The organism is Nonomuraea corallina (genome assembly GCF_027620315.1).
In the GTDB taxonomy this organism is placed as follows: domain Bacteria; phylum Actinomycetota; class Actinomycetes; order Streptosporangiales; family Streptosporangiaceae; genus Nonomuraea; species Nonomuraea corallina.
On sequence record NZ_JAPNNL010000030.1, the window covers coordinates 1 to 50,858 of the forward strand.

A 50,858-nucleotide genomic window follows, 5' to 3' on the forward strand; every position below is an offset into this window, starting at 1 on the left:
GATGACGCGGGGCGGGCCGTCGAGCAGGGTCATGGCAGGTCCCCGGGATGGATCGACGCTGAGTGGATCGACGCTGAGTGGATCGCCGCGGCACGTCGGGCGGCGTGGCGGGCGGCTTGCGCGTTGGAGGCGAACACGGTGGCTCCGGCGTCGCGGAAGGCCGCGGCCTGCCGGCGCAGGTCCTGCGGGTCGGCCTCGGTGCCGATCAGCGCGACGACCACGGCGGCGGCGGGCAGGGCGGCGAGCGCGGGCGCGAGCGTGGCGGCGGGGTCGGGGTCGGCGGCGTGGCCGAGCACCACGTCCATGAGCACCACGGCGTCCTTCGGGACCCGGCGCAGGGCCTCCAGGCGGAGGGTGGGGTCGATCATCGGGTGGGCGCGCCCGCGGGTGTAGGCGTCGTCGCCGTAGTCGGTGAACTCGCCGGTCCCGGCGATCAGCGCGGCCTCGGCGCACAGGGTCCCGCCCGAGTACACGCCGACCAGCGGCCCGCCCCCGGCCGTCCGGACGGTGGGCCGGGCAGGGTCGCCGCCCGCGGTGTCGCCGGGGGTCCTGGGGTGCCGGGTGTCCGACGGCGTCCCGCCGGAGCCGTCCCAGCAGGGCCAGGCGGGCACCGGGCGGCCGAGCGCGCGCAGCGCCGCCTCCGCGGCGGTCGTGAGGTCGGCGCCGGAGCCGAGCAGCGCCTCCACCACCGGCGTGCGCAGCGACGCCACGACCTGCCGCACCCGCTCGGCGACTCCCGGGTCCGGGGGTTTGGAGACCAGCACGATCAGCTCGGTCGCCGGGTCCTCGTCCAGCATGCGCAGCGCCCGCACCGTCGACCGGCCGCCCACCTCCGCCGACAGGTCCCTGCCGCCGACGCCGAGCACGTGGCTGACGCCGGCCCCGGCCAGGTCCAGCAGGCAGCCGACCTGCTGGGCGCCGGTCCCCGACGCGGCCACCAGCCCGACGGGCCCCGGCCGCAGCACGTTGGCGAACCCCAGCCCCACGCCGCCGACCACGGCCGTGCCGCAGTCGGGGCCCATGACGAGCACGCCGCGTTCGTCCGCGCGCTCCTTCAGCAGCCGCTCCCGCTCGACCGGCACGCCGTCGCTGAACACCATGACGGGCAGCCCCGCCTCGATCGCGTCCATCACCTCGGCGAAGGCGTGCTCGCCGGGCACCGACACCAGCGCCAGGTCTGCGCCGCGCCGGGCGGCGGAGCGGGTGGTGAGCGGCGGCTGTTCGCCGTCCGGCCCGGGGCCGGCCGAGGACAGGGCCGCCAGGTGGCGGTCCAGCTCCTGTTCGGCCGTCGTGGTGTCCGGCCCGCGCAGCGCGACGAGCAGGTCGCCGGGGTCCGCGGCGGGCAGCGCGAAGCCCAGGTCACGGGCCAGCTCCAGGTTCAGCTCGGTGGCCATGGCGACGACGGCCACCTCCGTCCCCGGCAGCCCGGACAGCGCCCTGCTCACCCGCATCAGCGCGACGGAGTCGTGGTAGACGCCCTTGCGCAGGAAGACCGCGTCGCTCATCCCCGTCCTCCCCGGGCGGCCGGCCCGCTCAGCGCCCGTACGGTCTCCAGCCCGATGGCGACGCCCTGCGCCAGGTCGGCGCCGGAGGTGTGGCCGAGCCCGCACAGGCGGCGCAGCGCCGGCTCCAGCGGCTGCCGGCCGGCCAGCCCGCGCAGCGCCGCGATCACCTCAGGGCAGGACTCGCCGCGCGCCGCGCAGTGCAGCAGCGTCGCGGAGATCGGCGTGGTACGGGTGCGCGCGTCGAACGTGACGGTCGCCGCCAGCCACCCGGCCAGGTCGAGCGCCCGCGCGGTGCCGGTCGCCCGGCCCAGGTGGCGCAGCGTCACCAGCAGCCCGGCCAGCACGTCGTCGCCGCTCGGCGTGAGCCCGGGGCCGAGGCCGACCAGCCGCTCGGCCGCGGTCACCGCGCCGAGCAGCCATCCGGAGGCGCAGCTCGCCGCCAGCAGCTCGACCGCGTCGTTGCCGGCCAGGCCGGGCGTGCCGCGCCCGGCCAGCGCAGACGGGGGAGGCAGGGCCGCCGGGTCCACCTCGCCCAGCGGCGGCGCCGGATCCCACCAGCGCCGGGCGCGCAGGCTCAGCCCGCCCAGGTCGACCGAGCCGTCCCCCACGAACGCCTCGTCGCCCATCGTGACCCGCGGCAGGGCTCCGGTGAGCAGCACCGCGTTCGGCAGCCGGGTGGCGGCCCCGGTCACCACGGCGATCACCGACGGCTCCAGCTCGGTCCTGATCTCCAGGTAGACGCCCACGGGGAACACGGCGAGCACCCGGGCGGGCCGCCTCGGGGACTCCAGGACCGGGCGCACCGCGGCGCTCGCGGCGCCCGTGACGTGTGTGCGTACCCGCCTCGCGTGAGTGCCGACCGTCACCGGACCTCCCCATCGACCTTGGACCTGACCGTAGAACGGTCCCGGCAACCCCCCGTACGGAGAAATTTGCCAACAGTCAGCGGGAAGACTGGCTCTTCCTGACAGACGGTATGTCGGTAGAGAATCTGTCCATGGAGCCCCCGGTTCGTCTTGCCAGCACCGGAACGATCATCCACGGCGTCTCCGTCGGAGAGCTGCTGGGCGTGTCGACTCTCGCGGACGCCCGGCTGCTCGCGGGGGAGAGCGGGCTGGGCCGCGTCGTGCAGCGCCTCAACGTCATGGAGGTGCCCGACATCCTGGCCTGGGTGAAGCCGCACGAGCTGCTGCTGACCACCGGCTATCCGCTGCGCAACACGCCGCAGTCGCTCGGCCGCCTGGTGACCGACCTGGACGACCGGGGGCTGGCGGCGCTGGCCATCAAGCTCGGGCGGTACGTGGACGAGCTGCCGCCGGAGATGGTCGAACAGGCGGACCGGCTCGGCTTCCCGCTCATCCTGCTGCCGAACGACGTCGGCTTCGACGACATCCTCAACCAGGTGCTCACCGACATCCTCAACCGCCAGGCGGCCGTGCTCGTCCGCGCCGAGGAGGCGCACCGGGCGCTCGTGCAGGTCGTGCTGGCCGGCGGCGGGCTGGACGAGGTCACCGCCGAGGTGGCGGCGCTGCTGGACGTCTCGGTGGCCGCCGTCGACGGCCGCGGCCGGGTGCTGGCCTCGGCCGGGCCGCACGAGGCGGCGCTGCGCGAGATCGTCGGCCGTGAGGGCTCCTCCGCCCCGTCCGGGGCGCCGGCGTCCGGCCCGCGCGTCTCGGCGTCGGTGCCGGTGATCGCGGGCGGGCACCACCACGGCCGCATCGTCGCCTACAGCCCGGCCGGGTCCATCTGTGACAGCGACGTCGGCATCCTGGAACGGGCCGCCACCGTGGCCGCGCTCGCCGTCACCCGGCAGGAGGCGGTGCACGCGGTCGAGAGCAAGTACCGCGCCGACTTCCTGCGCGACGTGCTCACCGGCAGGGCCGGCTCCATCGAGCGGGTGGCGGCCAGGGGGCGGGCGTTCGGCTGGGACCTGGAGCGGCCCGTGACGGTGCTGGTGGCCGAGCTGGACCCGGACGGCGACGAGCGCACCGCCCAGGACCGGCTGGTGACGTCCTGGACGGCGGCGATGCGGCGGCACGACCCGCGCGGCGCCGTGGCCGGCTTCTCCCACGAGGTGGTGGCCGTGGTGGACGCGTCGGTGGACGCCGCCCGCGTCGCCAGGGACGCCGCCTCCGCCTTCGCCGACTCGCCGCCGGTGACGTTCTCCACCGGGACCTCCCGGCCCAGCCGGGGCCCCGACACGCTACCCGAGGCCTACTCCCAGGCGCTCAAGGCGGCCCGCGTCGGCCGGCAGCTGCACGGCCCCGGCGCGGTGGCGCACTTCGACCAGCTCGGCGTCTACCGGCTGCTGTCGCTGGTCAACGACACCGACGAGCTGCACGCGTTCGTCCGCGAGACGCTCGGCCCGCTCGCCTCCGACGACGACGCCGAGAACGCCGACCTGCGCCGCACCCTCCAGGTCCTGCTGGAGACGAACCTCAACGTCGCCGAGACCGCGCGCCGGCTGCACTTCCACTACAACACCCTGCGCTACCGCATCGGGAAGCTGGAACGGCTGCTGGGCAACTTCACCGACGACCCGCACCTGCGCCTCAACCTGACCCTGGCCCTGCACGTCCTGCGCATGCGCGGCATCTAGGCTTGGCAGGCGTGGACTTCGAACTGCGCTCCGACTACATCCCGCTGTGCGACCTGCTCAAATACTGCGGCGTCACCGAGACGGGCGGCATGGCCAAGATGCTCATCGCCGAAGGCATGGTGGAGGTGGACGGCGAGGTGGAGCTCCGCAAGACGGCCAAGATCCGCGCCGGCCAGGTCGTCACCGGCGACGGCTTCGCGATCCGCGTCCACTGACCCCGGCCTGGGCACCGAGACGATCACTTGGGCCCGTCGGCGGATGTGCGCGACCGGACCACTGGTCAACCGGCCAGATTTGGCAGATCATGCCCGTGTACCAGCACGCCTGCTGGCCTAATGTGCCCGCCAAGCAGGCGGCCCGGTGGAAAAGGGGTTCACATGGCATTCGGGTGGACCAAGCACGGCGACGGCAAGCATCTGGCTCCCGGCGAGGTGGTGAGGCCGGACGAACGGCTGAGCTGGCCGCGCATGGTGGGGTTCGGCGCCCAGCACGTCGTGGCGATGTTCGGCGCGACCTTCGTCTTCCCCATCGTGATGGGGCTCAGCCCGAACATGGCGATCATGATGTCCGGGGTCGCGACGATCCTGTTCCTGCTGATCGTCAAGGGGAAGGTGCCCAGCTACCTGGGCACGAGCGCCTCCTTCGTGGGCGGCGTGCTGGCGATCCGCGCGCTGTTCGGCGGCGACTCGCCCGAGGCCAGCTCCGTCGTGGTGGGCGCGATCCTGGTGGCCGGGTTCGTGCTGGCGCTGATCGGCCTCGCGGTCCACTTCCTCGGCGTCCAGATCATCAACAAGATCTTCCCGCCGCCGGTCACCGGCGCGGTCGTCATGCTCATCGGGTTCGGGCTGGCGTACGTGGTCGCGGACGTCTACTGGCCGCAGGACCAGTGGATGGCGCTGATCACCATGCTGATCACGTTCGTCGTCGTGGTGGCCTTCAAGGGCTTCGTCGGCCGCATCGCCATCCTCGTCGGGCTCGTCGCCGGCTACGTGCTCTCCTGGGCCGCCGACCGGCTCTTCGGCATGGTGCCCGCCTACGACGACGGCGCCGTGCAGGTCGCCGCGCACTTCAGAGTGGACCTCAGCGGGGTGGCCGAGGCCGACTGGTTCGGGCTGCCGCCCGCCACCTGGCCCAGCTTCGAGACCTCGGCCGTACTGCTGGTCCTGCCCGCCGTGATCGCGCTCGTCGCGGAGAACATCGGCCACGTCAAGGCCGTCGGCGAGATGACCAAGACGGACCTCGACCCGTACATGGGCCGGGCGATCGCCGCCGACGGCGTCGCCACCGTGGTCGCCACCTCGGTCGGCGGCTCGCCGACCACCACCTACGCCGAGAACATCGGCGTCATGGCCGCCACCAAGGTCTACTCGACCGCCGCCTACTACATCGCCGGCGTCATCGCGATCGGGTTCGGCCTGATGCCGAAGTTCGGCGCGCTGGTCTCGGCCACGCCGTCCGGCGTGCTGGGCGGCATCACGGTCATCCTGTACGGGATGATCGGCCTGCTCGGCGCCAAGATCTGGATCGAGAACAGGGTGGACTTCGCCGATCCGGTCAACATGGTTCCGATCGGCGCGGGCATCATCCTGGCCATCGGACCGGTGAAGCAGTTGATCAGCGGCGACTTCAGGCTTGAGGGCATCGCGCTCGGCACCATCGTGGTGGTGGGCGGCTGGCACCTGCTACGGGTCATCGCCCGCCGCACCCCCGAACCCGTCAGGATCGAGGCCGGGTGAAGCCGCCGCCGTTCGAGTACCACGCCCCCCGCGACCTCGGCGAGGCGCTGGACATCCTGGCCGGTGCGGGGGCGGGCGGCAAGGTGCTCGCCGGCGGCCAGAGTCTCATCCCGATGCTCAACATGCGGATCGCCGCCCCTGACCACCTGGTCGACATCAACCGGCTCGGCGAGCTGAGCTCGATCGACGCGGGTCCCGGCGGGGTCACCGTGGGCGCGCTGGCCCGCCACGCCGAGGTGGAACGGGCCGCTCCGCACCCGCTCATGGTCCAGGCGCTCCGGCTGGTGGCCCACCCGGTGATCCGCAACCGGGGCACCGTCGTGGGCAGCCTCGTGCACGCCGACCCGTCCGCCGAGCTGCCCGCCGTGCTCGCCGTGCTCGACGGCTCGGTGCGGCTGGCCCGCCGCGCGGACGGCCCGGCTGACGGGGTGGTGACCAGGGACGTGCCCGCGGGCGCGTTCTTCACCGGCCCGATGGATTCCGCGGCCGAGCCCGGCGAACTGGCCGTCTCCGCGTTCTTCCCCGCGCTGCCGCCGCGCACCGGCACCGCGTTCCGCGAGGTGGCCAGGCGGCACGGCGACTACGCGCTGGCCGGGGTGTGCGCGGTGGTGACGCTGGACGAGGACCTGCACATCAGCGCCGCCAGGGTCGGCTGCGTCGGCGTCGGCCCGGTGCCGGCGGTGGTCGACGTGACCGAGGCGTGCGAGCGCCGGCCCGCCGCGACCGTCGCCTGGCCGCGGGTCGCCGCGGCCGTGCGCGAGCGCGCCGAGCCTGACGGCGACGTGCACGCCTCGGCCGCCTACCGGCTCCACCTGGTCGGGGTGCTGGCCGAGCAGGCACTCAAGGACGCGGCCAGGGAGGCGGCGGGATGAGCCGGGAACACGAGATCACCCTCACCGTGAACGGCGCCGCGCACCGCGTGCGGGTGCCGGGCAGGCGGCTGCTGTCCGACTGCCTGCGCCACGACCTCGGCCTGACCGGCACCCACGTCGGCTGCGAGCACGGCGTGTGCGGCTGCTGCACGGTGCTGCTCGACGGCCGGCCGGTGCGCTCCTGCCTGATGCTGGCCGCCACCGCCGACGGCCACGAGATCACCACCGTGGAGGGGCTGGCCGGGCCGGACGGGATGTCCCCCGTACAGCGGGCCTTCGCCGACTGCCACGCCCTGCAGTGCGGGTTCTGCACGCCGGGCTTCCTCTGCACGGTCACCGCGCTGCTGGAGGAGAACCCCGAGCCGACCGACGAGGAGGTGCTGGAGGGCATCTCCGGCAACCTGTGCCGGTGCACCGGCTACCAGAACATCGTCAAGGCCGTGCGCCGCGCCGCCGAGCTGAAGGCGGAGGAGTCATGACCACCAGGCTGTTCGGGGAGCCGGTGCGGCGCCGCGAGGACCCCCGGCTGCTCACCGGGCAGGGCCGCTACCTCGACGACCTGGGCTCCGGCGCGGCGGCCGCCGCGTTCGTCCGCTCCCCGCACGCGCACGCCCGCGTCCGCGACATCGACGTCACCGCCGCGCTCGACGTCGACGGCCTGATCGCGATCTACACCTGGGAGGACCTGCCCGAGCGGGTCGGCCGGCCGCTGCCGCTGCTCATCCCGCATCCGGCGCTCACCCACGGCCGCACCGCCCACCCGCTGGCCAAGGAGGTGGTGCGGCACGTCGGCGAGCCGGTCGTCATGGTCGTGGCCGCCGACCGCTACCTCGCCGAGGACGCCTGCGCCCTGATCGAGGTCGACTACGAGCCGCTCAAGCCGGTCGTCGGCGTCGAGGACGCCGTGCAGGGCGGCCACCTCGTGCACGAGGACGTGCCCGGCAACATCGGCGCCCGCCTGGTGCAGGAGGTGCCCTCGGCGGCCGGGCTGGGCGCCGAGGAGCTGATCGACTCGGCCCCGCACACGCTGTCGTTCCGGCTCGACATCGAGCGCAGCGCCGCCACCCCGCTCGAAGGCCGCGGCGTGTACGCCCGCTGGGACGGCTCCGACCTGCGCGTCTACTCCAGCACCCAGACCTCCACCAGCGTCCGGATGGCCGTCGCCGCCGCGCTCGGCCTGCCGCTGACCAACGTCGAGGTGATCGCGCCCGACGTGGGCGGCGGCTTCGGGGTCAAGATCGTGCACCCGTGGCCGGAGGAGATCCTGGTGCCGTGGGCCGCCATGCTGCTCGGCCGCGAGATCAAGTGGACCGAGGACCGGCGCGAGCACTTCGTCTCCTCCGCGCACGAGCGCGGCCAGGTGCAGCACGTGCGGGTCGGGTTCGACGACGAGGGCCGGGTGCTCGGCCTGGACGTGCGCATCCTGCACGACCACGGCGCCTACACCCCGTACGGGATCATCGTGCCGATCGTCACCTCGACCCAGCTGCTGGGGCCGTACAAGCTCGGCGCGTACCGGGTCGAGTTCTCCTCCGTCTACACCAACACGGTCCAGGTCACCCCGTACCGGGGCGCGGGCCGCCCGCAGGGCGTGTTCTGCATGGAGCGGACGATGGACAAGATCGCCCGCTACCTGGGCAAGGACCGCACCGACGTGCGCGCCGCCAACTTCATCCAGCCCGACGAGTTCCCGTACGACCAGCGCATGACCTTCCAGGACGGCCGGCCGCTCATCTACGACAGCGGGAACTACCCCGAGATGCTCCGCCTGCTCAAGGAACTGATCGGCTGGGACGACTTCGAGCCCGCCCCGAACCGGGGCATCGGCGTCGGCTGCTACGTCGAGGGCACCGGCGTCGGCCCGTACGAGGGCGGGCACGTGCAGGTCACCTCCGACGGGCGGGTGCACGTCTCCACCGGCCTCACCTCGCAGGGCCAGGGCCACCAGACCGTGTTCGCCCAGATCGCCGCCACCGAGCTGGGCGTGCCGATCGAGCGGGTGTCCGTGGTCACCGGCGACACCCGCAGGTTCGGGTACGCGGTCGGCACGTTCGCCTCCCGGGCCGCGGTCATGAGCGGCAACGCGATCGCGCTCGCCTGCCGCAAGGTGCGCGAGAAGGCGCTGCGCATCGCCGCCGACGCGCTGGAGGCCAACCCCGCCGACCTGGAGATCACCGACGGCGTGGTGCACGTGGTCGGCGACCCGACGGCGGCCGTCCCGCTCTCCACGGTGGCGGTGCTGTCCAACCCGCTGCGGTACGCCTTCGACGACGAGGCGGCCAAGGCCACCCAGTTCGCCGGCGCCTCCTCGCCCGACCGGCCCCCGGTCGCCGAAGGCGACGAGCCGGGGCTGGAGGGCCGCGACTACTACTCGCCGATCCGCTCCACCTTCGCCGCCGGCATGCACGCGGCCGTCGTGGAGACCGACCCGCTCACGGCCGAGATCAAGGTGGTCCGGTACGCGGTCGTGCACGACTGCGGGCGGCTGATCAACCCGATGATCGTCGAGGGGCAGATCCACGGCGGAGTGGCGCAGGGCGTCGGCGGCGCCCTGTACGAGCGGATGGTGTACGACCCGCACGGGCAGCTCGTCAACGCCTCGTTCATGGACTTCCTCATGCCGTACGCGACCGAGATCCCGCACATCGAGACGGGCCACCTGGAGACCCCGTCGCCGCTGAACCCGCTGGGCATCAAGGGCGCGGGGGAGGCGGGCGTCATCCCGGTGTCGGCGGTGATCGCCTCGGCGATCGAGGACGCGGAGGGCATCGAGATCGACCGCATGCCGATCTCCCCGTCGGAGCTGTTCGACCTGCGCGGCTGACCGGCCCGGCCCGGCCCGGCCCGGCGACCCCCGCGACCCCTGACGGGCCCGGCATGGCATGATCGGCGCCATGCCGACGGCCGAGCACGGCGACCTCCGCGACCCCCGCGACCCCCGCGATGCCCGCGACGCCGCGGTCCGGCTCGTGGACCTGGCCTGGAACGGGCTCACCGAGCTGCCCGCCTGGGCCGGGGAGCTGCCCGCGCTGGAGGAACTGCGCCTCGACGGCAACCGCCTGCGCGCCCTGCCGGACCTGTCGCGCCTGCCCGCCCTGCGCGCCCTGCACGCCGACGGCAACCTGCTCACCGAGGTCCCGCGCCTGCCGCCCGGCCTGGAGACCCTCTCCCTGTACGGCAACGCCGTCGAGCGGCTGCCCGAGCGCCTCGGCGACCGGCTGCGTCACCTGTCCGTGGGCCGCAACCGGCTCACCGAGCTGCCCGCGGCGCTGTGGCGGCTGACCCGGCTGGAGACGCTCAACGTCGCCGAGAACGCGCTCACCGAGCTGCCTCCCGCCGTCGCCGGTCTCACCTCGCTGCGCATGCTCGACGTCGGCCACAACCGGCTCACCTCCCTCCCGGCGCGGCTCGGCGACCTGCCGCTCACCGACTACCTGTACGCGAGCGACAACCTGCTCACCGAGGTGCCCGCCGCCCTCGGGCGCCTGGACCGCCTCGCCTACCTCGGCCTCACCGACAACCGGCTGCGTGCGCTCCCCGAGACGCTGGGCCGGATGGCGTCCCTGGTCGAGCTCAGGCTTTACGGCAACCGGCTGGAATCGATCCCCCCGAGCATCGGCGGCCTGAGCCGCCTGCGCGAGCTGCACCTGAGGGGCAACCGGCTGACGGCCCTGCCCCCGTCCGTCGCCGGGCTGACCGAGCTGCGCGTCCTCGACCTGCGCGACAACCTGCTGACGGAACTGCCCGCCCTGCCGGGGCTGACCCGGCTCCGCCATCTCGACCTGCGCAACAACCGGCTGCGCCGGCTGCCCGCGCTGCCGCCCGCCCTGGACAAGCTCGACCTGCGCTGGAACAAGCTCGACGGCGACCCGCCCGCCCTGCGCGACCTGGCCGCACGCGGCTGCGTCATTCTCCGCTGAGCCGGGTGAACCCGCGCCGCGACCGCTGCGTACCTTCGCACATGACGACTTATCCACGTCTGGCCGCCTACACGCTGCTGGCCGGGCTCCTCGTCGCGTGCACCCCCGGCGGAGGGGACGGCGGCTACGTCGCCGCGGGCCGGCAACAGGCACAGGCGCAGCCCCTCACCGTGGAGCAGCTCGCCGACAAGGTCGGCTGCGCCCCCCGCATCCAGGTCGACGCCACCGACATCCGCACCGGCTACTGCAAGACGGACGACGGCGAGTTCTTCGTCAGCACCTTCGCCACGGAGGGCGGCAAGAACGACTGGATGGACCAGGCCCCCGAGTACAAGCCGCACCTCGTCGGGCCCAAGTGGACCGTGCTCGGCGACCTGGAGGTGCTGGAGGCCCTGCAGGTGCCGCTCGACGGCGACCTCCACCTGACCGACCACCGCGTCAGCGAGACCCCGGCCCCGGGCAACGAAGCCGGAGCCGGCTACTGAGCGGCCGCGACCGGGCGGACCCGCTTCCTGAAGACCCAGTACGTCCAGCCCTGGTAGCCGAGCACGAACGGGAGCGCGATCAGGCCGATCCAGCTGAGCATCGTCAGCGTGTACGGGCCGGAGGCCGCCTCGGCCAGCGTCAGCCCCGGCAGCGGGGCCGTCCGCAGCTCGGCGAAGATCGACACCGAGACCAGCACGATCGTGCCCGCCATGGCCACGAAGGCCCAGCCCTCGCGGCGGCGCCACACCAGGGCGGGCGCGGCGGCCAGCGCGGCGATCGCGGCGAGGGCCGGGATCGTGCCCATGCCCGCCAGCGCCACCACGCCGATCGGCAGCGTGACCGCGCTCAGCCCGAGGGCCGCCGACCTGGCCCGCCGCCGCACCGGTCCGCCGGTCTTCAGCGCCAGGAACACCGCGCCGTGCAGCAGGAAGACCGACAGCGAGAACGCGCCGCCCAGCAGCGCCACCGCCGCGCTGCCGTACAGCAGGTCGGCGAAGACGGTGCCCCACACGAACGCCGGCATCGCGCTGCCGACCACGATGCCCAAATCGCACCAGGTGGGGTTGTCGACCTTGCCGCGCCACTCCAGGCCGACGCCGCGCACGATCAGGCCGACCAGCACCAGCAGCACCGGCAGGTAGAAGCCGCTGAACATGCCCGCGTACCAGGCGGGGAAGGCGGCGAACATGGCGCCCACCGCGGTGATCAGCCAGACCTCGTTGCCGTCCCACACCGGGCCGATGGTCTGCAGGCTCTGCCGCTGCTCCTCGCCGTTCCTGCTGACGAACGGCGCCAGCAGCCCCACGCCGAAGTCGAACCCTTCCAAGACGAAGTAGCCCGTCCACAGGAAGGCGATGATGATGAACCACAGGTCGATCACGGTCTGCACCTCAATACATGAGCGACGGCTGGAGCTTCTCGGCCTCGGGAGCGTGCTGGATCTCCTCGGGTCCCTTGCGTACGTGCCGGGCCAGCAGCACGATCTCGGCCACGGTGAGCGCGCCGTACAGCAGCGTGAAGACCGTCAGGGAGATCGCCACCTCGGCCAGGCTCACGCCGGGGGAGACCGAGGCCGCCGTGAGCAGTTCGCCCGCGACCGTCCACGGCTGGCGGCCGATCTCGCTCAGCAGCCAGCCCGCCGTCACCGCGAGCAGCGGCAGCGGCAACGCCAGCAGGAACAGCCGTGACAGCCAGGCCGGCATCGGCCGCCGCCGGCGGGTCAGCCAGAGTCCCAGCACCGACAGCCCGGCGGTCGCCATGCCGAATCCGATCATGAGCCGGAAGGACCAGAACACGACCGTCTGGTCCGGCCGGTAGTCGCCGGGGCCGAACTCCTGCTCGAAGCGGCGCTGCAGGTCCTCGGTGCCCTGGACGACGGCGTCGGGGTCGTTGGTGGACAGGAAGCTGAGCACCTTGGGGATCTCGATGCCGGGGGCGATCGTGAACGGGGCCCCGGCGGTGTCGCGCTCCAGGCCCTCGGCGGCGGCCAGCTTCATCGGCTGCTGCTCGTACATGAGCTTGGCGGACAAATCGCCGGTGCCCGCGACGACCGCGCCCGCGATCGCCGTCATGACCAGCGCGGCCCTGGCGGCGCCGCGCCACATCTCCGCCCGCGTCCTCAGCAGCCAGTAGCCGCACACCGCCAGGATGAACCCGCCCGCCACCACGAACGCGGCGGACACCACGTGCGGCACCTGCGCGAGCGCGGTGGAGTTGGTCAGCACCGCCCACAGGTCGGTCATCCTGGCCTTGCCGTCGACCACCTCGTAGCCGACCGGGTGCTTCATCCAGGCGTTGGCGGCCAGGATGAAGTACGCCGACAGGTTGGAGGCCAGCGCCGCCAGCCAGATCGAGGCCAGGTGGAGGCGTTTCGGCAGCCGGTCCCAGCCGAAGATCCACAACCCGATGAACGTGGACTCCAGGAAGAACGCCAGCAACGCCTCCATGGCCAGCGGCGCACCGAACACGTCACCGACGAACGTCGAGTATTCAGACCAGTTCATGCCGAACTGGAACTCCTGCACGATGCCGGTGACCACGCCCATCGCGAAGTTGATCACAAAGAGCTTGCCGAAGAACTTCGTCAGCCGCAGGTAGTGCTCCTTCCCGGTGCGGTGCCACGCGGTCTGCAGTCCGGCCACGAAGATGCCCAGGCCGATCGTCAGGGGCACGAACAGGAAGTGGTACACGGTGGTCACCCCGAACTGCCACCGTGCGAGATCAAGTGCGTCCATGTCCCCTCATCGGGTCGACGAGCTCTACGGCGTGTAGTACATCTACCCAAAGTAGTACTACAGCGTGTAGAGCAACGTGGTGCGATCTTCGTCACACAGGCCCCCTCGGCCCTCCGCGAAGCCTCTGCAACGATGCCGCGCCGACCGGCCCCGCCGCGTCACCCGCCGGGCTGATTTCCGGGTAAGCCCCCAGGTGGACGGTGATCACAGGGCGGCGCGCGGACGTTGGGCAGGTGTTGCCGTTATCCCGGCGGGCCGCGCCTTTCTAGAGTGACGGTGTGAAAGTCGCAGGCAGCGCCGTGATCGGCGTCGAGAGAGACCGCGTGTGGGCCGCTCTGCAGGATCCGTCGGTCCTGGTGTGCACCATCCCCGGGTGCGAGCGCCTGGAGGAGTGCGGGCCCGACACGTACCGGATGACCGTCAACGCCGGGGTGGCCTCGCTGAAAGGGGTCTACCAGGGCGAGGTGGCGCTGGCCGAGCCGACGGCGCCCGAGCGCTTCGTGCTGCGGGCGCGCGGCCAGGGCGCCCCGGGGACCGTGGACGCGACCGTCCTGGTACGGCTGAGCGAGATCGACGGCGGGACCAGGGTCGACTACGACGCCGACGCCGTGATCGGCGGGATGATCGGCGGGGTGGGGCAGCGCATGCTGGGCTCGGTGGCCAGGAAGACGGCCGGCGAGTTCTTCGCCGCCGTCGAACGCCACCTCCGCACCGCCCCGGAAACCCGGGCGGAGGCCGTCGCGGCGACCACGGCCGAGACCCCGCCGGATGCCGTCGCGGGGGTCGCTTACGAGCGTCCCCCTGACGCCGGCAGGCGCCGTACGGAGACGCCGCCGTGGGTGATGCTGGCCGCCTTCGGGATGGGCGCCGGGGTGGCCCTGGGCAGCGCCGCCATCGGCTGGCTCTTCGGCCGCGCCCGCCGGTAGCCCCCCAACCGTGCTCGGACGGCCCCGGCACGGTGGTGGAGGCGGTGACGGCCGCGCCCGGAGACTCTCGCGGAAAAGGATCTCCCGGCGTAGCGTGGCGGTATGCGGCAGGCTCATGCTGAAGACGCGCGTACCGAGGCCCGGCGGGTTGTCCGCAACCTGCTGGGCGAGGACCACCCCACCGCCGACGCGCTGATCGCCGACGCGCGGCCCGTCATCGGCGACGAGCGTTGTGACCGTTGCGTCGGGCTGGCGCTGGGCGCGTCGCTGACGCGTCGCTCGGCCGAGCTGGCCGCGCTCGCCGCCCTGCTGGTCGGCACCCGCGAGCTGGGCGAGCAGTGGTGGACGCGGCCCAGGGGCGGCAAGCTGCCCGCGCCCGACGAGGTGCTGCGCACGGCGGTGGCGATCGAGCCGTGGACGGACCTGACCGCGCTGGAGATGCTGGCCGCGTGGATCTGCGACGACGCCGCCGACGAGCTGTGGGGCGAGCCGGTCGCCGCGGTGGACCTGAACTCGTGGCAGGCCGAGGACCGTTTCGACCTGCCGCCCGGGGTCCGGCCGGGGCAGCGGCTGGTGCTCCACTTCGACGCCGGCGGCCGCCTCGACGCGGTGGTGACGCGCAGGCCCGACGACACCCTCGGGTCCAACCTGGACATCCAGTCGCTGCGCTACTCGCGTCCCGCCGAGGCGCAGTGGAGCTGGGGGGTGGCCGCCGGTCTGGGGCCGCACCGGCTGCCGGGGGAGAAGCCCGACCCGTACGCGCGCCGGGTGGACCCCGCGGCGGCCCGGGTCCTGCGCGACTGGGCGCTGCGCCACGGCGCCGCCGCGGGGCAGCTGGGCGAGCGCTGGGACACCGTCGGCGACGTGGTGGCCGCGATCGAGCGGGTCGACTGGATGTGGCGCAGCGGCGAGTGGTTCGGCTGGTGGCGCGGCGCCTCCGCGCTGGTGGACGACTCGTCCTATCTCCCGTACCGGCTGGAGGAGCTGTCCTCGGGCTGACGCGGCGTGACCCCGTACCGGCGGGGGGAGCTGTCCTCGGGCTGACGCGGCACGACCCGTACCGGCTGGGGGAGGCGGGACGCAGGAATGGCCGGAGCGGTCGCGCGGTTGTCCCGGACATGAAGGTCGAGATCTTTTCTGACGTCGCCTGCCCCTGGTGTTATGTCGGGCACGCCCGGTTCGCGCGGGCGGCGCGGGCGTTCCGCGACAGGGGCGGCTCCATCGAGGTCACCATGCGCCCCTTCCAGCTGAACCCGGACGCGCCCGCCGAGGGCGAGCCGCTGCTGGAGGCGCTGGAGCGCAAGTTCGGCCCCGGCGCCGGGCAGATGGCCACCAGGGTGACCGGCGTGGCCGCCGGGGACGGTCTCGACCTCCGCTTCGACCGGGCGATCAGCGCCAACACGCTGGAGGCGCACCGGCTCATCGCGGTCGCCACCGGCCAGGGCCGGGGCGAGGAGATGGCCGAGCGGCTGTTCCGCGCCCACTTCACCGACGGCCTGAACGTCGGCGATCCCGCGGTGCTCGCCCAGCTCGCCGCCGAGGCGGGCGTGCGCGACACGGGGGAGGGCGCCGCCGAGGTCCGCGAGCAGATCGCCCGGGCCCGGCGGCTGGGCGTCACGGGAGTGCCGCTGTTCCTGTTCGAGGAGCAGTTCGCGGTGTCGGGCGCGCAGCCGTACGAGACGATGACGGCCGCGATCGACGAGGTGGCCGGCCGCGTCGGCGAGACCCCGATCCAGCGGCTCGGCGCCCCGGCCGACGGCTGTGACGACGGCCGGTGCGCCGTCTGAGCGGCGATCCGTCTCAGACGCCGGTGCCCTCGCCGAGCAGCCCCGCCCGGTGATGGCGGCGGCACAGCACCTGGTAGCGCACCGGCGAGGCGTCGGTGTCGCCGATCACCACCTGTTCGCCCGTGCGCGCCATCTCGCCGCCGACCACGCGCGCGTTGAGCAGTCCCGGCCGCCCGCACCAGCACAGCACCTCGACCTGCAGCCGGCACACCTCGTCGGCCAGCTCGAACAGTCGTTGCGCGGCCGGGAACAGGACCGAGCGGAAGTCCGAGGCCAGCCCGAAGGCGTACACGTCGACGCCGTGCCCGTCCACCAGATCCGCGAGCTGCTCGATCTGCTCCACCGTGTAGAAGCACGCCTCGTCGCAGATCAGGTAATCGACGCGGTCGTGCCCGCGGACCAGCTCCACCAGGTCCATCGAGTCCACCACCTCGACGGCCTCGAGGCCGAGCCCGATCCTGCTGGTCACGCGGGGCTCGCCGGAACGGTCGTGCTTGGTCAGCACCAGCCCGCGCCTGCCCTGGCGGCCGTGGTTGTAGTTCATCTGCAGGGCGAGGGTGGACTTTCCGCAGTCCATCGGCCCGAAGTAGAACTTCAACAGGGCATCACGGGATCCACGGGGCACGGGAGACAGAGCGGACACTTCAGTCACGGGGTGCCACCTTAGCGCTTGGCTTGTTCCCGGACCTCATGGGAGATTTCTCCTCTGGAATATCAGGAGGGATCTACGTGGTCACCGACAAACCCCCAACGCTCGACGCCATGATGACGCCGGACGACCTCACCGCCGCGCAGGCCGACGCGGCGCGCTGGCGGTACGGCTTCTTCGTGGTGCTCACGGGCATCGTCGCGACCCTGGTCGCGTTCGGCGCGGCCGTGTACGCCACCGGGGAGTCCGCCGCCCTGTTCGCGGGTGTGGCCGGCGTGGTCGGCACCATCATCGGGGCCTACTTCGGCGTGCAGGCGGGCCAGTCGGGTAAGGCCAGGGTCGAGGCCGAACTCGCCAAGGCCCAGGAGCTCGTGGTCCGGTTGGCGGCCTACGTCGGCACGGAGAACGCGCCCCGGGTCGTCGACGAAGTGCTCGGCCGGCGCCGAAGCTGAGGAGCCATGCGTAGCGTCCGAATCGGAGTCGACACCGGCGGCACCTTCACCGACGTGGTGGCGGTGGACGAGGAGACCGGTGAGATCGTCACCACCAAGACCCCCTCGACCCCGGCGAACCCGGCCGACGGGTTCATCGCGGGCATCGAGAAGCTCGGCGAGCTCGACGTGTCCGCCATCGTGCACGGGACCACCGTCGCCACGAACCAGCTGCTGGAGGACCGCATCGGCAACCTCGGGCTGATCACCACCGAGGGCTTCGAGTACATCCTGGAGATCGGCCGGCAGAGCGTCCCCGACGGCTACGGCAACTCCTACTTCTGGGTCAAGCCGCCCCGCATCGTGCCCGTCCACCTGGTCAGGACGGTCGGCGGCCGGCTCGACCACCGCGGCGCGGAGGTCCGCCCGTTCGACGAGGCCCAGGCCGTCGAGGTGGCCCGCTGGTACCGTACGCGCGGCGTCACCGCGCTCGGTGTCTGCTTCCTCCACTCCTACGCCAACCCCGCCCACGAGCGGCGCATGCGCGAGGTGCTGGCCCGCGAGTTCCCCGAGGCGGTCGTGTCGCTCTCCAGCGACGTGCTGCGCGAGTACCGGGAGTACGAGCGGGCCGTCACCACCCTGGTCGACGCCGCGGTCAAGCCCGCCATGCGGGCCTACATCGCCAATCTGTCCAGCCGTCTGGGCCGCCCGTTCTCGGTGATGAAGTCCAACGGCGGCGTGCTGTCGGCCCGCGAGGTCGTCAACCAGCCCATCACCACGGTCCTGTCCGGCCCGGCGGCGGGCGCGCTCGGCGCGGCGCTGATCGCCGCCACGGCGGGCCACCAGAGCGTGATCACCCTGGACGGCGGCGGCACCTCCACCGACGTGACCGTGGTCGTCGACGGCGACCCGTCCGTCACCACCGAGGGCAGCGTCGGCCGCTTCCCGTGCAAGATCCCGATGATCGACATCGTGACCGTCGGCGCCGGCGGTGGCTCGGTCGCGTGGATCTCGCCCGAAGGCACGCTCAAGGTCGGCCCCCGCTCGGCCGGCGCCGACCCCGGCCCGCTCTGCTACCGGCGCGGCGGCACCGAGGTGACCGTCACCGACGCGCACGTCTACCTCCGCCGCATCCCGCCGCACCTGCTCGGCGGCGAGATCCCGCTCGACTACGACGCCGCCCGGATGGGCGTCGAGGCGCTCGCCGACAAGCTCGGTCTCACCCCCGAGCGCACCGCCACCGGCATCCTGGAGATCAGCGCGTTCAACCAGAGCAACGCGATCCGCCAGCTCACGGTCAAGCGCGGGCTGGACGTGCGCGACTTCCCGCTGGTGACGTTCGGCGGGTCAGGGCCGCTGCTGGCCTGCCGGCTCATCGACATCCTCGGCCTGCCCGCGGTGATCGTGCCGCCCGAGCCCGGCAACGTCTCCGCCTTCGGCCTGCTCACCGTGGACGTCAAGAACGACTACGTGCGCACGTACGTGACCCGCGACCTCGCGCTGAGCAAGGCCGCGCAGATCTTCGGCGAGCTGGAGGGCCAGGCCGCCGAGGAGCTCGAACGCGAGGGCTTCGACGAGCCCGTCTTCGCGCGCAGCGCCGACGTGCGCTACTACGGGCAGGCGTACGAGGTCCGCGTGCCCGCCCCGGCCGGCCCGCTCGACGAGGACTGGCTGCGGGAGGTCACCCGCCGCTTCCACGACGCGCACGAGAAGCTGTACGGGTACGCCTACCGTGACGACGCCCGCCACGCCGTCGAATGGGTCAACCTGCGCGTCTCCGGCATCGGGCCCATCACCCGGCCGGTGATCCGGCGCGACCCGTACCCGAAGGTCGAGCCGGTCGAGGCGAGCAGGCGCGTGATCTTCGACGAGCCGCACGACACCCCGATCCTCCAGCGCGCCGCGCTGGAGGCCGGGACCGTCGTGCGCGGCCCCGCCGTCATCGAGGAGTACGGCTCGACCATCCCCCTGCATCCAGGGTTCACCGCCACGGTGGACGAGTTCGGCAACGTGGAGATCCGCCGTGACTGACCCGATCCTCATCGAGATCGTCGAGGGCACCCTCGCCTCCGTGGAGAAGGAGGTCGAGACCGCCATCGCGCGCACCGCCAGATCGCCCATGATCCGCGACGCGCACGACTTCCGCGCCGGCATCCACGACCGCCGGATGCGCAAGCTGACCGGCCGCTCCTACAGCGCGCTCGTCCAGCCGATCGTCCGCGACTTCCCGATCGAGACGATGCGGCCCGGCGACGTCTACTTCCACAACGACGTCTACCTGTCGGAAGGCGGCATCGGCCACCTGCCCGACCTGTGCGTCACCGTGCCCGTCTTCCACCGCGACGAGGTGGTGGCGTTCGTGCAGGCGTTCGGGCACCACGACGACATCGGCGGTGCCGTGCCCGGCTCGATGCCCTCGCACGCCCGCTCGGCCTACGAGGAAGGGCTGATGGTCCCGCCGATCAAGCTGTGGGACCAGGGCGTGCCGAACGAGGCCGCGCTGCGCATCATGACCCGCAACTCCCGCATGCCCGACTCCCTCGCCGGAGACCTCGACGCCGAGTGCTCCGCCTGCCTCATGGGCGCGCGGCGGCTGGGCGAGCTGTTCGACCGGTACGGGCGCGAGGAGGTCGAGGCGTGCTTCGACGCCATCATCGGCAAGACCACCGAGACGTTCCGCCGCGAGCTGCTGGCCAAGATCCCCGAGGGCGCGTACGTCTGGGAGGACTACGCCGAGCATGACGGCGTCGACGAGCCCCGCCTGCACGCCCAGCGCATCACGCTCACGGTGGACCACGCCGCGGACGCGCCGCTCACCATCGACTTCACCGGAACCTCCCCGCAGGCCAAGGGCCCGATCAACCACGCGGGCGACTATGCCGACGGCGTCTTCCTGAAGAAGTGGCTGGCCCCGATCCTGCGCAACCTGGCCGACACGCCGGAGCGGATGGCCGAGCTCGACGTCAACGAGGGCGTCGTGCCGCTGATCAAGATGATCTTCCCGGAGAAGGGCACCCTGCTCACGCCCGTCTTCCCCGCCCCCACCAACGCCCGCACCTTCGTCATCCTGCGCCTGCTCGGCGTGCTGGCCGGCGTGCTGGCCAAGGCCACCGGCGGGCGCATGCCCGCCGACCAGGAGACGATCCGCTACACGGGCGTGTACGGCACGGACGCCGACGGGCAGCCCTACCTGATGCGGGAGGTGCTGGGCGGCGGCTCCGGCGGGCGCTGGTACGCCGACGGCGAGGACACCATCCACATCGTCCCCGACTCGCGCAACATCCCGGTCGAGTTCGCCGAGGCCCGATGGCCCTTCAGGGTCGAGCGCCTCGGGCTGGCCTGCGACTCGGGCGGGCCCGGCATGTTCCGCGGCGGGCTCGGCTACGACAAGCACATCCGGATGCTGCGCGACGCCTCCTACATGTCGATCGCCGACCGGTCCATCCTGTCCTGCTGGGGCGTCAACGGCGGGCTCGCCGGCCGGCCCTTCCGGGTGGAGATCGCCGGCAAGGAGATGGACGGCCTGGTGGACGACCACCCCGTCCAGGCAGGGGAGCTCATCCGCATCCGCACCACGGGCGGCGGCGGCTGGGGCTCCCCGTACGACCGCGACCCCCGCGCGGTGGCGGCCGACGTCCGCGACGGCAAGGTCTCGATCGCGGGCGCGCTCGGCGACTACGGCGTCGTCCTGGACGGCGACCGCATCGACGAACAGGGCACCGCCGAACTCCGCGCCCGCCTCCGCCCCCCGTCCGGCCGCTTCTTCGACCGCGGCCTGGGCTACCCGAAACTGTCGGGCGGCCGCGCCTTCGCGGAGGTGGACGAACTGTAGTCGTCGCATCACGCCGGGTGAAGGGCGGGGCTACCATGTGCCCTCATGACCCCCCCGTTCTCCGCCTATGTCGATGAGTCCATGCTTCTTCAGAGTGGCCTCTATATCCTCGCGGCGGTGCTCGTGGCACCCGCGGAGGCCGAGCGTCACCGCGCCGCCCTGCGATCCCTGCTGTTGCGACGCCAGCGGAAACTGCATTGGCGTGACGAGAACGACAAGCGGCGCACCCTGCTCGCCGAGGCGGTGGCGGCGATGAGGCCGATGGGCGTCGTCGTCGTGGGTGCAGGGCTGGACGGGAGACGTCAGGAACGGGCGCGCCGCAAGTGTGTGGAGCACCTGCTCTGGGAGATGGGCGGCCACCATGTGCTCGACGTGGTCTTTGAGCGTCGCCACAGTGAGCTCGACCTGCGGGACCATGAGCTGGTGGCGGTGCTTCAGGGGCGTCACTCGATGCCGCCGAGGCTGAGGTTGTCCTGGTGCGACCCGGCGGCCGAGCCGCTCCTGTGGCTCCCGGACATCGTCGCGGGCGCGCTCTCGCGTGCTGAACGCGGTGACGAGCGGTTCTGGAACCTGGTGAGCGGTGACCTGGCTGTTCGGCGTATCGACGTGCGGTGAAAAGCGCGAAGCCCGGGCTTCCGTCGTCCGGCGGTCCACCCGGGCTCACTTCCCATCCCCCCGTAGGAGGCGGCAGGTCCAAGCGTACCCGCCTGCGTACGCAGTGTCACCTGGAATCGGCGGCTGTCATGATGGGGCGCGTTTCGTGAAACGCGACATCGGAGGACATCGTGCGCATCGCTCTCGCCGGGCTCGCCACCAGCCATCCCTACACCGACGCCCGCACCCTGGCCGGGCACGCCGAGCTGGTGGTGTGGGAGCCGGACGGGGAGCGGCTGCGGAGGTTCACCGAGGAGCATCCGCGGGCGCGGGTGGCGGCGAGCCTGGAGGAGGCGCTGGCGGGCGGGCCTGACGGGGTGGTGCTGACCGTGCCGAATCCCCGGGTGCCCGAGGCGCTCGCGGCGGTGCTGGAGACGGGGGCGGCGTGTTTCGTGAACAAGCCGGCCGCCGCCACCCGCGACCAGCTCGACCGGCTGGACCGGCTGCCGATCCACGACCGGGTGCTGTCGGGGTCGGTGCTGCGGTTCGCGCCGGGGTTCGCCGGGTGGAAGGCGGATCAGGACGGGGTGCTGTCGGTGCGCGCGACCGTACGGCATGACGTGGGGCTCTGGGCGACCGGCTACAACGCCTGGCAGGACACCCCCTCGGAAGGCGGCGGGACGCTGGTGACCATGGGCGTGCACGGGGTGGAGCTGCTGGTGGCGCTGCTCGGCCCCGAGGTGCGGCTGGCGGGGGCGGCCGGCGCGACCCGGCACTACGGGACGCTCCGGTCGGAGGACACCGGGGTCCTGGCGCTGCGGTGGGGGAGCGGGGTCACGGGCGTGGTGGAGATCCTGGGGGTGAGCGACGAGGAGTCGTACGCCGTCACCGTGCACCGGCGCGGCGGCGACGAGCAGGTGGTGATCGAGCCCGGTGACGACCCGGTGCGGCGTCTGGGGTACGCGGGGACGATCGAGGCGTTCCTGGAGATGGTGGGCGGCGCGCCCAGCCCGGTGCCGTGGGCGGAGACGCGGGCCATCCTCGACGTCCTCGTCTCGGCGCGGGAACACCTGGCCGCCCGTTGACAGCGGGAGTCCCTCCCGGTTACGGTCTGGACCGTAAATAACGGACAAGGGGGGACCCCGGGTGCGGACCACAGCGGAACTCGAGGAGCGGCTGGCGCGGCCGAGTGACGGGCTCGTGGCGGACCTCGCCGCGCTGGACGGCGACATCATGATCCTCGGCGCCGGGGGCAAGCTCGGCCCCAGCCTGGTGCGGCTGGCGCTCAACGCCACCAAGGGAGACCGGCGGATCGTCGCCGTCTCCCGCTTCTCCGAACCCGGTCTCGCCGACGCGCTCGCAGCCGAGGGCGCCACCGTGGTGAGCGCCGACGTGGCCGACGAGCGGGCGCTGCGCGAGCTGCCCGACGCGCCGAACGTGGTGTTCCTGGTCGGCGCCAAGTTCGGCACCCAGGGGCGGGAGCACGCCACCTGGTTCACCAACACGTACCTGCCCGGCCGGGTCGCCGACCGGTTCCGCGGCAGCCGGATCGCCGCCCTGTCCACCGGGAACGTCTACCCGCTCGTGCCCGTCACCAGCGGGGGCAGCGTCGAGGACGACCCCGCCGGCCCCGTCGGCGAGTACGCGATGAGCTGCCTCGGGCGTGAGCGGGTGCTCGCGCACCACGCCGAGCTGCACGGCACCCCGATGTCGCTGATCCGCCTCAACTACGCCGTCGAGCTCCGCTACGGCGTGCTGGTCGACCTGGCGCAGAAGATCCTGGCCCGCGAGCCCGTCGACCTGACCACCGGCCAGGTCAACGTGGTGTGGCAGGGATACGCGAACGAGGTGACGCTCCGCTCACTGCTGCTCGCCGCCACCCCGCCGTACGTGCTCAACGTCACGGGACCCGAGCTGATCTCGGTACGGCGGGCCGCGCTGGAGCTGGGCGCGCGGCTGGGCGTGGACCCGGTGTTCACCGGCGAGGAGGCCCCCACGGCGCTGCTGTCGGACGCGTCGCGGTGCCACCGGCTGTTCGGCTATCCCGGGATCACGCCGCTGGAGCTGATCGATCACATCGCCGGCTGGGTGGCCGGCGGCGGGCCGCTGCTGGGCAAGCCCACCAGGTTCGAACGCCGCGACGGCCGCTTCTGAGACCGGCGGAAACGACATGACGAGGGAGACTCACGTGCTCGGCACGGTTCCAGAGGCACAGACGTCCGCGCGTGACCTGTTCAGGCGCGGACTGGTCATTCCGGCGCACCCGCTCGCGCTGACCGAGGGCCGGGCGCTCGACGAGCGCCGCCAGCGCGCCCTGACCCGCTACTACGTCGAGGCGGGCGCGGGCGGCCTCGCGGTCGGCGTGCACACCACGCAGTTCGCCATCCACGGCACCGGCATGCTGGCGCCTGTGCTGGAGCTGGCGGCTGAAACCGCCAGGGAGTCGGACCGCGAGGTGCTGCTGGTGGCGGGCGCCACCGGCCCGACCGCCCAGGCCGTGGCCGAGGCCGAGCTGGCCCGGTCGCTCGGCTACCACATGACGTTGCTGAGCCCGTACGCCGAGCTCGGCGAGGACGCGCTGGTGGAGCGGGCGCGGGCGGTGGGCGAGGTGCTGCCGGTGATCGGCTTCTACCTGCAGCCCGCGGTCGGCGGGCGGCCGCTGTCACGGGACTTCTGGACCCGGCTGGCGGCGGTCGAGTCGGTGGTGGGCGTCAAGGTCGCGCCGTTCGACCGCTACCGCACGCTCGACGTGCTGCACGGCGTCGTGCGCGCCGGGCGGGCGTCCGAGGTGGCCCTCTACACCGGCAACGACGACCACATCCTGGCCGACCTGATCACCCCGCACCGGGTGGTCGTGGACGGGCGGGAGGTGGAGGTCGAGTTCGTCGGCGGCCTGCTGGGACAGTGGGCGGTCTGGGTGCGGCGCGCGGTCGAGCTGCTGGAGGAGGCCAAGCGGGCCAGGGCGGGCGACGACTCGGCCGTCCGGCGGCTGCTGACCCTCGACGGACATCTCACCGACGCCAACGCGGCCATCTTCGACACCGCCAACGGCTTCCACGGGTGCATCCCGGGGATCCACGAGGTGCTGCGCCGCCAGGGACTGCTGGCGGGACGCTGGTGCCTGGACCCGGCGGAGGACCTGTCGCCCGGTCAGCTCGCGGAGATCGACCGGGTGTGGGCGGCCTACCCCTGGCTCAGGGACGACGACTTCGTCGCCGAGGGCCTGAGCCGCTGGCTGGCCTGAGGGCTCCGTGGACTGGCGTGACGGGGCCGGTCGGCGGCCGCTTCCCAGGCTGCGGCCGCGCGCCGCGGGCCCCGGTGGCGACCGCGGGCCGTCACAGCGTCAGCCGGTACAGCGTGAGCGGCCGCCCGCTGGACCCGCTGGTCAGGTTGCCGGTGCGTTCGGCGAGGCCGGCCAGCTCCAGGCGGTGGAGCATGCGGCGGGCGGTGCGCTGCTGGACGGCGAGCCTGTCAGCGATCTCCCGGGTCGTCAGCGGCTCGTCGCCGGCCGCCCGGCGCGCCTCCAGGAGCTTCTCCAGCGTGGGCACCGACAGGCCGACGCGGCGGGCGATGACCGACAGGTTCTGCTCGCCGGGCGGCCCGGCGGTCACCGACTCCAGCACGATGTCGGTGTCGGCGCGCAGCGACAGGACCGCCGCGACGTCGCCGATGCGGCGGGCGCGCGAGAGCGCGCGGCGGGCCAGGCTCTCCGCCTCGGCGGCGCTGCGGCCCAGGCCGAACCCGACGCGCACCACCCGGTTCTGGGTGGCCAGGCGGGCCATCAGCGGCAGCCCGGTGAATCCGGCCGTGGCGTCGTGCAGCGGACCTCGGGTGGTGACCAGCAGGTGCGTGCCGCCGCGGAAGGCGGCCACGGTGCCGCCCAGCGCGGCGGCCTCGCGCAGCAGGCCCTCGTCGTTCTCCACCTCGATCAGGCCGAGCGCGATCTGCGCGTCCTCCTGGGCCTGTCCCTCCGCGGTCAGCAGGAGCTGGCGCAGCGCCACCCGCACCGAGTACGTCGAGGGGGCCAGCCGCAGCACGTGCATGTCGCCGCGGAGAGCCTCGTGGACCGAGCTCAGGCAGGTGATCACCGGGTGCGCGGGGCCGCGCCGGTGGAAGGCGACGGCCTTCTTCGAGGTCATCTCCGGCCGGTAGGGGAGTGTGCGCAGCTCATCGGTGGGCAGCCCCGCCTCGGCGAAGGTGGCGGTGACGTCGGCGGCCGGCAGCGTGTCGATGGACAGCCGGGTCACGTCCGCGCCCTCGTGCTGGAGCCGTACCAGGGCGCTGAGCAGCGTCGCGCCCGTGTAGTCGACGAACGCGGCGGGGCGGGAGAGCACCTCGGCGTCACGCGAGAGCATGTACGGCACGATGCCGGTGAACAGCCAGCCCTCGACGGCGGAGGTGTGCGCCTCCACGATCGCGGGCGCCTGGGACTCGTGGTCGTAGTCCAGCCGCAGGGCGTTGAGGCCCGGCTGCTCCTCGCAGGTGGCCGCGACCTGGTCGACCAGGTCGTGCGGGCCGACGACACCGATGACGATCGCCACCCGCGTCCCCCTTTCCTTCATTACGGTCAAGGCCGCAATCGTATCCTGTGAGGTGCTCCATGAAGTTCCCGTCCATGGCCGAGCCGGACGGCCGCACGCTCGGCGACGAGGAGGCGGCCGCCCTGGAGCGGGTGATCCGCTCGGGCATGCTCAGCTCCGTCTGGGGCACCGAGGCGCGGGCGCTCGAAAGCGAGATCGCCGAGCTGCACGGTGTGCGCCACGCGGTCGCGTGCAGCTCGGGCACCGCCGCCCTCCATCTCGCCGTCGTGGCAGCCGCGCCCGACCCCGGCGACGAGATCATCACGACGCCGATCACGGACTTCGGCACTGTGGCCCCCATCTTGGCGCAGAACGCGGTCCCTGTCTTCGCCGACGTCGATCCGTCGGACGGCAATCTCGACCCGGCCGCCGTCGCGGCGCTCATCGGGCCGCGCACGCGGGCCATCATCGCCGTGCACCTGTTCGGCGCGCCGGCGCGCGTGGACGAACTGCGCGCCCTGGCGGACGCGCACGGGCTCGCGCTCATCGAGGACTGCGCCCAGGCCTGGCTCACCGAGCTGCCGCCCCTGGACGCCGCCCGCCCAGCCGGTACGGACCGGTCCGGGGCAGGCGCGGACGGTGGCGGGCCGGACGACGGCAGCGCGGACGGTGGCGGGACGGCCGGCGGGGCCGGGGTTCGCCTGGCCGGGACGGTCGGCGACGTCGCCTGCCTGAGCCTGCAGCAGTGGAAGCACATCACCTGCGGCGACGGCGGTCTCGCGCTGACGGGCGACGACGAGCTGGCCCGCCGGATGCGGCTGTTCTCGGACAAGGGCTGGGACCGCGCGGCCGGCCGCTCGCACGCCACCTTCGGCCTGAACTACCGCATGACCGAACTGCAGGCCGCCGTCGCGCGGGCCCAGCTCGCCAAGCTGCCCGGGGTGGTGGCCGCCCGCCGCCGCACGGCCGTACAGCTCCTGGAAGCCCTGCGGGGGATCCCCGGCGTGCGGCTGCCGCGCCCGGAGGGCCACGCGTGGTGGCTCTTCCCGGTGGTGCTGCCCGGCGGCGGCGCGGCGGAGCTGGCCGGACGGCTGCGGGCGGCCGGGATACCGGCGCGGGCCGGATACCTGGAGGAACCGCTGCACCGCGCCCCGGTATGGCAAGGACCGATATACGGGAGGTCTCGCTACCCTTTGCGGGATCACACCTCCCACGCCTGCCCGGAGGCCGAGCGGATGGTCGCCGAGACCTTGCTGGTCATCGACTGGAACGAGAACTACACGGCCGAACACGTCCGCTTCATCGCGCGCGAGATGGCGGCGTCCTCGTCACGGTCGGGTATCGGGCATTGACCCGCGAAGCTCGCGTTACTAGGTTTCGGTCAGGACCGGTATTAAGGGAAGGGTGCCACCGATGAGGAAGACAGCGACCTTGGGCGTCGCGCTCGCGCTGAGCGTCGCCGCCGCGGGGTGTGGATCGTCCAGCGGTTCGGACAAGAGCACGGTGACGCTGTGGATGTACCCGGTCATCGCCGACCAGGCCAAGAGCCAGGCCTTCTGGCAGAAGGTCGAGAAGGACTTCGAGGCGAAGAACCCGGCCGTCGACGTCGTCGTCGACCAGCAGCCCTGGGAGGGCCGCCAGGAGAAGGTCACCACGGCCCTGGTCTCCAGGAAGGGCTTCGACCTGGTCGTCCTCGGCCCTGACCAGATCCCGCAGTACGCCCGGCAGGGCACGATCGAGCCGGTCGACGACGTGGTGGCCGACGCCAAGGGCTCCTACCTGCCCAGCTCGCTGGCCGCGCTGACCGTGGACGGCAAGCTCTACGGGGTCCCGATCTACCAGACGATCACCGCCCCGCTCTACAACAAGAAGCTGTTCGCCGACGCGGGCGTGGAGAAGGTCCCCGAGACGCTGGACGAGCTGAAGGCGGCCGCGCCCAAGCTGGCCGCGAACAAGGTCGCCATCCTGGACTACCCGGGCAAGCCCGAGGTCAGCCTCAACCAGAGCTTCTACCCGCTGCTGTGGGCCAACGGCGGCACCGTGTTCGCCGCCGACGGCAAGAGCGTGGCCTTCAACGGCCCCGAGGGCGTGGCGAGCCTGCAGCTCCTGCTCGACCTCAAGGCCGCCGGCGGCCTGCCGGAGAACGCCGCCAGCAAGGGCAACGACATCGAGGGCGGCCCGCTCGCGGCGGGCAGGACCGCCATGTACCACGCCGCCACCGCCGGGCAGGCCGTCCAGCTCGGCGCCGCCATCGGCGAGGAGAACGTCGGCATCGGCCTGCCGCTGGAAGGCGCCAAGCGGGTCGCCTTCGGCATCCCCGGCGGGGTCGTGCTGGCCAAGCACTCGGAGAACAAGGACGCCGCCAAGAAGCTCGCGGCCCACCTCGCCTCGCCCGAGGTCACCGGCGAGCTGGCCAAGGAGTCCGGCTTCTTCCCGGCCCGCACCGACGTCACGGTCCCGGACCAGTCGGAGCAGGCCAAGGAGTTCGCCAAGTCCCTGGAGTACGCCTTCCCCGGAGACACCCACCCCCAGGCCCGCCAGGTCATGAGCCTCATCGCGCCGCACGTCCAGGCGGCCCTGCTCGGCCAGGCGAGCGCCAAGGAGGCCCTCGACGCGGCGGCCAAGGAGGCCGACGCGCTGCTGGCCAACGGCGGCTGACAGAGCCGCCGGTCAGCGGCGGCGCAAGAGAAAGGAACGCCGTGCGTCATCGTTTACGTGACCCGGTCACCGGGCTGCTGTTCGTGCTGCCCATGCTCGTGCTCTTCCTGATCTTCCGGATCTTCCCCTCCCTGGGGGCGGCGGGCATGAGCCTGACGAACTGGAACATCGGCGGCGAGTGGAGCTTCGTCGGCGCGGACAACTACGCCAGGCTGCTCGGCGACGTCAACTTCTGGCGCAGCCTGCGGGTCTCGCTGGTGTACGCGGCGATCTACGTGCCGCTCACCCTCCTGGTGGCGCTCGGCACCGCGCTGCTGCTCAACCAGGTGGTGTTCATGCGCGGCCTGTTCCGCGGCATGCTCTTCCTGCCGTACGTGACCAGCTTCGTGCTGGCGGGCATCATCTGGCGCTGGATCTACGAGTTCGACGGACTGATCAACGGCCTGATCGGCAAGCTGGGCCTCGGCCCGGTGGTGTTCCTGGAGGAGGCGTCGCTGGTGCTGCCCGCGCTGGCCGTGGTGTCGGTGTGGAAGGGGTTCGGCTACTCGATGCTGATCCTGCTGGCCGGGCTCAAGGCGATCCCGGCCAGCTACCTGGAGGCGGCCACGGTCGACGGGGCCGGGCCCTGGCAGAAGTTCCGCCGGATCACGCTGCCGCTGCTCAAACCGACGATCTTCTTCGTCCTGGTGATCGAGACGATCGGCGCCTTCCAGGTGTTCGACACCATCTACGTGATGACCGGCGGCGGCCCGGCGCGGGCCACGTACACGCTCATCTACGGCATCTACGACCACGGCTTCCGCGCGAACAACTTCGGCTACGCCGCCACCTGGGGCGTGGTCCTGTTCGCGATCGTGCTGGTCGTGTCGCTGATCCAGCGCCGCTTCCTGGACCGGGGGAACACATGACGCTCACCGCATCCAGGCCGCCGTCCAGGCTGCTCGACCGCGACCGGGCCAGCGGACGGGCGCCGCGCCGCAGGGCCCGGTGGCCGCTCGCCGCGCTGCTGGCCGTGCTGTCGCTGCTGACCCTCGCGCCGTTCCTGGCCATGCTGGTCGTGGCGCTGACACCGGCCGGCCGGCCGACGCTGCCCGCCCAGTGGCCCGAGACGCTGACGCTGGACAACCTGACCAGCGTGCTGTCGGCGTCCGGGTTCGTGGAGTGGACGGTCAACTCGATCGTCTACTCCGTCGTGTCGGTGGTGGTCATCCTGCTCACCGCGTCGATGGCCGGGTACGCGTTCGCCAAGAAGCGCTTCCCCGGCCGCGACGTGATGTTCTGGACGTTCCTGGCGACCATGATGGTGCCGTTCCAGGCCACGCTCATCCCGACGTTCGTGCTGGTCAACAGCCTGGACGGGGTGGACACGTTCTGGGGGCTGATCGTCCCGACGCTGGCCAACTCGCAGGCGGTCTTCCTGATGCGGCAGTTCATCCTGGGGCTGCCGGACGAGCTGTTCGACGCGGCCAAGGTCGACGGGGCGTCCGAGCTGCGGGTCTATCTGACGATCGTGGTCCCGCTGACCCGGCCGATCATGGCCACGCTGGGCGTCTTCGTGTTCCTGTGGCACTGGAACGACTTCCTCTGGCCGCTGGTCGTCGGCCAGAGCGACGCCACCCGAACGCTGACCGTGGGGCTGACCACGCTGCGCACCGAGGAGATGCAGCTGTCGATGCTCATGGCGTCGGCGACGGTCTCGGTGGTCCCGTGCCTGCTGGTGTTCTTCCTGCTGCAGCGGTATCTGGTGAACAGCATCGCGATGACCGGGTTCAAATAGGCTCCGAGATGTGCACATCTCCGCTCGAACCCTCCGCGACCGTCTCCGCGGCGCGCTGATCGCCGCCGCGGCCACCCCCATGACCGCGGCGGGCGAGGTGGACCCGGACGTGACCGGCCGCTACCTGGCCTCCCTCGTCGCCGACGGCGCGGACGCGCTGGCGGTCCTCGCCCACACGGGCCGCGGCCCCTTCCTCGCGCCGGACGTCCGCGCCGCCGTGATCGGGCGCGCGGTCGCCACCGGGGTCCCGGTCCTGGTCGGGGTGGGAGGCGCCGCAGACGGAACCGCACAGAGCGCCGCCGGGGAGGCGCGGGTCGCCGCCGAGCTGGGCGCGGCCGGAGTCCTGGTGTTCCCGCCGCCGGGCGACAGGCTCGCCTGGCACGAAACGGTCTGGCACGAGGCGGGCCTGCCGATGATCGCCTTCGACCTCTACACCCGGCCCTGTCCGCCCGGGGCGATGCGCGACCTCCTCGCCCACCCGGGAGTGGCGGGCCTCAAGACGGCCCTGCTCTCGGACGCGATGGGCTGCCAGCGCGCCCTCACCCTCACCCGTGACGCGGACAGGCTGGCGATCACCGGCGAGGACCGCATGTTCGCCCCCTCGCTGCTGTGGGGCGCCCAGGCCGCCCTGGTCGGCATCGCCGCCGCCCACGTCGAGCTGACCGCGGACGTGCTGCGCGCCTTCGCCGGCTCCGGCCTGCGCGCGTTCCGCGACGCCTCGTCCCGCCTGGACCGCCTGGCGACGGCCACGTTCACCGACCCCATGGAGGGCTACGTCCAGCGCATGCTCTGGCTCGCCGCCGCCGAGGGCCGCGTCCCGGCGAGCCACGCCTTCGACCCGTACGGCCCGCCCCTGCCGGCCGGCGAGCGCGAGACCGTGCTGCGGTCCGCCGGACCACCGGCGGAGGGACGGGTCACGCCAGCGTCTGGGTGATCTCGCCCCGCTCGCCGTCGTGCGTGACCAGCGCGCGGGCGCCGTTGACCAGCGGCAGGTACGGCGGGACGTGGCCGCACTCGACGTCGGCGAGGATCGGCACGCCGAGCCCGCCGAGCGCGTCGAGCACCGCCTCGTGCTGGGAGAGCGTGAGCAGCCCGGGTGCGCGGGTGCGGCCGGCCAGGATCGCGGTGGCGCCGTCGAAGAACCCGGCCAGGCGCATCCCGTGCAGGTTGCGGCAGATGGTGCCGGCGTCGTGCTCGGCCGCCTCGACGTACACCACGAGCCCGTCGGCGGCCAGGGACGAGGTGTCGGCGTACCGCGTCCCCGCGATGTTGCACAGCGTCTCGACGCAGCCGCCGATCAGGCGGCCCTCGGCCCGCACCGGGCCGTCGCCGTCCAGCCGGGTCCAGCCGCCGGGCGTGTCGAGGGTGAACTCGTCCGCCTCGGGGAAGGTCTGCCACTCGTCGAAGCCCTGCGCGCGGTAGCGGCCCGGCGGCGTCTGGGTGAACGCCGCGCCGGGCGGCAGCGCCACGATGTCGAGCCAGCCGAGCAGCCCCTCCGGGACCCGGTACGGCGTGTCCATGAGGTTGTTGCCGTGGATCGTCGCGGCGCCGGTCAGCAGGGTCAACGGGGTGATGATCGTCGACAGGTCGGAGTAGCCCACCACCCAGGTCGGCTCCGCCGCGCGCAGCGCGTCCCAGTCGAGCAGCGGCAGCACGTCGATGGCGGTCTCCCCGCCCCACGGCGGCACCACGGCCTTGATCGAGGGGTCGGTGAGCATGCCCGTCAGTTCGCGCGCCCGCTCGGCGGCGGGCGCGCTGACGTGGCCGGCCCCGTCCATGCAGTCGCCCACGACCACCTCGTAGCCGCGCGCCTCGACGGTACGGATCGCGACCTTGAGCCGGTCGTGCAGGGTCTTGTCGACGCCGCTGGACGGGGAGGTGACGCCGATCCGGTCACCGGGCTGCAGAGGGGATGGATATCGCATCCCCTCGTCCTATCACCCGTGGATCATCCGAAACCCCAGGATCACCGGCGGCCGGAGATGGCGATCCGGACCAGGTTGCGGCCCTTCAGCCCGTACAGCGCCTTGCGCGAGGGGTCCAGGGCCAGCTTCGGCTCGCCGCCGAACCACTCCCCGGCCAGGCCCTCGGCGATCGGCTCGGCGGTGAACGTGACCAGGTCGATCTTGTACACCTTGTCGCCGTCCGTGCAGTAGGCCACCCGGCCGACGACGTGCAGGTCGCTGCCACGATGGGTGCTGACCGTCAGCCTCCTGGTGACCTTCTTGCGCAGCAGGTCGAACTCGAAGACCTCGCCCGTGCTGGAGATGCCGTACAGGTGCAGGGCGCCGAGCGAGAGCGAGACGATCGACCGGGCGCCGGGCAGCGGCTCCAGCTCCCACAGGAGCCTGCGCCGGACGAGGTCGTAGGCGGCCAGACGGGCCGTGGTGGTGACCGGGGGCAGCCCGAGGCCCTCCTGGATCAGGGTGCCGAGGTAGGCGGTGCCGTGCCGGGTGGCGACCGAGTAGACGGTCTGGCGTTCGATGACGGGCCGCTGGACGGTGACCTTGCCGGTGCGGCGGGAGTAGAGGGTCAGGGCGCCGTTCATGTGGCCGGGTTCCGGCTGGGACGGCATCACGATCAGGCCGGTCCTGGCGTCGTAGTCCAGGTCGCGCGGGCGGTCCTGCTGGTTGCCCGCGCGCAGGAGCAGCTCGGCCTCGGGCTCGCCGGCGCGGTGCGCGTAGAGCGCGGCCTGGGTGTAGACGCCGAGATAGGTGGTGCCGCCGAGGGTGAGCATGGTCTTCGGCTCGCCGGGGATGGCGAGCCTGGTGACCTCGCCTGTCGCCAGGTCGTGGATGTCGGCGCCGCTCTTGCCGCCGACGTAGACACGCCGGCCGTCGCTGTGCACGGACATCGGCTGCTCGGCCGCGGCCCTGAACCCGCGCTGCACCAGGTTGCGGTAGTCGATGGCGCCGGTGGCCGGGTCGTAGACGAACACCGCGTTGTCCTGCACGCCGTAGATCCGGCCGTCGTGGGCGAGGATGCGGTGGGTGGCGGCCTCGAAGTACGGGACGCCGAGGACCTCCAGCTCGCCGGTGTCCAGCCGGCAGCCGTAGAAGGTGCCCGAGGGACGGCCGGCGAAGTAGACGTGGTCGCCGTGGATCAGCACCGAGACGATGTACTTCTCGCCCGGCGCCGTCGCCTTGACGACCTTGTGGTCGGACGGGTCGGTCTTGCTCAGGATGAGCAGCTCGGCCAGGGAGTTCATGCCGCCGGCGATGTGGGTGTCGGAGATGTGCATGCTGGACACCCAGTCGCGGTCGGCGAGCTCGGGCGGCAGCAGGTCGCGCCGCTCGCCGGTGGCCCGGTCGATGGCGATGAGGTGCGCGTTGGCGCCGACGCCCGCGTAGACGTAGCGGTCGTCGGCCTGGACGGCGCGCACGTACGGCTCGCCGGGCACGGCCTGGCCCAGGTCGCGCACGGCGCCCGTGGCCGGGTCGTACTCCTTGACCTTGCCCGGCTCCGAGGTGCCCATGTAGACCTTGCCGTCGGGGGAGGCGGCCAGGCTCCAGATGAAGTGGTCGGGCACCGAGGCGACCTTGGTCAGCGTGGCCGCCACGGTGTCGAGCTTGTACAGGTCGGACCTGGAGTGGGTGCCGACGTAGACGTCGGTGCCGACCGCGCACATCGCCCACACCCCGATGCCGGTGGGGATGTCGACATGGGTGGTGACCGAATCCTGGGCGAGGTCGTACGCGCCGACCACGTTGGGCGACAGCCCGCGTGATCCGGCGTAGAGCACGCCGCCGACGATCTCGGCGTTGCCGAGAGGGCTGGCGACGCTGGCGGGGCCCAGTTCGGTGAGGGTCCCTTCGGGGGCGGACGCTGCGTGGACGGGCGCTGCGGGCAGGGCTGCGGGCAGGGTGGCGGCCACCGTGGACGCGGCGGCCGCCTGCAGGAATCGACGGCGGGCAATCATGTGCGGCTCCCTGGTGAATGGTGACCGCACGCTATAACGGGCTGGTCCGTAATGTCTAGATTCCGAACAGCTCCACGGCGTTCCGCCAGGCGACCCGCTCGGCCGTCTCGCCGGTCAGCCCGGCCGCGGCGACCGCGCCGAACGCCGAGGACGGGTCGATCAGCGTCGCGTCGGTGCCGAACAGCAGCTGCCGGTCCGGCACCGCCGCCACCACCTCGGCGATCCGGCCGGCCGGGGCGTGCGACCAGCAGGGCTCCAGGTAGAGGCGGTCGCAGGCGTTCGCGGCCTCGATGGCGTGGCGGTGGCCGTCGGCGCCCATGTGCCCGGCGACGACCCGCAGCCCCGGGACGTCCAGGCACACCTGGGCCAGGTCCAGGACCGAGGCGCCCCAGGTGTGCACCAGCGCCGGCAGGCCCGCCTCCGCGGCCAGCTCCAGCGCGGCCCGCAGCCGCGGCGAGGTCACCGGCGATCCCGTGTAGTCCGTGTGGATCTTGACCCCCACCCACGGGCCGGTCAGCTCCCGCAGGTCACGCGCCGCCTCGCCGAGCCGACGCGGGTTGACGGTGACGTACCCGTACAGCCGGTCCTGCCCGTCGAGCACCCCGGCCAGCGCCCGGTTGCCCGCCGGGGCGTCGTAGATCACCGCCTCGGTGGCCGAGACGATCGCCTTGCCGATGCCGTAGCGGTCCATGGTGGCCAGGCTCGCCGCGGCCACGTCCATGGTGAAGAACCACGGCCCCCAGTGCGCGTGCACGTCGATGATCATGAAAGCAGCCTCCTCGCGTTGCCCCCGGCCACCGCCGCGACCTCGTCCGGCTTCAGCCCGCTCGTCGCCAGCCGGAGCAGCGGCACGATCGGCTCGTAGTGCGGCGCGCGGGTGCCGTGCAGCAGCCGCTCCGCGCCGACCTCGGCGGCGACCGTCTCCAGCGCGTCGGGGGAGTTGAGCAGCCGCGTCGAGGTGTGGAACCCGGGCTCCTCCAGCGCCGCCACCAGGAAATCGCCCAGATGGTAGAAGTGCGTGTCGAGGAAGACGACCCGGGCGCCGAGCCCGGCGAACGGCTGCCAGAAGCGGCGCACGTCCCCGCCGGTCAGTACCACCAGCCCGAGCCCGGCGGCCCGCCGGGCGACGTGCCGGACGGACGGGAACGACGCCTCGACGCCCTGCTCGTCCGGGAACAGCCGCACCGCCCTCACCCCAGCGCCCGCCAGCCGGTCCAGCTCGCGGCCCGCGCCGATCGGGTCGCGCAGGTCCACCGTGCCGACGGGCAGCCAGCGCGGAACGCCGGCCAGGGCCAGCACCTCGTCGTTGCCCGACCGCATGTCGAACAGCGCCGCCCGCAGGCTCGCCACCGCGCCGGTCGCGGTGCGGTGCCCGGCCAGCAGGCCGCCCACCGCCTCGGGGGTGCCGGGCGGCCCGTCGCGGTCGGGATAGGCTCCGACGAGCACGTCCACGTCCAGCGCCACCTCCAGGCCGCCGATCAGACGCCACGCGTCGAAGGCCATAGCGGTCCCCTCCTCAATCGTCATGCGCGCCATCATGCCATTGACGAATCCATGCTCATAAGGTTACGGTCTGGGCCAAAATCAGGCACCAATGATCGAGGTCCGGGCATGCTCCGATCCCTGCTCGTCGTGATGACGGGTCTCCTACCCGCGCTCGTCTCCCCGGCGGCCCCCGTCTCGGCCGCCGCTCCCGCATCCGTTCCCGCCGCCGCGCCGTCGCGCTGCGGCGACCCGGCGGTCACCACGTACGGGCCCTCCTCGCTGACGGCCGCCATCGTCGGCGCCGCCGTCCACGACGGCCGCGCCTACCTCGTCAGCCGCGGCCCCAAGCCGCCGGTCCTGGCCGAGCTCGACCTGGCCACGCGCAAGGTCCTCAGGAGCGTCACGCTGCCCGACGGCCCCGCCACGGGCGAGCCCGAGGGCGGCTGGGCCGTCGCCGTGTCCGGCGGCAAGGTGTACGTCGGCACGTACCCGGTCCCGGACCTCTACAGCTTCGACATCGCCACCGGACAGGTGGCGCACCTGCACTCCTTCGGCGCGGCCGGCGGCTTCGTGTGGAGCCTGGCCGCGGCCCCCGACGGCACGCTCTACGCCGGCACCTCCTCCGACGGCCGGGTGTGGGAGTACGTCCCGGGCACCGGCGCCGTGCGCAGGTTCGGCGTGCTGGCCTCGGGCGAGCACTACGTCCGCGCGGTGGCCGCCGACGACCGCTACGTCTACGCCGGTCTGCTGGAGAAGAAGCTCCTCATGCGGATCGACCGCGTCAGCGGCGCCATCACGCAGCTCGCCACCGCCGGCGCGGCGTTCGGCGCGGTCACGGTCAACGGCGACCGGGTCGTGGCGGTCGCCGGAAGCGAGCTGATCGACGTCCGCAAGGACGGCTCGGACCTGCGCCGGGTCACGGTCGGGTCCGGGCTGCTCGACGCGGTGACGCCGGTCGGCGACGGCTCCGTCTACACCGCCTCCCGCCCCGACGGCACCGTCTACCGCTACCGGACCGGCGACACCGCGCTGACCCGGGTGGCCGCCCCGCCGTCCTACGAGGACGAGACCCGCCTGCTCCACGTGAGCGGCCAGGACACCCTGCTGGCCTTCGCGGGCAGCGGCGCGCTGTGGGAGCTGGACACGCGCGCCGGCACCGCCGCGTTCACCGACCTGATCGACGCGGGCATGCCGGTCGGCGCCGACCGGACGCAGAGCATGCTGGTCGTCCCCGGCCGCGCCGTCTACCGAGGCGGCCACTTCGCGCTGGACGTCCGCGACCTGCGCACCGGCGAGGAGCGCAGGATCCGCGTCACGGGCGAGCCCAAGGACCTGGTCAGGCACGGGAACAAGATCTACGCCGCCATGTACCCCACCGGTGAGATCATCTCCGTCGACGTCCGCACGGACGAGGTGCGCAGCGTCGGCCACCTCGGTCACGAGCAGAAGCGGCCGTGGGACATCGAGTACGACCCCCGCTCCGACAAGCTCCTGGTCGCCACGTCGTCGCTGTCGGCGAGCGTCCCCGGCGCCCTGTCCGTCGTGGACCCGCACACCGGCGAGGTTGACGTGTACCAGAACGTCATCCCCGGCCAGAACCTCATGAGCCTGTCCCTCGACGAGAAGAAGGGCGTGGTGTACCTGGCCGGCGACGTGTTCGGCACCAGCGCGCCGACCGCCTCCATCGCCGCCTTCGACCTGCGCGCCCGCACCGTGCTCTGGCAGGCCGACCCGATGCCCGGCCACCGCACGTTCCAGGACGTCAAGGTGCACGACGGGCTCCTGTACGCGTCGTACAAGCGTGACTCCGGCGCCTGGATCGCCCTGGACCTCGCCACCCGGCAGGTCGTCCAGCAGGGCAGGCTGTCCGGGTACGGCGAGCTGACCGTGCACCGCGGCCGCGTCTTCGCCTCGGTGTTCCGCGAGGGCGGCAACGCCTACGAACTGGACGCCGAGCGGGGCGCCACGCTGCTGGCGACCGGCATGGGCGACGAGTGGTTCACCAACCCGCAGCTGCACTTCGAGCCCGGCTCCTGGAACGCCTGGGCGATCGTGGGGCGTGACCTGGCGCGGCTCCGGCTGGACCCGCGCTGCCCGCCCTTGACGATCCCCGCGCCCGGAGCCTAGGTTTCGGTCTGTGCCGAAATTGATCGTGGACGCCCACCGGCTGGTCGGCCCCGTGCCGTTCGACGACCTGCCGGTGGACCCGACGCCCGACCTGGACCGCCTGGGCATCACCAGGGCGCTGGTGACGCACACCCTCAGCCTCTACTCCGACGCGGAGGCGGGCAACGACGCCCTCTTCGCGCTCGGCGACCCCCGGCTCGTCCCGGTGCCCGTCGTGGTGCCGGGCGTGCCGGGGGCGTGCGCGCCCGCCACCCCGGACGCCGTGCGGGCGTGGGGGGCGCGCATGGTGCGGCTCTGCCCGGAACGCCACCGCTTCGACCTGACCGGCCCGGCCGCCCTGCGCTGGCTCACCGCCCTCACCGATCCGCCCCCGGGTCCGGACACCGGTTCGGACATGGGCTCGGCTGCCGGTCCGGCTGTGGGTCCGGTCGCGGGTCCGGTCGCGGGTCCGGTCGCGGGGTCGGCCGCGGGGTCGGCCGCCGGTCCGGGTGCGTGGCCGGCCGCTGGCACGGGGGCCGGCAGTGGCGCGGGAACGGCGCCGGTCGTCGCCGTCGACCTCGACGAGACGTCCACCGGCCAGCTCCGCACGCTCGCCGAGCGGCTGCCCGGCCTGCGGATCCTCGTGCTGAACCCCGGCTACCGGCGCCTGCGCGCCCTGGCCGAGCTGATGGCCGAGGCGCCGGGCGTCTGGGTGGAGATCGGGACCGTCAACACCCAGGGCGGCGTGGAGTGGCTGGCCGAGCGGTTCGGCGCGGAACGGCTGGTGTTCGGCACCGGAGCCCCGGTGGCCGACGACTGCGGCCCGCGCTTCCTGTTGGACCACCTCGACCTGACCCCGGAGGAGACCGACCTGATCGCGGCGGGCTCCCTGGAAAGGCTGCTCGGAGGCCGCTCATGATCCTCGACGCGCACGGTCACGTCGGCACCTGGCCCGACTTCCTCATCCCCGACCCCACCGCCGAGGGCCTGGTCGCCACCATGGACCGGATCGGCGTCACCGCCATGGGCATCAGCCACCTGCTCGCCGTCGGTCCCGACGCCGAGCGCGGCAACCGGCTGGCCCGCGAGATCGCCGAACGGCACCCCGGCCGGTTCGGCGTCTGGCAGGTCCACAACCCGCACCACCGCACCCCCCTGACCCGCGACGGCGTGTGGGGCGTCAAGCTCCACCCCGACGTCCACCACTGCCGCCTCGACGACCCGAGGTACGACCCGGTCTGGGAGTTCGGCCTGCCGGTGCTCGCCCACGGCCAGACCGAATCGCCGTGGAGCGACCCCGAGCAGTTCGCCACCGTGGCCGCCCGGCATCCCGACGTGCCGATCCTCATGGGTCACACCGGCCTGTGGCCGTACGGGTTCGCCCGCGCCGCCCGGCTGGTGGCCGACCACCCGAACGTGTACCTGGAGGTGTGCGGCTCCAAGTCGACCGGCCGCTGGATCGCCCGGCTGGCGGAGCTGGCAGGGCCGGAGCGGGTGGTGTTCGGCTCGGACGCATGCTTCCTCGACCTCAGAATCGGCTACGGCCGCCTCGCCCTGGCCCCTCTCACGCCCGCCGCCCGCGCCCTCATCCAGGGCGCCAACCTCGCCCGCCTCCTGAACCTGACCTCCTGAACCTGACCTCCTGAAGCCGTCCTCTGAACGGCCTCCTGAAGCCCGCCTCCCGAAGCCCGCCTGCCGACCCTGCTCCTGAGCCTCTCCAGCGGGAGCCCGGTGGCAGAGGCGCCCTGCCCAAGCCCCGCTGTCGAAGAAGGGACTCCCATGACGCTCGCCCTGCATGGCGGCACCCCGGTCCGCGACACCCCGTGGCCGTCCTGGCCGCCGCCCCTCGACCCGGCGCAGCGCCGGCTCGTGATGGAGGTGCTGGAGAGCGGGCAGTGGGGGGCCACCCAGGGCGGCGCCGCGGTCGCGGACCTGACCGCCGCGTTCGCCCGCGCCTGCTCGGTCCCGTACGGGGTCGCCGTCGGCAACGCGACGCTGGGCCTGTTCGCCGCCCTCAAGGGACTGGGCGTGGCCCCCGGCGACGAGGTCGTGATGCCCGCCTACACGTTCGTCGCCTCGGCCACGGCCGTGCTGCTCGCGGGCGCCGTACCGGTGATCGTGGACGTGGACCCGGCCCACCTCCATCTGTCGGCGGACGCCGTACGAGGGGCGCTCACCCCCCGGACGGCGGCCGTCATGCCCGTTCACCTCGCCGGCAGCCCCGCGGACATGGACCCGATCATCGAGCTGGCCGCCCGTCACGGCCTCGCGGTCGCGGAGGACGCCGCCCAGGCCCACGGCGCCGCCTACAAGGACCGGCCGGTGGGCGGGCTGGGCGACGCGGGCGTGTTCAGCTTCCAGTCGAGCAAGGCGATGACGGCGGGGGAGGGCGGGCTGGTCGTCTGCCGGGACGAGAGCGTGCACGAGAGGATCTGGTCGGTGTGCAACGTGGGCCGCCGTCGCGGCGGCCAGTGGTACGGCCATCCCTCGGTCGGCTGGAACCTGCGGCTCACGGAGATCCAGGCCGCGCTCCTGCTGCCGTGGCTGGACCGCCTGGACGACGAGCTCGCCCGCCGCGCCGCCTTCTGCGCCGCGCTCGGACGCGAGCTGGCCGGGCTGCCGGTGACGATGCTGGGACCCCCGCCGGGCACGACGCGGGACTCGCGGCACCTGGTCATGCTGCGGATCGGCGCTCCCGTCGACCGCGACTTCCTGCTGAAGGCCATGGCCGCCGAGGGGGTGCCGCTGGACGCCGGATACCCGCCGCTGGGCACGATGACGGCGCTCACGGAGGCGGGCGCCAGGGCCGAGCCGTGCCCCGTCGCCGAGGAGGCCGCCACGAGCGTGGTGTGGGTGCGGCAGTCGATGCTCATGGACGACCCGGCCGGCGCCGCCGACGTCGCCGAGGCCCTGGCCAAGGTGCTCGCCGCCTGACCGCACCCTCTCGCCGCCGGACGACCAGCGTCGGGTCTACTTTGTAAAGGCGGGCGAGCTCGTCCGTTACGACGCCCGTACCGAAGAAGTCACGCCGACCGGCATGCCGGGCATGGGCGTGGTCTACCAGGTGAGCGTGCCGGCGGCTGCGAGGGTCCTGGCAAGATGGGGAGCATGGGCCCACGGCGCATCCTCGCGGTGCGGCACGGTGAGAGCGAGGCCAACGTCGCCTACCGCCGCGCGGGAGCCCGCCCTCTGGTGTACGAGCGCGGCGACGACGAGGTGGGGCTGAGCGAGCTGGGCCGGGTCCAGTCGGCGGCGCTCGGCGCGATGCTGGCGCGGCTGCCGGCGGGCGAGGCGCCGGAGCTGGTGTGGTGCTCCCCGTACCGGCGGGCGCTCGACACGTGGGCCGTGGCGCGGGCGACCTGGGGCGCGGAGCCGCCGGTCACGGTGGACGCGCGGCTGCGGGACCGGGAGTGGGGCGCGCTGGCCCCGTACAACGAGGCCGCGATCGCCGAGCGGTTCCCCGGGGAACGGGCGCGGTGGCGGGCCGAGGGCGAGTACCGTTACCGGCCGCCGGGCGGGGAGTCGTTCGGCGACGTGGCGGCGCGGCTGCGCGGCGTGCTGGACGACCTGCGCGAGCACGCGGACGGGCGGCGGGTGCTGATCGTCGCGCACGACGCGGTAGTGCTGGTCTTGCGACACGTGCTCGACGCGACGCCGGACACCGACCTGCCCGGCCTGGCGGCGTTCGCACCCATCCTGAACGCGTCGGTGTCGACGTGGGACGCCGAGGACGGCCACCCGCGCCTGCTCGGCTTCAACACGGTCCATCATCTGTGAGCCCGCCGCCGGGCGGCGCGGTGGAGACGATCAGGTCGGCGCGGGAGCGGGTGTCGTCGGCGGCGAACCAGGCGCGTTCGGCCGCGAACCACTCCCGCCACCGCTCCTCCAGGCCGGGCCCGTCGCGCTCCAGCACCCTCCGCAGCCGGACGTCGTCAGGCGCTTCCAGCCAGACGGCGTAGGCGAGCAGGCGGGCGGCGGACTTCCTGGCCGTGCCGACGCCCTCGATGATCAGCACCGGGGCGACGGGGACGGCCACCGGCTCGGCGTACGCGCCGCGCACCCAGTCGTAGCGCCTGAACCCGCCGGGCCGCCCCTGCCGGAGCGGCTCCAGGACCTGGTCGAAGAGTGCGGCGAACCAGGTGGCCGGGCCCTCGTCCCAGGGTACGGGGAAGTCGTCGGCGTGCACGGCCTGGCAGCCGAGCGTGGTCGCGAGCGCGTCGGCGTACGTGGTCTTGCCCGACCCGGCCGGGCCGTCGACGGCGACCAGCCGTACGGGCCCGCACGACGGCGGGAGCGTCCGGATGCGGCGGGCCAGGGATCGCACGGCCCCAGGGTAGATGACGGGGGTGTCGAGGCTGAGACAATGTGCTCCCGCTCCGACCGCCCGCGCCAGGCCGAGGTCGAAGTCCGATGCCGGAGGTCGGCGGGGGAGGCCGGCGTCGGAGGCCGGCGTTGAGGCTCGACATGGGAGGTTGACGGTGCCCGGACCCCTCGGTGACGTCGTGGTGCTGGATCTGTCGCGGGCGCTGGCCGGCCCGCACGCCGCTCAGATGCTGGGGGATCTGGGAGCGCGGGTGATCAAGGTGGAGCATCCCGGCGGGGGTGACGAATCACGCGGCTGGGGCCCGCCGTTCGTCGGCCCAAATCACGACATATCAACATATTTTCTGGCGGCGAACCGCAACAAACAATCCATCGCGATCGACCTGAAGACCCCCGAGGGCAAGGTCCTCGTCGAGCGCCTGGTCCGCCAGAGCGACGTGCTGGTGGAGAACTTCCGCTCCGGCGTGCTCGACCGCCTGGGCTTCACCACCGAGCGGCTGCACGAGCTGAACCCGCGCCTGGTGATCCTGTCGATCACCGGGTTCGGCCACGACGGGCCGGAGGGCGGCCGTCCCGGCTACGACCAGATCGCCCAGGGTGAGGCCGGGCTGATGTCGCTGACCGGCCCGTCTCCGGGCGAGCCCTACCGCGTCGGCGCGTCGATCGCCGACCTGCTGGCCGGCATCCACGGCGCGTACGGGGTGGTGTCGGCGCTGTACGAGCGGGAGCGCACGGGCCGGGGAAGGGTGGTGCGCACGTCGCTGCTGGCGGCGGTCACCGGCGTGCACTCCTACCACGGCACGGCCTGGACGGTGGGCGGCAAGGTGCCGGGCGCGAACGGCAACCACCACGCCTCGATCGCCCCGTACGGCGCCTTCCGGTGCGCCGACGGCATGCTGCAGATCGCGGCGGCGAACGACGGTCAGTGGAGAAAGGTGGCCGCCCTTCTCGACATTGATCCGGATGTAGCGAAATATGCCAGCAATAGAGACAGGTTTGCGCACCGGGACGAACTGATCGCCGACATGGAGAAGGCCCTGGCCGCCCACGACCGCGCCCACTGGCTGGCCGCGCTGGGCGAGGCCGGGGTGCCGGCGGGGGCGATCCGTACGATCGACGAGGTGTACGCCTGGGAGCAGACCCGCTCCCAGGGCCTGCTGGTCGAGGTGGAGCACCCGGTGCTGGGCCCGATCGAGCTGCCGGGCCCGCCGCTGCGCTTCGACGGCCCGGCGGACGTGCGCCACACCGCGCCGCCGATGCTCGGCCAGGACGAGGAGGCCGTGCTGCGCTGGCTCGACGAGCGTGAGCGATGATCCGGTCAGCCGTCACGGGGGAGACCGACACGAGGGGGAGATGGTGAGCCGTCCGGACGCGCGCACGATGATCGACACGGTCCTCGACGAGGGGTCGTGGCGGTCGTGGGACGTGCCGCCCGCCGAGCCGGCCGAGCCGGGCTCGTCCTACGCCGAGGAGCTGGCGGCGGCGCGGGCCAAGTCCGGCTACGACGAGGCCGTGGTGACGGGGGAGGGGCTGCTGGGCGGCCGCCGGGTGGCGGTGGTGGCGTGCGAGTTCTCGTTCATGGCCGGGTCGATCGGGGTGGCGGCGGCCGAGCGGCTGGTCACGGCGGTCGAACGGGCCACGCGGGAACGGCTGCCCCTGCTGGCGGCCCCGGCCTCCGGCGGCACCCGGATGCAGGAGGGCGCGCTGGCCTTCGTGCAGATGATCAAGATCACGGTGGCGGTGCAGGCGCACCGCGCGGCCGGCCTGCCGTTCGTGGTCTACCTGCGGCATCCGACGACGGGCGGGGTGTTCGCCTCGTGGGGCTCGCTGGGCCACGTCACGGCGGCGGAGCCGGGCGCGCTCATCGGCTTCCTGGGTCCGCGCGTGTTCGAGTCGCTGTACGGCTACGCCTTCCCCTCGGGGGTGCAGGTGGCGGAGAACCTGTACGAGAACGGCCTGATCGACGCGGTCGTCCCGGCCGAGGACGTGCGCGAGGTGGCGATCCGGGCGCTCGGCGTGCTGTCGGCCGGCGGCGAGCGCGTCCCGGCCGGCGAGGAGCCGGAGGAGGACCTGCGGCCGGTCGAGGCGTGGGAGGCGATCACCCGGTCGCGCCGCGACGACCGGCCGGGCGTGCGCGAGCTGCTGAAGCTGGCGGCCACCGAGGTGACCCCGCTGAGCGGCAGCGGCGCGGGCGAGAACGAGCCGGGGCTGGTGCTGGCGCTGGCGAGGTTCGGCGCGGCCCCGGCCGTGGTGCTGGGGCAGGACCGGCGCGGGCAGCGGGCCCGCTCGCCGCTCGGCCCCGGCGGCCTGCGGGTGGCCCGGCGCGGCATGCGGCTGGCCGCGGAGCTGCGGCTGCCTCTGGTGACGGTGATCGACACGGCGGGGGCGGCGCTGTCGAAGGCGGCCGAGGAGGGCGGCCTGTCGGGCGAGATCGCCCGCTGCCTGGCCGAGCTGGTCACGCTCGACGCGCCGACCGTCTGCCTGCTGCTGGGCGAGGGCGCGGGCGGCGCGGCGCTGGCGCTGCTGCCGGCCGACCGGGTGCTGAGCGCCCAGCACGCCTGGCTGTCGCCGCTGCCTCCGGAGGGCGCCTCGACGATCCTGTACCGCAGCGTCGACTTCGCCCCGGAGATCGCCCAGGCCCAGCGGGTGCGCGCCACCGACCTGCGCCGCGACGGCATCGTGGACCGGGTGATCCCGGAGCGGCCGGACGCCGCGTACGAGCACCGCGCCTTCGCCGAGCGGGTGGGGCGGACCCTGGAGTACGAGATCGCCATGCTGCAGCGGCGCAGCCCGGCCGACCGCAAGGCGGCCCGGCTCGACCGCTACCGCAACCTGGGCGGCTAGTTGGCAGACATTGCCAGTGAAGGACCGTTTCCTGCGTCATTAGTGTGATCTCCGGGTATGCCGATCGACGCGGCTGCACAGGTGAGAAGGGGCGCGGGATGCCGGATCCGATTGACGTGCGCAAGGTGCCGATCGAGAGCGTCACGGACGCCTCGGGGCTGGAGCGGCTGATCGACGACGGGGTGATCGAGGCGCGGAGGGTGCTCGCGGTGATCGGCAAGACCGAGGGCAACGGCGGCGTGAACGACTACACCCGCATCCTGGCCGACCGCGCCTTCCGCGACGTGCTGGCCGCCAAGGGGCATCCGGCGCCGCACAGCGTGCCGCTGGTCTGGTCGGGCGGCACCGACGGGGTGCTCAGCCCGCACGCCACGATCTTCGCGAGCGTCGACCCCGCCCGGGTGACGCCGTCGGACGAGCCCCGGCTGTCGGTCGGGGTGGCGATGAGCGACGTCATCCTGCCCGAGGACATCGGCCGGCCGGCCATGGTGGAGAAGGTCGCGGCCGGCGTCCGCGAGGCCATGAAGATCGCCGGCATCGACGATCCGCGCGACGTCCACTACGTGCAGACCAAGACGCCGCTGCTGACGCTGGCCACGATCAGCGAGGCCAGGAGCCGCGGCAAGGACACCGCGATCGAGGAGACGGGCCCGTCGATGGACCTGTCGAACTCGACCACCGCGCTGGGCATCGCGGTCGCCCTGGGCGAGATCGAGATGCCGGGCGCCGACCAGATCCACAAGGACCTGTCGCTCTACTCCTCGGTCGCGTCCTGCTCGTCCGGCGTCGAGCTGGACCGGGCGCAGATCGTGCTGGTGGGCAACGTGCGCGGGGTCGGCGGGCGCTACCGCATCGGCCACGACGTCATGCGCGACGCGCTGGACGCCGACGGCATCTGGGCGGCGATCCGCGACGCGGGCCTGCCGCTGCCCGACCGTCCCCACCACTCCGACCTGGGCGGGCGCCTGGTCAACGTGTTCATGAAGTGCGAGGCGGACCCGTCGGGGCGGGTGCGCGGCCGGCGCAACATCATGCTCGACGACTCCGACGTCCACTGGCACCGCCAGATCAAGGCGACGGTCGGCGGCGTGGCGGCGGCCGTCACGGGCGACCCGGCGGTGTTCGTGTCGGTGGCCGCCGTGCACCAGGGACCGTCGGGCGGCGGCCCGGTCGCGGCCATCGTCGACCTGGGCGAGGACGGAAGCTAGCCGGACAGCCGCTTGAGCCGGGTCACCGCCTCGTCGATGACCTCGTCCTTCTTGCAGAAGGCGAACCTGACGAAGTGGCGGCCCCGCTCGGCGTGCTCGTAGAACACCTGCGTGGGGATGGCGACCACGCCGGCCAGCTCGGGCAGCCGGCGGGTGAGCGCGACCCCGTCGTCGAAGCCGAGCGGCCGGATGTCGGTCTGCACGAAGTACGTGCCCGCCGGCCGGAACACCTCGAACCCGGCCGCGCTCAGCCCCGCCATGAGCCGGTCGCGCTTGTCCTGGAGCGAGTCGCGCAGCGCCGCCACCCACGCGCGCTCGTGCCGCAGCCCGTGCGCGACCGCGGTCTGCCAGGGCGCGCTCGCGGTGAAGGTGAGGAACTGCTTGACCGTCTGCACGGCCGACACCAGCGGGGCGGGGGCGCAGATCCAGCCGGTCTTCCAGCCGGTGACGGAGAAGGTCTTGCCGGCCGAGGAGATCATCACCGTGCGCTCGCGCATGCCCGGCAGCGTGGCCAGCGGGACGTGGCCGACGCCGTCGAACGTCAGGTGCTCGTACACCTCGTCGGTGACCGCGACCAGGTCGTGCTCGCGGCACAGCTCCGCGATGAGCGTCAGCTCCTCGCGGGTGAACACGGTGCCGGTCGGGTTGTGCGGCGAGTTGACCAGGATCACCCGGGTGCGCGGGGTGATCGCGGCGCGCAGCTCGTCCGGGTCGAAGGCGAACCTGCCGCCGTCCGGGCGGAGCGTCACGCCGACCAGCCGCGCCTGCGCCAGGGCGATCGAGGCCGCGTACGAGTCGTAGTAGGGCTCGAAGGCGACCACCTCGTCGCCAGGCTCGCACAGCGCCAGGATCGAGGCGGCGACGGCCTCGGTGGCGCCGACCGTGACGAGGATCTCACCGGCGGGGTCGTAGGCCAGGCCGTAGTGCTCCAGGCGGTGCTCGGAGACGGCCTGCCTGAGCTCCGGCACGCCCGGGCCCGGTGGATACTGGTTGGCGCCGGAGTGGATCGCCCGCACCGCGTGGTCCAGCATGGCGGCCGGGCCGTCGGTGTCGGGGAATCCCTGGCCCAGGTTGATCGCTCCGGTCCGTACGGCGAGGGCGCTCATCTCGGCGAAGATGGTCGTGCCGAAGGAGCGCATCCGGGAGACAAGTGGTTCCGTCACAAAGCTCAGATTACGGCGTTGGGGTGATTCGGCTGGGCTCGCTGTCGCGCATTCGTGAGCTGGACGCCCTCCGCGGCTTCGCGGTGGGCGGGATCATGCTGGTCAACACCTGGCAGCACGCCTCCCACGAGCCCCACACGGTCATCGACGCGACGATCGAGGCCGCGTTCCAGAGCCGCTTCTACCCGATCTTCTCGCTGCTGTTCGGCATCAGCTTCGTGCTCTTCCTGGAGCGGGCCGGGCGGTGGGTGCTGCTGTCGCGCCTGGGCTGGCTGTTCGTGTTCGGGCTGGTCCAGCACACCTGGTACGAGGGCGAGGTGCTGACCGACTACGCCTTCTACGGGCTGGCCGTGCTGCTGCCCGCCTCGTTCCTGTGGCCGGGACTGCCGGTGCTGCTGCTCGGGCTGGGCGTGACCGCCTGGGGGGTGATGGCGGGGGGCGGGGTGCTGCTCATCCCGGGGATGTTCCTCGTCGGCATGGCGCTGATGCAGCTGCGCCCGTCGCGTGAGCTGCTGCTGCCCGGCTTCGGAGTGAGCGCGCTGGCCTGCGTGCTGCTCATGGGGGCGGCGGTGACGAGCGGCGACTGGACGCTCTACACGGTGGCGGCGCTGGCCGGGGCCGCGGCGTACTCGACGGGGGTGCTGCTGGTGCTGCGCCCGTGGCTGTCGGCGGTGCTGGAGCCGCTGGGCAGGATGGCGCTGACCAACTACGTCACCGGCACCCTGGTCATCTTCCTCACCGGCGGGCTGATCGACGCCGGCCCCGGCCGCTGGCCGGTGCTCGCCGTCGCGGGCGTCACGCTGGTCGCGCAGGTGCTGTTCAGCCGGTGGTGGCTGGGCCGGTTCCGCTACGGCCCGCTGGAATGGGTCTGGCGCATGCTCACCTGGTTTCGATACGTGCCGAACCGGTTAGAGTCGGGCCGTGACGAGAATCGCCCTCTGCCAGATCCCGGTGTCACCTGATCCGTCGGCCAACCTCACGCGGGTGCGCGAGGCGCTCGCCGCCGCGGAGGGCGCGGATCTGGCGATCTTCCCGGAGGCGACGCTCACCCGCTACGGCAAGCGCATCACCGACCTGGCCGAGCCGCTCGACGGGCCGTTCGTCACCGGGATGGCCGAGGCCGCCCGGCGGCACGGCGTGGCGGTGATCGCGGGCGTCTTCGAGCCCGGCCGGGGCCTGGTCCACAACACCGCCGTGGCGCTCGACTCCTCCGGCGAGCTGCGCGCCGCCTACCGCAAGATCCACCTGTTCGACTCGTTCGGGGCCAAGGAGTCGGAGCTGGTCGCGCCCGGCGCCGAGCCGGTCGTCGTGGAGCTGGCCGGCCTGCGGGTGGGGCTGGTCACCTGCTACGACGTCCGCTTCCCCGAGCTGACCAGGGCGCTGGTCGACCAGGGCGCCGAGCTGTTCGCGGTGATCGCGGCCTGGGGCTCCGGGCCGCTCAAGGAAGATCACTGGGTGACGCTGGTGCGCGCCCGCGCCCTGGAGAACACCATGTGGACCGCCGCCGTCGGCCAGGCGCCCAACCCGGCCGAGTCATCCGACGGTTTCGGGGTAGGGCGCAGCATGCTGGTCGATCCGATGGGCGTGGTCCGGGCCGATCTCGGCACCTCCGCCGGGGTGCAGGTGGTCGAGCTCGACCCGGAGGCGGCCGCCCGGGTCAGGGCGACGCTGCCCTGCCTCGAACATCGGGTTCTCGGGGTCAACAGATCGTAAAGTGGTCATCATGAGCGGAACGCAGATGCAGAAGGTGGTCCCGCCGCGTCTGCTGGTGCCCTACCTGTCGGGCAAGCGCACGGTCATCTCCGGCTACGTCTACCGGGTGCAGGACTGTGCCCGGCTGACCACGCCGCGCGACTACCACCAGGGGTTAGACCTGTCCTTCGACGGCTCGGAGCTGACCGCCGACGTCCCCGAGCTGTACGTGCTGCGCTGGCACGCCCGCGACATCGACACCTACTCCGTCCCGTACGGCCCGCACATGGGCGGCGACTGGAGCGACGGGCCGCCGTTCGCCGGCAACGGGTTCACCACCTCGCGCGAGCACGTGGTGCCGCAGTTCCACACGGTCCCGATGCCGATCCCGGCGGGCGCGCGGATCGTACACGTCTCCCGCTCGGGCGAGCGGCCGTTCGCCGAGTACGACGGCCTGACCTGGCGGCCCGCGGCATGAGCGAGGAGATCACACCGGTCGCCTCCGGCTTCGTCGCCCGCTTCGGCGAGCTGACGCTGCCCGCCGCGCCCGGCCCCGGCGACCGGGTGGTGCTGTTCAGCGAGGAGGAGCTCGACGGGTTCGAGCCCGCCTCCGGCTACTGGCGGCGCACCGTCGCCCGCGCCGAGCTGGAATGGCTGGTGCTCATCCGTACCGTCGGCGCGTTCGGCGGCGAGCCGTGCATCGTGCTGGACGAGGACGAGGACGGCCTCCACATCGCCTACACCGGCCACAGCGGGATGAAGGCCGAGGCGCTGGGCTACTGGATGGTCGACCACGGCGCCTACGAGGTGGTGGTGCCGCGCGAGGAGGTCTTCTCGCTGCGGGTGGAGCGCATCCCGGTGCCGTAGGGTCCAGCTGTGATACGCGAAGCCGACGTTAACGGGATCAGGCTGGTCTACCGGGAGGAAGGGGACCCGGCGGCTCCGGCGCTGGTGCTGTTGCACGGCCGCACGGCCGACCACAACGACTGGAACGGCTTCACCCAGCACTTCGCCGCCCGCTACCACGTGCTCGTCCCCGACCTGCGCGGCCACGGCGCGAGTGACTTCCCCGGCACGTACCCCATCCCGGAGATGGCCGAGGACGTCGCCGCCCTGCTCGGCCTGCACGGGGCCGGCAGCGCCACCGTCATCGGCCACTCGCTCGGCGGGATGGTCGCCTACCACCTGGCCATGCGCCACCCCGGGCTGGTGAGCCGGCTGGTGGTGGAGGACTCCCCGCTGCCGGAGCCGATGCGCGACCGCCCGGCCCTGGTCGAGGACGGCTCCACCGGCTTCGACTGGCGGATGATGCACGACACCGAACGGCAGTTCACGCACCCCGACCCGGCCTGGCTGGACGGGCTGGCCCGGATCACCGCGCCCACCCTGGTCATCTCGGGCGGGAAGTCCAGCCCGTTCCGCGCCGACCTGCTGGCCGCGCGCATCCCCGGCGCGCGCCTGGTCGTCATCGAGGCCGGTCACCTGGTGCACACGACCGAGCGCGAGGCCTTCCGGCGCGGGGGGGGGGGGGGGGGGCACCCCCCCCGCCCGCCCCCCCGAGACGGGACCTCCGTCCGCGTGCCCACTGGTCC

Annotated in this window: 48 protein-coding genes; 36 read left to right on the forward strand and 12 right to left on the reverse strand. The window is 73.0% G+C overall.

Translation table 11 applies throughout. The annotated features are described in order from the left end of the window. Positions 1-29: 29 nt before the first annotated feature. Together OUY22_RS10615 and OUY22_RS10620 are read right to left on the reverse strand one after the other, a co-directional pair. The gene (locus tag OUY22_RS10615) at positions 30-1,505 is read right to left on the reverse strand and encodes an FdrA family protein (RefSeq protein WP_270154676.1); all 1,476 of its coding nucleotides are present in this window, start codon (positions 1,503-1,505) and stop codon (positions 30-32) included. Then, positions 1,502-2,371 (reverse strand): DUF2877 domain-containing protein, encoded by an 870-nt coding sequence (locus OUY22_RS10620; RefSeq protein WP_270154677.1) that lies wholly within the window; start codon positions 2,369-2,371, stop codon positions 1,502-1,504. The genes OUY22_RS10615 and OUY22_RS10620 overlap by 4 nt, the downstream gene beginning before the upstream one ends. Positions 2,372-2,502: 131 nt before the next feature. On the opposite strand from OUY22_RS10620, the gene OUY22_RS10625 reads away from it, so the two are divergent. From OUY22_RS10625 to OUY22_RS10660, 8 genes are all read left to right on the forward strand, one after another. Beyond that, complete coding sequence (locus tag OUY22_RS10625; RefSeq protein ID WP_270154678.1) at positions 2,503-4,104, forward strand: PucR family transcriptional regulator; 1,602 nt, start codon at positions 2,503-2,505, stop codon at positions 4,102-4,104. Positions 4,105-4,115: 11 nt separating this feature from the next. Further along, positions 4,116-4,319 (forward strand): RNA-binding S4 domain-containing protein, encoded by a 204-nt coding sequence (locus OUY22_RS10630; RefSeq protein ID WP_270154679.1) that lies wholly within the window; start codon positions 4,116-4,118, stop codon positions 4,317-4,319. Between the two features lie 162 nt (positions 4,320-4,481). Next, on the forward strand, positions 4,482-5,840 hold the full coding sequence (locus OUY22_RS10635) for a uracil-xanthine permease family protein (RefSeq protein ID WP_270154680.1): 1,359 nt from the start codon (positions 4,482-4,484) through the stop codon (positions 5,838-5,840). Beyond that, positions 5,837-6,712 (forward strand): FAD binding domain-containing protein, encoded by an 876-nt coding sequence (locus tag OUY22_RS10640; protein ID WP_270154681.1) that lies wholly within the window; start codon positions 5,837-5,839, stop codon positions 6,710-6,712. The genes OUY22_RS10635 and OUY22_RS10640 overlap by 4 nt, the downstream gene beginning before the upstream one ends. Next, complete coding sequence (locus OUY22_RS10645) at positions 6,709-7,191, forward strand: (2Fe-2S)-binding protein (protein ID WP_270154682.1); 483 nt, start codon at positions 6,709-6,711, stop codon at positions 7,189-7,191. Before OUY22_RS10640 ends, OUY22_RS10645 begins: the two co-directional genes overlap by 4 nt. Then, positions 7,188-9,536: an aerobic carbon-monoxide dehydrogenase large subunit gene (cutA, locus tag OUY22_RS10650; RefSeq protein ID WP_270154683.1), complete on the forward strand. Its 2,349-nt coding sequence runs from the start codon at positions 7,188-7,190 to the stop codon at positions 9,534-9,536. Before OUY22_RS10645 ends, cutA begins: the two co-directional genes overlap by 4 nt. Positions 9,537-9,606: 70 nt before the next feature. After that, positions 9,607-10,632, forward strand: coding sequence for a leucine-rich repeat domain-containing protein (locus OUY22_RS10655; RefSeq protein ID WP_270154684.1), 1,026 nt, complete (start codon positions 9,607-9,609; stop codon positions 10,630-10,632). Positions 10,633-10,673: 41 nt separating this feature from the next. Further along, entirely contained in the window at positions 10,674-11,117 is a 444-nt protein-coding gene (locus OUY22_RS10660; RefSeq protein WP_270154685.1) for a hypothetical protein, read from the forward strand. On the opposite strand, the gene cydB is transcribed toward OUY22_RS10660, so the two are convergent. Together cydB and OUY22_RS10670 are read right to left on the reverse strand one after the other, a co-directional pair. Then, on the reverse strand, positions 11,111-11,998 hold the full coding sequence (gene cydB, locus OUY22_RS10665; RefSeq protein ID WP_270154686.1) for a cytochrome d ubiquinol oxidase subunit II: 888 nt from the start codon (positions 11,996-11,998) through the stop codon (positions 11,111-11,113). The genes OUY22_RS10660 and cydB overlap by 7 nt on opposite strands. A gap of 10 nt (positions 11,999-12,008) precedes the next feature. Next, entirely contained in the window at positions 12,009-13,352 is a 1,344-nt protein-coding gene (locus OUY22_RS10670; RefSeq protein ID WP_270154687.1) for a cytochrome ubiquinol oxidase subunit I, read from the reverse strand. A 278-nt stretch (positions 13,353-13,630) separates the two neighbouring features. Here OUY22_RS10670 and OUY22_RS10675 point away from each other — a divergent pair, with 278 nt between their 5' ends. The 3 genes from OUY22_RS10675 (at position 13,631) to OUY22_RS10685 (ending at position 16,065) form a co-directional block, all read left to right on the forward strand. Continuing rightward, positions 13,631-14,278, forward strand: coding sequence for an SRPBCC family protein (locus OUY22_RS10675; protein WP_270154688.1), 648 nt, complete (start codon positions 13,631-13,633; stop codon positions 14,276-14,278). Positions 14,279-14,380: 102 nt separating this feature from the next. Continuing rightward, positions 14,381-15,277 (forward strand): hypothetical protein, encoded by an 897-nt coding sequence (locus OUY22_RS10680; protein ID WP_270154689.1) that lies wholly within the window; start codon positions 14,381-14,383, stop codon positions 15,275-15,277. 119 nt (positions 15,278-15,396) lie between these two features. Next, positions 15,397-16,065, forward strand: a complete 669-nt coding sequence (locus tag OUY22_RS10685) for a DsbA family oxidoreductase (protein WP_270154690.1) — start codon at positions 15,397-15,399, stop codon at positions 16,063-16,065. 13 nt (positions 16,066-16,078) lie between these two features. On the opposite strand, the gene OUY22_RS10690 is transcribed toward OUY22_RS10685, so the two are convergent. Then, positions 16,079-16,663, reverse strand: coding sequence for a thymidine kinase (locus OUY22_RS10690; protein WP_270154691.1), 585 nt, complete (start codon positions 16,661-16,663; stop codon positions 16,079-16,081). 131 nt (positions 16,664-16,794) lie between these two features. On the opposite strand from OUY22_RS10690, the gene OUY22_RS10695 reads away from it, so the two are divergent. From OUY22_RS10695 to OUY22_RS10725, 7 genes are all read left to right on the forward strand, one after another. Further along, positions 16,795-17,166 (forward strand): hypothetical protein, encoded by a 372-nt coding sequence (locus tag OUY22_RS10695; RefSeq protein ID WP_270154692.1) that lies wholly within the window; start codon positions 16,795-16,797, stop codon positions 17,164-17,166. A gap of 6 nt (positions 17,167-17,172) precedes the next feature. Then, a complete protein-coding gene (locus tag OUY22_RS10700; protein WP_270154693.1) occupies positions 17,173-19,176 on the forward strand; it encodes a hydantoinase/oxoprolinase family protein in 2,004 nt (667 codons plus the stop codon). Further along, positions 19,169-20,977, forward strand: coding sequence for a hydantoinase B/oxoprolinase family protein (locus tag OUY22_RS10705; RefSeq protein WP_270154694.1), 1,809 nt, complete (start codon positions 19,169-19,171; stop codon positions 20,975-20,977). Before OUY22_RS10700 ends, OUY22_RS10705 begins: the two co-directional genes overlap by 8 nt. A 45-nt stretch (positions 20,978-21,022) precedes the next feature. Then, positions 21,023-21,592 (forward strand): hypothetical protein, encoded by a 570-nt coding sequence (locus OUY22_RS10710; protein WP_270154695.1) that lies wholly within the window; start codon positions 21,023-21,025, stop codon positions 21,590-21,592. 170 nt (positions 21,593-21,762) lie between these two features. Further along, positions 21,763-22,656 (forward strand): Gfo/Idh/MocA family protein, encoded by an 894-nt coding sequence (locus tag OUY22_RS10715; protein WP_270154696.1) that lies wholly within the window; start codon positions 21,763-21,765, stop codon positions 22,654-22,656. Positions 22,657-22,717: 61 nt separating this feature from the next. Further along, positions 22,718-23,725, forward strand: a complete 1,008-nt coding sequence (locus OUY22_RS10720; RefSeq protein ID WP_270154697.1) for an NAD-dependent epimerase/dehydratase family protein — start codon at positions 22,718-22,720, stop codon at positions 23,723-23,725. 16 nt (positions 23,726-23,741) lie between these two features. Beyond that, positions 23,742-24,815, forward strand: a complete 1,074-nt coding sequence (locus OUY22_RS10725; RefSeq protein WP_270154698.1) for a dihydrodipicolinate synthase family protein — start codon at positions 23,742-23,744, stop codon at positions 24,813-24,815. Positions 24,816-24,906: 91 nt separating this feature from the next. On the opposite strand, the gene OUY22_RS10730 is transcribed toward OUY22_RS10725, so the two are convergent. Continuing rightward, on the reverse strand, positions 24,907-26,133 hold the full coding sequence (locus OUY22_RS10730) for a hypothetical protein (RefSeq protein ID WP_408638139.1): 1,227 nt from the start codon (positions 26,131-26,133) through the stop codon (positions 24,907-24,909). 38 nt (positions 26,134-26,171) lie between these two features. On the opposite strand from OUY22_RS10730, the gene OUY22_RS10735 reads away from it, so the two are divergent. The 5 genes from OUY22_RS10735 (at position 26,172) to OUY22_RS10755 (ending at position 31,460) form a co-directional block, all read left to right on the forward strand. Then, a complete protein-coding gene (locus tag OUY22_RS10735) occupies positions 26,172-27,443 on the forward strand; it encodes a DegT/DnrJ/EryC1/StrS family aminotransferase (RefSeq protein ID WP_270154700.1) in 1,272 nt (423 codons plus the stop codon). Positions 27,444-27,504: 61 nt separating this feature from the next. Further along, positions 27,505-28,749, forward strand: a complete 1,245-nt coding sequence (locus OUY22_RS10740) for an ABC transporter substrate-binding protein (RefSeq protein ID WP_270154701.1) — start codon at positions 27,505-27,507, stop codon at positions 28,747-28,749. A gap of 41 nt (positions 28,750-28,790) precedes the next feature. Then, positions 28,791-29,657, forward strand: a complete 867-nt coding sequence (locus OUY22_RS10745) for a carbohydrate ABC transporter permease (protein WP_270154702.1) — start codon at positions 28,791-28,793, stop codon at positions 29,655-29,657. Next, on the forward strand, positions 29,654-30,526 hold the full coding sequence (locus OUY22_RS10750; protein WP_270154703.1) for a carbohydrate ABC transporter permease: 873 nt from the start codon (positions 29,654-29,656) through the stop codon (positions 30,524-30,526). The genes OUY22_RS10745 and OUY22_RS10750 overlap by 4 nt, the downstream gene beginning before the upstream one ends. A 10-nt stretch (positions 30,527-30,536) precedes the next feature. Continuing rightward, on the forward strand, positions 30,537-31,460 hold the full coding sequence (locus OUY22_RS10755) for a dihydrodipicolinate synthase family protein (RefSeq protein WP_270154704.1): 924 nt from the start codon (positions 30,537-30,539) through the stop codon (positions 31,458-31,460). Here the strand turns inward: OUY22_RS10755 and OUY22_RS10760 are convergent. Genes OUY22_RS10760 through OUY22_RS10775 form a run of 4 tightly spaced genes read right to left on the reverse strand, consistent with a single transcriptional unit; the run spans position 31,441 to position 35,972 of the window. After that, a complete protein-coding gene (locus tag OUY22_RS10760) occupies positions 31,441-32,451 on the reverse strand; it encodes a S66 family peptidase (RefSeq protein ID WP_270154705.1) in 1,011 nt (336 codons plus the stop codon). The two genes, OUY22_RS10755 and OUY22_RS10760, sit on opposite strands and share 20 nt — an antisense overlap. A gap of 41 nt (positions 32,452-32,492) precedes the next feature. Beyond that, positions 32,493-34,445, reverse strand: a complete 1,953-nt coding sequence (locus OUY22_RS10765; RefSeq protein ID WP_270154706.1) for a YncE family protein — start codon at positions 34,443-34,445, stop codon at positions 32,493-32,495. A gap of 55 nt (positions 34,446-34,500) precedes the next feature. Then, positions 34,501-35,211, reverse strand: a complete 711-nt coding sequence (locus OUY22_RS10770; protein ID WP_270154707.1) for an amidohydrolase family protein — start codon at positions 35,209-35,211, stop codon at positions 34,501-34,503. Next, the gene (locus OUY22_RS10775; protein WP_270154708.1) at positions 35,208-35,972 is read right to left on the reverse strand and encodes an amidohydrolase family protein; all 765 of its coding nucleotides are present in this window, start codon (positions 35,970-35,972) and stop codon (positions 35,208-35,210) included. The genes OUY22_RS10770 and OUY22_RS10775 overlap by 4 nt, the downstream gene beginning before the upstream one ends. A gap of 84 nt (positions 35,973-36,056) precedes the next feature. Between OUY22_RS10775 and OUY22_RS10780 the strand changes: the two genes are divergently transcribed. The 5 genes from OUY22_RS10780 (at position 36,057) to OUY22_RS10800 (ending at position 41,813) form a co-directional block, all read left to right on the forward strand. Further along, the gene (locus tag OUY22_RS10780; RefSeq protein ID WP_270154709.1) at positions 36,057-38,057 is read left to right on the forward strand and encodes a PQQ-binding-like beta-propeller repeat protein; all 2,001 of its coding nucleotides are present in this window, start codon (positions 36,057-36,059) and stop codon (positions 38,055-38,057) included. 10 nt (positions 38,058-38,067) lie between these two features. Continuing rightward, positions 38,068-38,955 carry an amidohydrolase family protein gene (locus tag OUY22_RS10785; protein ID WP_270154710.1) on the forward strand — a complete coding sequence of 296 codons (888 nt, stop codon included), beginning with the start codon at positions 38,068-38,070 and terminating at the stop codon, positions 38,953-38,955. Beyond that, a complete protein-coding gene (locus tag OUY22_RS10790; protein WP_270154711.1) occupies positions 38,952-39,668 on the forward strand; it encodes an amidohydrolase family protein in 717 nt (238 codons plus the stop codon). The genes OUY22_RS10785 and OUY22_RS10790 overlap by 4 nt, the downstream gene beginning before the upstream one ends. Before the next feature lie 147 nt (positions 39,669-39,815). Next, on the forward strand, positions 39,816-40,970 hold the full coding sequence (locus OUY22_RS10795) for a DegT/DnrJ/EryC1/StrS family aminotransferase (protein ID WP_270154712.1): 1,155 nt from the start codon (positions 39,816-39,818) through the stop codon (positions 40,968-40,970). Between the two features lie 174 nt (positions 40,971-41,144). Next, positions 41,145-41,813, forward strand: coding sequence for a histidine phosphatase family protein (locus OUY22_RS10800; protein WP_270154713.1), 669 nt, complete (start codon positions 41,145-41,147; stop codon positions 41,811-41,813). Here OUY22_RS10800 and OUY22_RS10805 read toward each other — a convergent pair. Continuing rightward, entirely contained in the window at positions 41,791-42,360 is a 570-nt protein-coding gene (locus tag OUY22_RS10805) for a uridine kinase family protein (protein ID WP_270154714.1), read from the reverse strand. The genes OUY22_RS10800 and OUY22_RS10805 overlap by 23 nt on opposite strands. Positions 42,361-42,514: 154 nt before the next feature. Here OUY22_RS10805 and OUY22_RS10810 point away from each other — a divergent pair, with 154 nt between their 5' ends. The 3 genes from OUY22_RS10810 to bar all read left to right on the forward strand — a co-directional run bounded on the left by OUY22_RS10810 (position 42,515) and on the right by bar (position 46,411). Further along, positions 42,515-43,672 carry a CaiB/BaiF CoA transferase family protein gene (locus OUY22_RS10810; protein ID WP_270154715.1) on the forward strand — a complete coding sequence of 386 codons (1,158 nt, stop codon included), beginning with the start codon at positions 42,515-42,517 and terminating at the stop codon, positions 43,670-43,672. Between the two features lie 40 nt (positions 43,673-43,712). Continuing rightward, positions 43,713-45,203, forward strand: coding sequence for a carboxyl transferase domain-containing protein (locus OUY22_RS10815; protein ID WP_270154716.1), 1,491 nt, complete (start codon positions 43,713-43,715; stop codon positions 45,201-45,203). Between the two features lie 98 nt (positions 45,204-45,301). Then, on the forward strand, positions 45,302-46,411 hold the full coding sequence (gene bar / locus OUY22_RS10820) for a barbiturase (RefSeq protein WP_270154717.1): 1,110 nt from the start codon (positions 45,302-45,304) through the stop codon (positions 46,409-46,411). Here the strand turns inward: bar and OUY22_RS10825 are convergent. Further along, complete coding sequence (locus tag OUY22_RS10825) at positions 46,408-47,574, reverse strand: pyridoxal phosphate-dependent aminotransferase (protein ID WP_270154718.1); 1,167 nt, start codon at positions 47,572-47,574, stop codon at positions 46,408-46,410. The genes bar and OUY22_RS10825 overlap by 4 nt on opposite strands. A 23-nt stretch (positions 47,575-47,597) precedes the next feature. Here OUY22_RS10825 and OUY22_RS10830 point away from each other — a divergent pair, with 23 nt between their 5' ends. The 5 genes from OUY22_RS10830 to OUY22_RS10850 form a co-directional block, all read left to right on the forward strand. Next, positions 47,598-48,536 (forward strand): DUF418 domain-containing protein, encoded by a 939-nt coding sequence (locus tag OUY22_RS10830; RefSeq protein ID WP_270154719.1) that lies wholly within the window; start codon positions 47,598-47,600, stop codon positions 48,534-48,536. After that, positions 48,496-49,287: a carbon-nitrogen hydrolase family protein gene (locus tag OUY22_RS10835; RefSeq protein WP_270154720.1), complete on the forward strand. Its 792-nt coding sequence runs from the start codon at positions 48,496-48,498 to the stop codon at positions 49,285-49,287. Before OUY22_RS10830 ends, OUY22_RS10835 begins: the two co-directional genes overlap by 41 nt. 10 nt (positions 49,288-49,297) lie before the next feature. Continuing rightward, positions 49,298-49,744, forward strand: coding sequence for a hypothetical protein (locus tag OUY22_RS10840; protein ID WP_270154721.1), 447 nt, complete (start codon positions 49,298-49,300; stop codon positions 49,742-49,744). Next, positions 49,741-50,133: a hypothetical protein gene (locus OUY22_RS10845; protein ID WP_270154722.1), complete on the forward strand. Its 393-nt coding sequence runs from the start codon at positions 49,741-49,743 to the stop codon at positions 50,131-50,133. The genes OUY22_RS10840 and OUY22_RS10845 overlap by 4 nt, the downstream gene beginning before the upstream one ends. Before the next feature lie 9 nt (positions 50,134-50,142). Continuing rightward, positions 50,143-50,858, forward strand: a 716-nt coding sequence (locus tag OUY22_RS10850; protein WP_270154723.1) for an alpha/beta fold hydrolase, incomplete at its 3' end; no start/stop codon positions are given.

Bases quoted from the DNA above. Each gene is read 5' to 3' on its own strand.
- OUY22_RS10615 (WP_270154676.1), bottom strand. From the start codon at position 1,505: ATGAGCGACGCGGTCTTCCTGCGCAAGGGCGTCTACCACGACTCCGTC.
- OUY22_RS10625 (WP_270154678.1), top strand. From the start codon at position 2,503: ATGGAGCCCCCGGTTCGTCTTGCCAGCACCGGAACGATCATCCACGGC.
- OUY22_RS10635 (WP_270154680.1), top strand. From the start codon at position 4,482: ATGGCATTCGGGTGGACCAAGCACGGCGACGGCAAGCATCTGGCTCCC.
- OUY22_RS10645 (WP_270154682.1), top strand. From the start codon at position 6,709: ATGAGCCGGGAACACGAGATCACCCTCACCGTGAACGGCGCCGCGCAC.
- cutA (WP_270154683.1), top strand. From the start codon at position 7,188: ATGACCACCAGGCTGTTCGGGGAGCCGGTGCGGCGCCGCGAGGACCCC.
- OUY22_RS10655 (WP_270154684.1), top strand. From the start codon at position 9,607: ATGCCGACGGCCGAGCACGGCGACCTCCGCGACCCCCGCGACCCCCGC.
- OUY22_RS10660 (WP_270154685.1), top strand. From the start codon at position 10,674: ATGACGACTTATCCACGTCTGGCCGCCTACACGCTGCTGGCCGGGCTC.
- OUY22_RS10670 (WP_270154687.1), bottom strand. From the start codon at position 13,352: ATGGACGCACTTGATCTCGCACGGTGGCAGTTCGGGGTGACCACCGTG.
- OUY22_RS10680 (WP_270154689.1), top strand. From the start codon at position 14,381: ATGCGGCAGGCTCATGCTGAAGACGCGCGTACCGAGGCCCGGCGGGTT.
- OUY22_RS10685 (WP_270154690.1), top strand. From the start codon at position 15,397: ATGAAGGTCGAGATCTTTTCTGACGTCGCCTGCCCCTGGTGTTATGTC.
- OUY22_RS10700 (WP_270154693.1), top strand. From the start codon at position 17,173: ATGCGTAGCGTCCGAATCGGAGTCGACACCGGCGGCACCTTCACCGAC.
- OUY22_RS10710 (WP_270154695.1), top strand. From the start codon at position 21,023: ATGACCCCCCCGTTCTCCGCCTATGTCGATGAGTCCATGCTTCTTCAG.
- OUY22_RS10725 (WP_270154698.1), top strand. From the start codon at position 23,742: ATGACGAGGGAGACTCACGTGCTCGGCACGGTTCCAGAGGCACAGACG.
- OUY22_RS10730 (WP_408638139.1), bottom strand. From the start codon at position 26,133: ATGAAGGAAAGGGGGACGCGGGTGGCGATCGTCATCGGTGTCGTCGGC.
- OUY22_RS10735 (WP_270154700.1), top strand. From the start codon at position 26,172: ATGAAGTTCCCGTCCATGGCCGAGCCGGACGGCCGCACGCTCGGCGAC.
- OUY22_RS10740 (WP_270154701.1), top strand. From the start codon at position 27,505: ATGAGGAAGACAGCGACCTTGGGCGTCGCGCTCGCGCTGAGCGTCGCC.
- OUY22_RS10750 (WP_270154703.1), top strand. From the start codon at position 29,654: ATGACGCTCACCGCATCCAGGCCGCCGTCCAGGCTGCTCGACCGCGAC.
- OUY22_RS10760 (WP_270154705.1), bottom strand. From the start codon at position 32,451: ATGCGATATCCATCCCCTCTGCAGCCCGGTGACCGGATCGGCGTCACC.
- OUY22_RS10765 (WP_270154706.1), bottom strand. From the start codon at position 34,445: ATGATTGCCCGCCGTCGATTCCTGCAGGCGGCCGCCGCGTCCACGGTG.
- OUY22_RS10770 (WP_270154707.1), bottom strand. From the start codon at position 35,211: ATGATCATCGACGTGCACGCGCACTGGGGGCCGTGGTTCTTCACCATG.
- OUY22_RS10775 (WP_270154708.1), bottom strand. From the start codon at position 35,972: ATGACGATTGAGGAGGGGACCGCTATGGCCTTCGACGCGTGGCGTCTG.
- OUY22_RS10780 (WP_270154709.1), top strand. From the start codon at position 36,057: ATGCTCCGATCCCTGCTCGTCGTGATGACGGGTCTCCTACCCGCGCTC.
- OUY22_RS10790 (WP_270154711.1), top strand. From the start codon at position 38,952: ATGATCCTCGACGCGCACGGTCACGTCGGCACCTGGCCCGACTTCCTC.
- OUY22_RS10795 (WP_270154712.1), top strand. From the start codon at position 39,816: ATGACGCTCGCCCTGCATGGCGGCACCCCGGTCCGCGACACCCCGTGG.
- OUY22_RS10800 (WP_270154713.1), top strand. From the start codon at position 41,145: ATGGGCCCACGGCGCATCCTCGCGGTGCGGCACGGTGAGAGCGAGGCC.
- OUY22_RS10815 (WP_270154716.1), top strand. From the start codon at position 43,713: ATGGTGAGCCGTCCGGACGCGCGCACGATGATCGACACGGTCCTCGAC.
- bar (WP_270154717.1), top strand. From the start codon at position 45,302: ATGCCGGATCCGATTGACGTGCGCAAGGTGCCGATCGAGAGCGTCACG.
- OUY22_RS10840 (WP_270154721.1), top strand. From the start codon at position 49,298: ATGAGCGGAACGCAGATGCAGAAGGTGGTCCCGCCGCGTCTGCTGGTG.
- OUY22_RS10845 (WP_270154722.1), top strand. From the start codon at position 49,741: ATGAGCGAGGAGATCACACCGGTCGCCTCCGGCTTCGTCGCCCGCTTC.